Source organism: Thiosulfatihalobacter marinus (assembly GCF_016019955.1).
In the GTDB taxonomy this organism is placed as follows: Bacteria; Pseudomonadota; Alphaproteobacteria; order Rhodobacterales; family Rhodobacteraceae; genus Shimia; species Shimia marinus_A.
In genome coordinates this window covers 1-56,864 of record NZ_JAECRZ010000001.1, presented here as the reverse complement: position 1 = coordinate 56,864, position 56,864 = coordinate 1, and the positions used below count along the sequence as shown (strand labels likewise).

At 64.0% G+C, this 56,864-nt stretch carries 54 protein-coding genes (1 of these 54 running past the window's edge); 15 read left to right on the top strand and 39 right to left on the bottom strand.

Going from position 1 to position 56,864, the window contains the following annotated elements:
• On the top strand, window positions 1–1,290 hold the 3' portion of the coding sequence (locus I3253_RS00270) for an NAD(P)/FAD-dependent oxidoreductase (protein WP_197915622.1). Its footprint begins 60 nt before the window's first position; only the last 1,290 of its 1,350 coding nucleotides appear in the window; its start codon lies off the left edge, out of view; it ends in the stop codon at window positions 1,288–1,290.
• Between the two features lie 8 nt (window positions 1,291–1,298).
• Here I3253_RS00270 and I3253_RS00265 read toward each other — a convergent pair whose 3' ends face one another.
• The 23 genes from I3253_RS00265 to I3253_RS00155 form a co-directional block, all read right to left on the bottom strand.
• The gene (locus I3253_RS00265; RefSeq protein WP_197915621.1) at window positions 1,299–1,979 is read right to left on the bottom strand and encodes an ABC-type transport auxiliary lipoprotein family protein; all 681 of its coding nucleotides are present in this window, start codon (window positions 1,977–1,979) and stop codon (window positions 1,299–1,301) included.
• A complete protein-coding gene (locus tag I3253_RS20395; protein ID WP_232236858.1) occupies window positions 1,976–4,069 on the bottom strand; it encodes an MCE family protein in 2,094 nt (697 codons plus the stop codon). The genes I3253_RS00265 and I3253_RS20395 overlap by 4 nt, the downstream gene beginning before the upstream one ends.
• Before the next feature lie 4 nt (window positions 4,070–4,073).
• Window positions 4,074–4,892, bottom strand: coding sequence for an ABC transporter ATP-binding protein (locus I3253_RS00255; RefSeq protein ID WP_232236905.1), 819 nt, complete (start codon window positions 4,890–4,892; stop codon window positions 4,074–4,076).
• Window positions 4,892–6,016, bottom strand: a complete 1,125-nt coding sequence (locus I3253_RS00250; RefSeq protein WP_197915620.1) for an ABC transporter permease — start codon at window positions 6,014–6,016, stop codon at window positions 4,892–4,894. The genes I3253_RS00255 and I3253_RS00250 overlap by 1 nt, the downstream gene beginning before the upstream one ends.
• 111 nt (window positions 6,017–6,127) lie before the next feature.
• Window positions 6,128–7,468 (bottom strand): NAD(P)/FAD-dependent oxidoreductase, encoded by a 1,341-nt coding sequence (locus tag I3253_RS00245; RefSeq protein WP_232236906.1) that lies wholly within the window; start codon window positions 7,466–7,468, stop codon window positions 6,128–6,130.
• Window positions 7,465–8,961, bottom strand: coding sequence for an aldehyde dehydrogenase (locus I3253_RS00240; protein WP_197915618.1), 1,497 nt, complete (start codon window positions 8,959–8,961; stop codon window positions 7,465–7,467). Before I3253_RS00240 ends, I3253_RS00245 begins: the two co-directional genes overlap by 4 nt.
• Before the next feature lie 3 nt (window positions 8,962–8,964).
• Window positions 8,965–9,882: a dihydrodipicolinate synthase family protein gene (locus I3253_RS00235; RefSeq protein ID WP_197915617.1), complete on the bottom strand. Its 918-nt coding sequence runs from the start codon at window positions 9,880–9,882 to the stop codon at window positions 8,965–8,967.
• Window positions 9,879–10,595 carry a GntR family transcriptional regulator gene (locus I3253_RS00230; protein WP_197915616.1) on the bottom strand — a complete coding sequence of 239 codons (717 nt, stop codon included), beginning with the start codon at window positions 10,593–10,595 and terminating at the stop codon, window positions 9,879–9,881. The genes I3253_RS00235 and I3253_RS00230 overlap by 4 nt, the downstream gene beginning before the upstream one ends.
• Window positions 10,596–10,756: 161 nt before the next feature.
• Window positions 10,757–11,449, bottom strand: a complete 693-nt coding sequence (locus I3253_RS00225; protein ID WP_197915615.1) for an RraA family protein — start codon at window positions 11,447–11,449, stop codon at window positions 10,757–10,759.
• Window positions 11,446–12,141: an alpha/beta fold hydrolase gene (locus I3253_RS00220; protein WP_197915614.1), complete on the bottom strand. Its 696-nt coding sequence runs from the start codon at window positions 12,139–12,141 to the stop codon at window positions 11,446–11,448. The genes I3253_RS00225 and I3253_RS00220 overlap by 4 nt, the downstream gene beginning before the upstream one ends.
• Window positions 12,141–13,259 (bottom strand): cobalamin-independent methionine synthase II family protein, encoded by a 1,119-nt coding sequence (locus I3253_RS00215; RefSeq protein WP_197915613.1) that lies wholly within the window; start codon window positions 13,257–13,259, stop codon window positions 12,141–12,143. The genes I3253_RS00220 and I3253_RS00215 overlap by 1 nt, the downstream gene beginning before the upstream one ends.
• Before the next feature lie 12 nt (window positions 13,260–13,271).
• A complete protein-coding gene (locus I3253_RS00210) occupies window positions 13,272–13,895 on the bottom strand; it encodes a class I SAM-dependent DNA methyltransferase (protein ID WP_197915612.1) in 624 nt (207 codons plus the stop codon).
• Window positions 13,896–13,974: 79 nt separating this feature from the next.
• Complete coding sequence (locus I3253_RS00205) at window positions 13,975–14,931, bottom strand: AraC family ligand binding domain-containing protein (RefSeq protein ID WP_197915611.1); 957 nt, start codon at window positions 14,929–14,931, stop codon at window positions 13,975–13,977.
• A 211-nt stretch (window positions 14,932–15,142) separates the two neighbouring features.
• A complete protein-coding gene (locus tag I3253_RS00200; RefSeq protein WP_197915610.1) occupies window positions 15,143–16,129 on the bottom strand; it encodes a nuclear transport factor 2 family protein in 987 nt (328 codons plus the stop codon).
• A complete protein-coding gene (locus tag I3253_RS00195) occupies window positions 16,126–17,172 on the bottom strand; it encodes a LacI family DNA-binding transcriptional regulator (protein ID WP_408647765.1) in 1,047 nt (348 codons plus the stop codon). Before I3253_RS00195 ends, I3253_RS00200 begins: the two co-directional genes overlap by 4 nt.
• Window positions 17,172–17,936 carry an SDR family NAD(P)-dependent oxidoreductase gene (locus I3253_RS00190; protein ID WP_197915608.1) on the bottom strand — a complete coding sequence of 255 codons (765 nt, stop codon included), beginning with the start codon at window positions 17,934–17,936 and terminating at the stop codon, window positions 17,172–17,174. Before I3253_RS00190 ends, I3253_RS00195 begins: the two co-directional genes overlap by 1 nt.
• Window positions 17,936–18,985, bottom strand: coding sequence for an ester cyclase (locus I3253_RS00185; RefSeq protein ID WP_232272100.1), 1,050 nt, complete (start codon window positions 18,983–18,985; stop codon window positions 17,936–17,938). Before I3253_RS00185 ends, I3253_RS00190 begins: the two co-directional genes overlap by 1 nt.
• Before the next feature lie 66 nt (window positions 18,986–19,051).
• Entirely contained in the window at window positions 19,052–20,380 is a 1,329-nt protein-coding gene (gene hisD, locus I3253_RS00180; protein WP_197915606.1) for a histidinol dehydrogenase, read from the bottom strand.
• A gap of 71 nt (window positions 20,381–20,451) precedes the next feature.
• On the bottom strand, window positions 20,452–20,985 hold the full coding sequence (locus I3253_RS00175; protein WP_197915605.1) for an ester cyclase: 534 nt from the start codon (window positions 20,983–20,985) through the stop codon (window positions 20,452–20,454).
• A 131-nt stretch (window positions 20,986–21,116) separates the two neighbouring features.
• Window positions 21,117–22,271 (bottom strand): carbohydrate ABC transporter permease, encoded by a 1,155-nt coding sequence (locus tag I3253_RS00170; RefSeq protein ID WP_197915604.1) that lies wholly within the window; start codon window positions 22,269–22,271, stop codon window positions 21,117–21,119.
• Window position 22,272: 1 nt separating this feature from the next.
• Window positions 22,273–23,295, bottom strand: a complete 1,023-nt coding sequence (locus tag I3253_RS00165) for a carbohydrate ABC transporter permease (protein WP_197915603.1) — start codon at window positions 23,293–23,295, stop codon at window positions 22,273–22,275.
• Window positions 23,296–23,380: 85 nt separating this feature from the next.
• Window positions 23,381–24,586, bottom strand: a complete 1,206-nt coding sequence (locus tag I3253_RS00160; RefSeq protein ID WP_232236859.1) for an ABC transporter substrate-binding protein — start codon at window positions 24,584–24,586, stop codon at window positions 23,381–23,383.
• Window positions 24,587–24,670: 84 nt separating this feature from the next.
• A complete protein-coding gene (locus I3253_RS00155) occupies window positions 24,671–25,726 on the bottom strand; it encodes an ABC transporter ATP-binding protein (RefSeq protein WP_197915601.1) in 1,056 nt (351 codons plus the stop codon).
• A gap of 166 nt (window positions 25,727–25,892) precedes the next feature.
• Here I3253_RS00155 and I3253_RS00150 point away from each other — a divergent pair, with 166 nt between their 5' ends.
• Together I3253_RS00150 and I3253_RS00145 are read left to right on the top strand one after the other, a co-directional pair.
• Window positions 25,893–26,891 carry a nuclear transport factor 2 family protein gene (locus tag I3253_RS00150; protein WP_197915600.1) on the top strand — a complete coding sequence of 333 codons (999 nt, stop codon included), beginning with the start codon at window positions 25,893–25,895 and terminating at the stop codon, window positions 26,889–26,891.
• Window positions 26,888–27,757, top strand: a complete 870-nt coding sequence (locus I3253_RS00145) for an amidohydrolase family protein (protein ID WP_197915599.1) — start codon at window positions 26,888–26,890, stop codon at window positions 27,755–27,757. Before I3253_RS00150 ends, I3253_RS00145 begins: the two co-directional genes overlap by 4 nt.
• A 140-nt stretch (window positions 27,758–27,897) precedes the next feature.
• On the opposite strand, the gene I3253_RS00140 is transcribed toward I3253_RS00145, so the two are convergent.
• Window positions 27,898–29,679: an IlvD/Edd family dehydratase gene (locus I3253_RS00140; protein WP_197915598.1), complete on the bottom strand. Its 1,782-nt coding sequence runs from the start codon at window positions 29,677–29,679 to the stop codon at window positions 27,898–27,900.
• Between the two features lie 190 nt (window positions 29,680–29,869).
• Between I3253_RS00140 and I3253_RS00135 the strand changes: the two genes are divergently transcribed.
• The gene (locus tag I3253_RS00135) at window positions 29,870–30,076 is read left to right on the top strand and encodes a hypothetical protein (RefSeq protein WP_197915597.1); all 207 of its coding nucleotides are present in this window, start codon (window positions 29,870–29,872) and stop codon (window positions 30,074–30,076) included.
• A 42-nt stretch (window positions 30,077–30,118) separates the two neighbouring features.
• Here I3253_RS00135 and I3253_RS00130 read toward each other — a convergent pair whose 3' ends face one another.
• Entirely contained in the window at window positions 30,119–31,066 is a 948-nt protein-coding gene (locus I3253_RS00130; protein ID WP_197915596.1) for an SDR family oxidoreductase, read from the bottom strand.
• Between the two features lie 169 nt (window positions 31,067–31,235).
• Here I3253_RS00130 and I3253_RS00125 point away from each other — a divergent pair, with 169 nt between their 5' ends.
• Entirely contained in the window at window positions 31,236–32,129 is an 894-nt protein-coding gene (locus I3253_RS00125; protein WP_197915595.1) for an AraC family transcriptional regulator, read from the top strand.
• 115 nt (window positions 32,130–32,244) lie between these two features.
• Here I3253_RS00125 and I3253_RS00120 read toward each other — a convergent pair whose 3' ends face one another.
• Window positions 32,245–32,568 carry a BrnA antitoxin family protein gene (locus I3253_RS00120; protein WP_197915594.1) on the bottom strand — a complete coding sequence of 108 codons (324 nt, stop codon included), beginning with the start codon at window positions 32,566–32,568 and terminating at the stop codon, window positions 32,245–32,247.
• 137 nt (window positions 32,569–32,705) lie between these two features.
• Window positions 32,706–33,095, bottom strand: a complete 390-nt coding sequence (locus I3253_RS00115; protein WP_197915593.1) for an acyl-CoA thioesterase — start codon at window positions 33,093–33,095, stop codon at window positions 32,706–32,708.
• A gap of 102 nt (window positions 33,096–33,197) precedes the next feature.
• Between I3253_RS00115 and I3253_RS00110 the strand changes: the two genes are divergently transcribed.
• The gene (locus I3253_RS00110; protein WP_232272099.1) at window positions 33,198–34,346 is read left to right on the top strand and encodes a geranylgeranyl reductase family protein; all 1,149 of its coding nucleotides are present in this window, start codon (window positions 33,198–33,200) and stop codon (window positions 34,344–34,346) included.
• A 37-nt stretch (window positions 34,347–34,383) separates the two neighbouring features.
• Here I3253_RS00110 and trxC read toward each other — a convergent pair whose 3' ends face one another.
• From trxC to I3253_RS00060, 10 genes are all read right to left on the bottom strand, one after another.
• Window positions 34,384–34,815, bottom strand: a complete 432-nt coding sequence (gene trxC / locus I3253_RS00105; RefSeq protein WP_197915592.1) for a thioredoxin TrxC — start codon at window positions 34,813–34,815, stop codon at window positions 34,384–34,386.
• Between the two features lie 45 nt (window positions 34,816–34,860).
• Window positions 34,861–35,907, bottom strand: coding sequence for an AbrB family transcriptional regulator (locus tag I3253_RS00100; RefSeq protein WP_197915591.1), 1,047 nt, complete (start codon window positions 35,905–35,907; stop codon window positions 34,861–34,863).
• A gap of 97 nt (window positions 35,908–36,004) precedes the next feature.
• On the bottom strand, window positions 36,005–36,994 hold the full coding sequence (locus I3253_RS00095; RefSeq protein WP_197915590.1) for an ABC transporter substrate-binding protein: 990 nt from the start codon (window positions 36,992–36,994) through the stop codon (window positions 36,005–36,007).
• Window positions 36,995–37,040: 46 nt separating this feature from the next.
• On the bottom strand, window positions 37,041–37,880 hold the full coding sequence (locus I3253_RS00090) for an ABC transporter permease (protein WP_197915589.1): 840 nt from the start codon (window positions 37,878–37,880) through the stop codon (window positions 37,041–37,043).
• Complete coding sequence (locus tag I3253_RS00085) at window positions 37,880–38,764, bottom strand: ABC transporter permease (protein WP_197915588.1); 885 nt, start codon at window positions 38,762–38,764, stop codon at window positions 37,880–37,882. Before I3253_RS00085 ends, I3253_RS00090 begins: the two co-directional genes overlap by 1 nt.
• Entirely contained in the window at window positions 38,761–38,994 is a 234-nt protein-coding gene (locus I3253_RS00080) for a hypothetical protein (protein WP_197915587.1), read from the bottom strand. The genes I3253_RS00085 and I3253_RS00080 overlap by 4 nt, the downstream gene beginning before the upstream one ends.
• A complete protein-coding gene (locus tag I3253_RS00075; RefSeq protein ID WP_197915586.1) occupies window positions 38,987–39,769 on the bottom strand; it encodes an ABC transporter ATP-binding protein in 783 nt (260 codons plus the stop codon). Before I3253_RS00075 ends, I3253_RS00080 begins: the two co-directional genes overlap by 8 nt.
• 74 nt (window positions 39,770–39,843) lie before the next feature.
• A complete protein-coding gene (hydA, locus tag I3253_RS00070; protein ID WP_197915585.1) occupies window positions 39,844–41,298 on the bottom strand; it encodes a dihydropyrimidinase in 1,455 nt (484 codons plus the stop codon).
• Window positions 41,299–41,320: 22 nt separating this feature from the next.
• On the bottom strand, window positions 41,321–41,677 hold the full coding sequence (locus I3253_RS00065; protein WP_197915584.1) for a hypothetical protein: 357 nt from the start codon (window positions 41,675–41,677) through the stop codon (window positions 41,321–41,323).
• 78 nt (window positions 41,678–41,755) lie between these two features.
• Window positions 41,756–43,006: a Zn-dependent hydrolase gene (locus I3253_RS00060; RefSeq protein WP_197915583.1), complete on the bottom strand. Its 1,251-nt coding sequence runs from the start codon at window positions 43,004–43,006 to the stop codon at window positions 41,756–41,758.
• Window positions 43,007–43,134: 128 nt separating this feature from the next.
• Here I3253_RS00060 and I3253_RS00055 point away from each other — a divergent pair, with 128 nt between their 5' ends.
• Window positions 43,135–43,770, top strand: coding sequence for a TetR/AcrR family transcriptional regulator (locus I3253_RS00055; protein WP_197915582.1), 636 nt, complete (start codon window positions 43,135–43,137; stop codon window positions 43,768–43,770).
• A 15-nt stretch (window positions 43,771–43,785) separates the two neighbouring features.
• The gene (locus I3253_RS00050) at window positions 43,786–44,403 is read left to right on the top strand and encodes a TetR family transcriptional regulator C-terminal domain-containing protein (RefSeq protein WP_197915581.1); all 618 of its coding nucleotides are present in this window, start codon (window positions 43,786–43,788) and stop codon (window positions 44,401–44,403) included.
• A gap of 192 nt (window positions 44,404–44,595) precedes the next feature.
• On the opposite strand, the gene I3253_RS00045 is transcribed toward I3253_RS00050, so the two are convergent.
• On the bottom strand, window positions 44,596–46,254 hold the full coding sequence (locus tag I3253_RS00045) for an NAD+ synthase (protein ID WP_197915580.1): 1,659 nt from the start codon (window positions 46,252–46,254) through the stop codon (window positions 44,596–44,598).
• Window positions 46,255–46,411: 157 nt separating this feature from the next.
• Between I3253_RS00045 and I3253_RS00040 the strand changes: the two genes are divergently transcribed.
• The gene (locus tag I3253_RS00040; protein ID WP_197915579.1) at window positions 46,412–47,797 is read left to right on the top strand and encodes an MORN repeat-containing protein; all 1,386 of its coding nucleotides are present in this window, start codon (window positions 46,412–46,414) and stop codon (window positions 47,795–47,797) included.
• A 320-nt stretch (window positions 47,798–48,117) separates the two neighbouring features.
• The gene (locus tag I3253_RS00035) at window positions 48,118–49,692 is read left to right on the top strand and encodes a 2-isopropylmalate synthase (protein ID WP_197915578.1); all 1,575 of its coding nucleotides are present in this window, start codon (window positions 48,118–48,120) and stop codon (window positions 49,690–49,692) included.
• A 392-nt stretch (window positions 49,693–50,084) separates the two neighbouring features.
• Here the strand turns inward: I3253_RS00035 and rlmJ are convergent, their stop codons facing one another.
• A complete protein-coding gene (gene rlmJ, locus I3253_RS00030; protein WP_197915577.1) occupies window positions 50,085–50,867 on the bottom strand; it encodes a 23S rRNA (adenine(2030)-N(6))-methyltransferase RlmJ in 783 nt (260 codons plus the stop codon).
• A 208-nt stretch (window positions 50,868–51,075) separates the two neighbouring features.
• Between rlmJ and I3253_RS00025 the strand changes: the two genes are divergently transcribed.
• The 5 genes from I3253_RS00025 (at window position 51,076) to rodA (ending at window position 56,690) form a co-directional block, all read left to right on the top strand.
• Entirely contained in the window at window positions 51,076–52,116 is a 1,041-nt protein-coding gene (locus tag I3253_RS00025; protein WP_197915576.1) for a rod shape-determining protein, read from the top strand.
• Between the two features lie 75 nt (window positions 52,117–52,191).
• Window positions 52,192–53,085 (top strand): rod shape-determining protein MreC, encoded by an 894-nt coding sequence (gene mreC / locus I3253_RS00020; RefSeq protein ID WP_197915575.1) that lies wholly within the window; start codon window positions 52,192–52,194, stop codon window positions 53,083–53,085.
• Entirely contained in the window at window positions 53,078–53,614 is a 537-nt protein-coding gene (locus I3253_RS00015) for a rod shape-determining protein MreD (protein WP_197915574.1), read from the top strand. The genes mreC and I3253_RS00015 overlap by 8 nt, the downstream gene beginning before the upstream one ends.
• Window positions 53,611–55,554 (top strand): penicillin-binding protein 2, encoded by a 1,944-nt coding sequence (gene mrdA / locus I3253_RS00010; protein WP_197915573.1) that lies wholly within the window; start codon window positions 53,611–53,613, stop codon window positions 55,552–55,554. The genes I3253_RS00015 and mrdA overlap by 4 nt, the downstream gene beginning before the upstream one ends.
• On the top strand, window positions 55,551–56,690 hold the full coding sequence (gene rodA / locus I3253_RS00005; protein WP_197915572.1) for a rod shape-determining protein RodA: 1,140 nt from the start codon (window positions 55,551–55,553) through the stop codon (window positions 56,688–56,690). The genes mrdA and rodA overlap by 4 nt, the downstream gene beginning before the upstream one ends.
• The last annotated feature ends 174 nt before the right edge of the window (window positions 56,691–56,864 follow it).

Sequence of the window (56,864 nt, the reverse complement as noted above, 5' to 3'; positions counted from 1 at the left end):
ATCGCCGACAATTTCTGGCGCACCACGGCCACCCCGCCCGCCTGCCCGCCGATCGACGGGGCACAACACTGTGAAACAGCGGTCATCGGCGCCGGATTCACCGGGCTGAATGCCGCGCTGGCGCTGGCGCGGGCCGGACAGGATGTCGTGGTGCTGGACGCGAACCAGCCCGGCTGGGGCGCATCCGGGCGCAATGGCGGGTTCTGCTGCCTTGGCGGCGCCAAGCTCGATTTTGACGGGCTGGCCAAGCGCCACGGTGCCGGGGCGGCCCGCGAATACCTTGACGCCGAACGCGCCGCCGTCGATCACGTCGCCGCCCTGCTTGCCGATCATGGCATCGAGGCCGACACCCATTCGCGGGGCGAAACCCTGTTGGCGCACCGCGCCTCACGCATTGCGGCGTTGCAGGACGGGGCCGCCTATTACCAGCGCCATTATGGCATCGCCCCCACGGTCCTGCCGCGCGAGGCCCTGCCCGAACACGGCCTGAACAGCCCCGAGTTTCACGGCGCGCTCACCGTCCCCATCGGCTTTGCCCTGAATCCGATGAAATACATCGCCGGTCTGACCGACGCCGCGCGCGCCGCCGGGGCCCGCCTGCATGGCAACAGCCCCGTCGCCGCGCTGAGACGCGACGCGACAGGCGCCCACCTGCTGCACACGCCCACCGGCACCATCCGCGCGACCAACCTGATCCTGGCCACCAACGGCTATGGCGCCGAAGACCTGCCGCGCTGGCTGGGCGGACGGGTGCTGCCGGTGCAAAGCTCGATCCTCGTCACCCGCCCCCTGTCCGGGCACGAACTGACCGCGCAGGGCTGGACCAGCCGCCAGATGAGCTATGACACCCGCCACCTGCTGCATTATTTCCGCCTGTTGCCGGACAACCGGATGCTATTTGGCCTGCGCGCCGATTACCGCGCCACCCCGGCCGGCTTTGCCGCAACCCGCAAACGGGCGCGGCGCGATTTCGACCGTATGTTCCCCGCCTGGCGCGGCGTGGACACGGCGCATTTCTGGTCCGGCCTGGTGGCACTGGCGCGCAACCTCACGCCCTTTGCCGGGCAGGTGCCGGGGATGGACAACACCTGGGCGGCGCTCTGCTATCACGGCAATGGCGTGGCAATGGGAAGCTATGCCGGCCGGCTTCTGGCAGCCCGGATCACCGGCACCGGCCCCCCAACACCCGGCCTCATGTCAGCCCCGCTGCGCCGGTTCGAACTGGGATCATGGCGCCGCCTGATCCTGCCGCTGGTCTATGGCTGGTACGAAATACAGGACCAGATCTGAATTCCGCGCTACCTCCCGGCGCGGCGCGAATACAGGTCCGGCCTGGGATTGGCGCTGGCGTGGTCGTTGATCTTGCGGATGCTCCACTCCACCGCGTCCCGCATCGCCGCGCCCAGCGCCGAATCGAACGCCCCGGCAATGTCGATCATCTCGTCGCTTTCGGCCTTGCGGGTCTTGGCAAATCCGCTCGAGGCAATGATCTGTTCGTTGAAGGCATCCAGGATCTTGATGTTCAGCCGAACCCGAACATCCAGCAAACTGTCTTCGCCCGCCCCTTCGGGCACCTCTGCCTGAAACTCGCGCAGATCCGACACGATGACATAATCCGCCCGCAGCCCCACGCCTGACCGCCCCACGGCGGCCACCTTGCCGCTGTTTTCAAAGCTCTCCACCAACAGCGTCTGCACAATCAGCGGCGCACGATCCACCCAGCGCACATTGGGCAGGTACTGCACCTGCAACGGGTTGGGCATCACCGCCACCTGGTCGGTATCCACCGCCGAGGTGGCGGTTGGCTCCTCTACCACGATCTGCTGATTCAGGCGCGGAAGGGATGATGAAAACGTGCTCTTGGGTGTCAGCGCATACAGATCGGACGGCGTCGCCGCCCGGCTCAGCGTGCCGATCCCGGCACAGGCGCTCAGGCCGGACATCGCGAGAAGGGCAAGGAAAAGGGAAACCCGTGTCATCGGCGGAACTCCGAATTTTGTGTACCAAGCAGGAAGCGGGCCGGATCGCGTTCGACCCGTTTGGCCAGCCGTTCAAGATTTCCGACCAACAGCCGCGATTCCTCGATGAACCGCACAAACTGTGGCAGACCGATCCGCATGAACTCGCTGACCTGCAAACGGTTGGCCTGCACGATCCCGTCCACCGTCGCCATCAGATCGGCCGCCGATTCCGAGGCCGCCAGCACCTCGTCCGCCACCCTGTCAAAGTCATCCGACACGCCGGTGACAGTGGTGGTAAAGGCGTCCACGGCCCGGCGAATGTCCACCACCATACCGTCAATATCCTCGTCGATAATCGCATTGACCGAGGTGAATGTCTGTTCCGCGGCGCCCAGCGTGCCCTCGGCCGATTCCATCGCCGTGCTGATCGCGGCCAGCGTTTCATTGGCATTGGCAAACGCATCCGTCGCCGCCGCCAGCGCCACGCCGCTCTCATCGGCCAGCCTGTCAAACGTGCCCGCCGCCCCGCCGACCTGTGCGCCAACCTCGTCGATCACCCGGTTCGCTGTCTGCGCCGCGTCCCGCACATCCGCCATCATGCCGGGCAGATCGTCCTGCACCGCCACATTGATCGTTTCGATCGCCGCCCGCGCCTCTTGCGCCGCCACCCGCGCATCCGCCACCAGCGCCGCACCGTCTTCGCGTACCAGCGCGCCGATGATGTCAGAGGTCTCCGTCACCGAGGCCAGCATGTCCTCGGCCTGCGCCACCGACTCCCGGAACGCCGCCAGCGTCGCCTGCGCCTCGCCCAACCTCGCCGTGGCCTCTGCCAGCGCCACCTGCGCGCTGCCCGACAGGGCGCGCGCTTCGGTCTCCACCGTGGCCAGCGTGCTTTGCGTCTGGTCGATCAGCCCCGGCAGACGCTGCTCAGCCAGATCGCGCGCCGTGGCCATCGTCGCGGTGGCCTCGTCCGCCAGCGGCCGAATATCCTCTTCCAGAACGCTGCCCGCCACATCCGATGTCCTGCGCACCGACTCCAGCGTTTCACCGGCCTTGAGCGACGCGCCTTCAAGCGCCGAGATCGCGCTTTCGGCCTGCGCCACCCGCGCCTGCACCTCCGCGCCCACGTCCTCGTAGCGCGCCATCAGCCGCGACGCATCCTCACCCACTATCGCCACCTGATCCTCGACCACCGCGGCCGTGTCCTGCAACTGCGCCACCAGTTCGGGCAAACGCTCGCCAATCAGCCCCTGCGCCGATTGCATCGCCGCCACCACCGATGGCTCGAGCGTCTTGACAACACTGTCCAGCGTACGCGCCGCCTCGGCGCCACGTTCGATGAAATCCATGAGCTGGCCCTGCATCAGCCCGTCCGCCGTGGCAAAGGCTTCGCCCGCGTTGTCCACCGCCCCGCGCACGCCCTGCAAGGTTTCCGTCGCCTCCTGCAACGTCACCTCCGCCGTGTCCGAAAGGGTCTCCAGCCGGTCGGTGAACCCGGCAATCGCCTGCGCCGCCTCACCCAGGTTGCCCGACAGGGTTTCGAAATCCGCCAGCGCACTGTCCAGCCGCCCCGATGCCGAGCTGAGATTGCTCAGCATGTCCGACACCGCCATGCGGTTGTCATCATTCAACACCTCGCGCACGTCTTCCAGCAACGCAATGGCCTTTTCCAGCAACTGCGGCGCGCCCTCGAATATCGATTGCAGCGCGCTGGATTCGCTTTGGATCACGCCCCCGCGCGGCAGGCGCGGCGCATCCGCCGAGCCACCCGACAGCGCCACATAGCTGACGCCGGTCACGCCTTGCGATTGCAACTGCGCAACCGTGTCGGTGTGCACCGGCGTGGTCGCGTCCAGTTCCAGACGAACCCGCACCTTGGCCGGATCCTCCGCGTCCAGCCGCAGATCCACCACCTGCCCCACCGGCAAGCCGTTATAACGCACATCCCCGGCGCTGCTCAGCCCGGCGACATTGTCAAACAACACATCGTAATAGGCGTATTGCCGGTCCACGTCGATCTTGGCCAGCCACAACAGAAACCCGAACGCGCCGATAATGCCCGCCAGGGTAAAGGCGCCGATCAGGATATAATTCGCCCGTGTCTCCATGATCCTACCCGCGTCCCAAACCCTTTTCCTGCGCCGCACGTGCGCGCGGGCCGGTGAAATATTCCTGGACCCAGGGATGATCGACCTTCGTCATCTCCCCGATCGGCCCCTCGATCAGAACCTTCTTTTCCGCCAGAACGGCGATCCGGTCGCAAATCGCATACAGGCTGTCCAGGTCATGCGTGACCATGAACACCGTCAACCCCAGCGAGCGTTGCAACTCGCCGATCAGTTCGTCATACGCTGCCGCGCCAATCGGGTCGAGTCCCGCAGTGGGTTCGTCCAGAAACACGATCTCCGGGTCCATCGCCAGCGCCCGCGCCAGCGCGGCACGCTTGCGCATCCCGCCGGAAAGCTCTGACGGGAACTTGCCACAGGCCAGTGGCGGCAGGCCGACAAGGCTGATCTTCAACTCGCCCAGCGCCCGCATCAACGCATGGCTCATCTTCAGATGTTCGCGCATCGGCGCCATCACGTTCTGCAACACGGTCAGCGCCGAAAACAGCGCCCCGTCCTGAAACGCCACCCCCCAGCGTTGCTCCACGGTCTGGCGATCGGCGTCGCTGGCGTTCAGCACATCCACGCCCAGCACGTCGATGCTCCCGGCGGCGGGCCGGTTCAGCCCCACGATGGTGCGCAACAGCACCGACTTGCCGGTGCCCGACCCGCCCACGATGCCCAGCACCTCGCCGCGCCACACATCCAGATCCAGATTGTCATGCACCACCTGCGCCCCGAACTGGTTGCGCAACCCCCGCACCGTGATCACCGCCTCACGGGTCTCGCCGGCGCCCTGCACCTGCTGTTGCATCACACCGTCCATCATATCCCCATCTCCGCGAAAAAGATGGAAAACAGCGCGTCAATCGCGATCACCAGAAAGATCGACTGCACCACCGAAGCGGTGGTGCGCTGGCCCACGCTGGTGGACGATCCGCGCACCTGAAAAGCCTGCCAGCAGGCGATCACCCCGATCACCACGGCAAAGAACGGCGCCTTGATCATGCCCACGGCCAGGTGCCAGAAATCGGTGTTTTCCTGCAACCGGGTGATGAACATGCCCGGGCTGACACCCAGATTGATCCAACTCATCAGGGCACCGCCAAACAGCCCGGCCATGTTGGCGATGAACCCCAGGATCGGCAGCATGATCAACAGCGCCAGCACGCGCGGCAATACCAGAACCTCGATCGGGTCCAGCCCAAGCGTGCGCATCGCGTCGATCTCTTCCTGCACCTTCATCGACCCGACCGAGGCCGTAAACGCAGAACCCGACCGGCCCGCCACGATAATAGCTGTCAGCAGGATCCCCAACTCGCGCAGAACCGAGATCGAAATCAGCTCGACAACGAACACTTCCGCTCCGAACTGCTGCAACTGTGTCGCGCCCTGAAACGCCAGCACGACACCGATCAGAAATCCCATCAGCGCCACGATCGGCACCGCCTTGAATCCCGCGTCATCCATCTGGCTGACCAGAGACGCCCCCCGCAACGTCCATGGCCGCACCAGCCCCTTGGCCAGCGCCGCCAGAGTCTGCCCCAGAAAACTCAATATCGAGGCGGTGTCCTTCCCCGCCCCAACCACACCCTTGCCCAGCCGCTCAAGCCAAGGCACAAGGCCGCGCGCGGCCTCCTCCTCGCCATGTTCTTCCGGTATGGCGTCGCGCACCGTATCAATCAGCGCCCGGTGCGCGTCCTTCACGCCCACAAGCTCCACCGCGACACCCTCCGCCTGCAACCGTGCCATCAGATCGCAGATCAGCCAGGCGCCGCCGGTATCCACGACATCCACTTCGCTCATGTCGATGCGCAATGGCCCCGTCCCGCCCGACAAGTCGGCAAAGCGCTTCTCGACGGTTCCCAACGAACGCGTCAGGAACCGCCCGGCCAGATGCAGGACGGCCCCCGAATCGGACCCCTCCAATGTGAGACTTGGCGCAGACATGGGCCAATCAAAGGTGGATTCGCCCGTCAACTGCAATCAAAACCTCGGAAATCGCGCGCGAATCCTGCCCTTCGTCGCGGACAAACCGCACGGCCGGCGCCCCACCCGCGCCTATTCCCCCCGCGCCCGCCATTCGCGCCACCGCAACACCGCATTGGCACCGATCTCGCGCAACGGGCGCGGCGGCAGGCGTTTGGGGTCCGGCTGGGTACTGAAATGACGGGTGATGTCGCTGGTCTCGCCACAGGCCAGCTCCGCCGCGCCGATACCCGTCAACGTCCCGCGCGCCGTGCCCAGCCCGTTCTGCACACAGGCCGAGAACACTCCCTCCTCCACCTCGCGATTGACCGCCACACCGTTCAGGCTCAGACACAGATGCCCGGCCCAGGCATGTTCCATCGCCATTCCGGCCAGTTGCGGGAACCGCGCATCGAACTTGCGTTGCATCACCCGCGCGGCCCGCGCCAGATCACCTGCCCGGGGGCGCATTCCGGGGCGCAGAACGGCGCAGCTGCGGGTCACGATCCGGTTGCCGCCCTGCCCGCTGTCGATCCGCCGCACCGTGGTGCCCATCGGGTCGGACGGCGTGATCCCCCAGCGCGGCGCCCCGCCCAACGCCGCCAGCGCCTCCGGGCCAAGCTCCGGCGTCATCACCGCGAACAGGAAGATCTGCATCAGCCGGTCACGGGCATAACCGAAACTCTCCAGATGCCCGTTGACCGCCAGGATCACCCGCCCCGCCGACACCGCCCCGCGCGGCGTCTGCACCCGCCAGCCGCTGCCATCCCTGCGGTATCCCGTGACCGGCGAGGCCTCGTAGACATCCACGCCACTGCGTGTCAGTCCCGCCGCCAGCCCGCGCACATACCCGGCCGGCTGCAACATTACCGTGCCCGGCGTATACAGCCCCGAGCGGTAATACCCGCTGCCCGTCAAGTCGCGCATCTGGCGCGCATCCAGCATTTCGCAAGGCTCGCCCAGCGCCTCCAGGTGCCGTGCATAGCTTTCGTTATGGGCCATGGCCGCAGCACCCGCCGCGCCATTCACCTTGCCCGCCGGGTCCAGGTATTCGGGCGCAATACCATAAGCCCGCGCGGCGTCCGCGGCAAATTCCTGGGCCCGCCGGTTCAGCGCAATCAGCGCCCGTTCGTCCCCCGCGCCGGCATAATCCGCGCTGGTCAGATCATGCGGCAGATCGATCATGAAACCCGAATTGCGCCCCGCCGCGCCCTCGGCCACGCGCCCGGCCTCCAGCACCGCGATCCGCGCGCCTGGCTGCAACCCGGTCAGCCGCCGCGCCGCGCTCAGCCCGGCAAAGCCCGCGCCCACCACCACAAAATCCGCCGTCCGGTCCGCCTCCAGCACGCGCGGCGCGCCCTGCGGCTCCAGAATGGCATTCCACGCCGCCACCCCCCGCTGAACCGGAAGGCGGCGCGCCGTTCTCTGCATCAGTCCACCGCCTCGTCGGCATCATCGGCCAGATCGATCCACAGGGTCTTCAGCCGGGTATACTGATCATGCGCCGCCAATCCGTTGTCGCGCCCGCCGAACCCCGATTGACCATAGCCGCCAAACGGCGTCGTGATATCGCCCTCACCAAAACAGTTCACCGTCACCGTCCCCGCCCGAAGCGCCCGCGCGCCGCGAATGGCGCGTTTGACATCCGACGTGAAGATCGATGCACACAGCCCGTATTCGGTATCGTTGGCCAGCGCGATGGCCTCGTCAAACCCGGCCACCTCGATCACGCTCAGCACCGGCCCGAAAATCTCTTCACGCGCCAGCCGGTCGGAACTGTCCGGCACCGCAACCACCGTCGCCTCGACAAACCCATCCCTGGCCCGCCCTCCGATCAGAACATCACCCGCACCGCTCAGATACCCGGAAACCTTGTTGAAATGCGCCTTGCTGACCAACGCGCCCAACCGCGTTTCCGGGTTCAGCGGGTCGCCCGTGTTCCAGTGCCGCACATGGGCCTGGATCCGCGCCAGCAACGCGTCCCTGACCGCCCTGTGCACGATCAGACGCGAACTGGCCGAACAATTCTCGCCCATGTTCCAGAACGCCCCGTTCACCACATGCTGCGCCACACGGTCAAGATTGTCGGCATCCTCCAGCACCACCGCCGGGTTCTTGCCGCCCATTTCCAGCACCACCTCCTTGGCGTTGCTCTCCCCGGCATAGGTCAGGAACCGCTTGCCGGTTTCGGTTGACCCGGTGAACGACACCATGTCGATATCCATGTGCCGCCCGATCGGCTCGCCCACCTCGGCCCCGCCCCCCGGCACCACGTTCAACACCCCCCGAGGCAGCCCGGCCTCGGCGGCCAGCCCGGCCACCCGCAAGGCCGTGAGCGCGGTTTCCTCGGCCGGTTTCACCACCACCGAACAGCCCGCCGCCAGCGCGGGCGCGATCTTCCAGGCCAGCATCAGCAAGGGGAAATTCCACGGCAGCACCAACCCCACCACCCCCACCGGCTCGCGCAGGATCATCGCGATGTGATCATCCGAAGGCGGCGACACCTGATCATAGATCTTGTCAATCGCCTCGGCGTGCCATGTCAGACAGTTGACGGTTTCGGGCAGATCGACGGTTTCGCAGTCAAAGATCGTCTTGCCGCTGTCCAGGCTCTCCATCACCGCCAGGTCGCGCGCGTTGCGCGCGATCAGCCTGGCCAGCCGGATCAGCACCGCCTTGCGCTCTGCCGGGGGGCGCCGCGCCCAGCGCCCGTCCTCGAACGCCGCCCGCGCCTTTTGCACGGCGAAATCCACGTCGTCCGCCCCACAGGCCGCCACCTGCGCCAGCACCTCGCCAGTGGCCGGGTTCACCGTGTCAAACACCGCCCCCGAAATCGCGGGCCGGTAGCTCCCGTCGATAAATGCCCCGCCCGGAAAATCCAGACCGGCGGCAATCGCGCCATATTCGTCCCGTGTCAGCAATGCCATGTCTCAGCCCTCCGCCTGTATGCCGGCAACCGTGCGGGTCAGCACCCCCACCACCTGTTCCAGCACCCGCTTGTCGTCCTTGTTCAGCCCCTTCAGGGGCGCGCGCACGGCCTCTGCCGGGATGCCGTTCAGCGTCACGCCATATTTGATCGTCTGGATGAACTTTCCGCCCTGCTCCAGCACCCGCATCAGCGGCAACATCGCCGACATGATCCGCCGCCCTCTGGCGAAATCGCCGTCCCGCCGACAGGCGTCATACAGCGCCACATGTTCGCGCGGCAGAAAATTTGATCCGCCGCACACCCAGAACGGCGCGCCCCAGGCAAAGAACTCCAGCGCCTGATCGTCCATGCCACAGCCCAGCGCGATATGCGGGTATTCCCGCGCCAACAGATGCACCCGGTTGATATCGCCCGAGCTTTCCTTGATGCCACAGAAATTCCGGCTGCGCCCCACCCGGTCCAGAAAGTCTTCGCCCATCATCGTCCCGGTCCGGCCGGGGTAATTGTACAACATCACCGGCAGATTGGCCGCCTTGTCGATGGCCAGCGCATTCAGCGCATTTTCCCGATCCGTCGGCACCGCATAGGGCGGGCTGGCCAGCAGGATCGCATCCGCCCCCATCTCGCGCCCGCCAAGGGCCAGCGCGATCGAGTCGCCGGTCAGCATCGCGCCGGTGCCCATCACAAATGGCAGCCGCGTGCCCAGCCGGTCTTTCGTGAACCGCGCAATCTCCAGCCGTTCGGCAACTGTCTGGGCGTAATTCTCGCCCGTGGATCCGCCCGAGATCAGCCCGTGCACCCCGTTTTCAACAAGGTAGTCCACCACATCGGCCAGCGCCTCCCAGTTCACCGCCCCGTCGGCGTGATAGGGTGTCACCACCGGCGTATATATGCCCTCGAACCGGAATATCGGTGTCATCTCATCCCCTCCGCCGCTCCGGGCATCGCGCCCAATGTCATGGTCAGCCCGTCCGGCATCACGAACATCTCGATATGGCCGCGCGACAGGTTCCAATGCGCCTCGGCCAAAGCCTCTGCCGCATCCGCGTCGCGCGCCTCGATCGCGGCTATGATCGCCTCGTGATGCGCGCTGGCCTCGGCCACGTTCTCGGCCATCCGCGCGTCGCCGGGCCGGTAGAACGTCATCGAGATCCTTGCGTGATCAATCAACAGCCGGTGAAAGCTGGGCAACAGATAGACATTGCCCGCCATCTCGCCCGTGACCTCGTGAAACCGGTTGTTGGCCAGCGCCCGGTCCGCGCCGCCACCCGTGCGCAACGTCGCCCGAAACGCCGCCTGTGCGTCCTTCAGCGCGGCAATCTGCACCGGTGTGGCATTCAGCGCCGCCAGCCGCAGGATCGCGCCATAGATCATCGGTGCCGCCAGAAAGAAATCGCGCAGCGTGGCATAGCCCATCTCGCTGACCCGCGCGCCGCGATTGGCGCGCAGATCCAGATAACCCGCGCCCGCCATCTCGCGGAACACCTCGCGCAGCGGTGTGCGCGACAGACCGAACGCCTGGCTCAGCGCGGCCTCGTCCAGATCGCTGCCCGGCGCCAGGCGCAGGGTCAGGATCGACATTTTCAGATGGTCATACAGCTGTTGCCGCCGCTGTCTGGCTTCATCTTTCATCATCGCTCCCCATGCCTGTGAACGCAAAGCGACTCATCCGCTTCCCCATTGCATATCTCATGTACTTTATTTGAATACACTTTGTACACAACAAATTCGTTCCCCCGTAACCCCCCGACGGATCGCGCCCCCGGGCCGTGTCTGTCCCTGTTGTGATCAGATCAGGTGCGCGCCGCTTCGAACTGCGCCCAAACCTCGCAAAACCGTTCGAAATCGAACCCGTCCCGCGCCGCTTCCAGCACGATCCCTTCGGTCTCCAACAATTTTCGGATCGCGCCTTCCAACGTTGCAATCACCGCTTGCGGCACCACCAGCGCGCCGTGCCGGTCGGCGTGGATCAGGTCGCCCACCGTCACCTCCATCCCGAAAATCGTCACCGGCGTGCCAACCTCGCGCACATGCACGAAACCGTGGCTCGGCCCGATCGATCCGGCAACCACCGGAAACCCCTCGGGCAGGTCGCCAAGATCGCGCATCACCCCGTTGGTCAGCGCCCCGACCATGCCAAACCCCTTGTGCACGCTGGTGTTGATCTCGCCCCAAAAGGCACCCACGGCATGGGGATAATCCACGTCTTCCACCACGGCAACCGAGGGCAACGGCCCGTCGGCCATATGCTTGTAATAGGCCATGCGCCGCGCGCGGATCACCTCGGGCGGCTCCTGCGGCGGATTGGCGGCGGCAATCCTGGCGGTGCGCGCATAGCCCACGATGGCCCCTTCCCCGGGCGCCGAACACAGCATGGTGCCGCGCGTGAAACGGTTGAAGCCGCGCTTGCCCTCGGCCACTTCGATCGCGTTGCACACGGTCGGCGTATCGACCTTGCGCAACAGCTCCAGCAATGATGGTGTCATAGGTCCTCCAGCCAGCGCCCCAGCGCTGCATTTGTCCGTTCGGGGGCTTCCAAGGTTGGCAAATGCCCCGCGTCCTCGATGATTTCCAACCGGCTGTTATTCAACAGCCCGTGTATCAACTCATGCCGTTCCACCGGGCACAGCACATCTTGCCGCCCGCACAGCACCAGCGCCGGCCCGTCAAAGCCGCGCAGCGTGTCGCACTGGTCGCGCCGGTCTCGCAAAGCCTTTGACTGGTTGATAAAAACATCCGGCCCAAGATCCGTTGCCATGACCATGCACAACTCCAGAATGGCCCCTCTGTCCGGCCCGTCCGCCAGGTAGTTCGGCTTCATCTCGTCCCGCATCACGCGGCGCAACTCGCCCGCCTTCGCCGCCGCGATCTGCGGCCCGCGCCGCGCCTTCGCCGCCTCGGTCTCGGCGAGCGGGTTGGTATCCATCAGCGCCATTCCCGCCACGCGCTCCGGCGCCCGCCGCAGCACTTCCATCGCCAGGATACCGCCCATCGACAGCCCGGCCATGGCAAACCGGGCGGGCGCGCAGGCCAGAACGTCCGCCGCCAGCGCACCCATGTCGTCACGCGCCCCCATCGGCATCGACATCATCGCCACCTTCCCGGAAAAGGCCGCGATCTGCGGCCCGAAAAGGCGCGCGTCGCACATCATGCCCGGCAGCAGCAAAAGGGGTGTCATCAGACCAGCCCCGCCCCCTCGGCCAGGGCGCCCAGCTTGGCATAGGCGATCTCCGGATCCACCGCGCCGAACCCGGCGAATGTGCCAAAGCCACAGTCGCTTCCCGCAATCACCCGCTCGCGCCCCACGATATCCACGAACCGCCCGATCCGCTGACGCACCAACTCGGGATGCTCGACGAAATTGGTCGTCGTGTCCACCACACCGGGGACCAGCACCTTGTCGTCGGGAATTTCCGCCTTGCGGTCACGGAACGTGGTCCATTCATGGGCATGGCGCGGGTTGGACGTTTCAAACAGCACATAACGCGATTTGGTTGCCATCAGCGTCGAAAACACCTTGTCCATGGCGATGTCACAGCAATGCGGGCCTTCGTAATTGCCCCAGCAGATATGCACGCGCACCCTGTCCTGCGGCACGTCCCGCAGCGCATGGTTCAGCGCCGCCACATGCATATCCGCCACCTTGACAAATTCCTCGTCGCCGAGATCGGTGAACAGCATGTGACGGCTGAGCGCAAGGTCCGGGCAATCCAGCTGCAAATCCAGCCCCGCCGCCACGATGGTTTCATATTCTGCCTTCATCGCATCGGCCAGCGCCGCAAGATAGGCCTCGCGCGTCTTGTAGAAATCGTTCTGCAAAAACAAGGAGATCACTCCGGGACTGGCGGCATTCATGAACCCGCGCTCCACCCCGTGCGCCGCCATCGCGGCCTTGAGGTTGGCGATATCCTTTTCCAGCTCGCCCTGCCCCTTCGATGTCACCGCGCCCACGCATTTGGGGCGCGCATATTGCGGTGTGCCGCCATCGTCGGCCAGCCGTTGCAGGAAGCCCGGAAACATCTTCAGATCGGCGGGCGCGTTGCGCTCGCTGTCTCCGGCAAACCCGGTGTAGCGATCCTTCACATAGGTGGCATAGGATATTTTCGAGGTTTCGCCATCGCTGACGATATCCACCCCGGCGGCCACCTGCCGGCGGACCGTTTCATCCACCGCCGCCGTCATGCAGGCATCGAACGCGGCCTGATCGAACGGCTTTTCATGCTCGCGCGCAAAGATGAAATCCACCACTTCTTGCGTGCGCGGCAGGCTGCCCACATGGGTTGTCGGAATACGCATCGGTCTGTCCTCTCACGGCTGTTTCAGCTTGCGCGCCAAAAGCACGCTGTGTTTTTCGCATTCCGGATCCTGTGCCAGAAACCCGGTCATCAACATCCCGCAATCTTCCAGCAGGCCGGCATATTCGGCCGGCGACAGGCTCGCGTGATATACGGTTTCGCCGCCGACACGCCCTGTCACCTCTGCGTTGCCATGCCCCACCGTCACCAGCAACTGCCCCCCGGGCTTCAGATGCCGCCCCAACAGGGGCAGACAGGCGCGTTGCTCGTTGCGGGTCAGATGAAAGAAACTGTCCCAGGCCACGATTCCGTCAAACTGCTCGCCCAGATCCAGCTTACGCATATCCGCCAGCCGCCAGTCGCCCTCGGGCCAGCGCCCGCGCGCAATCGCCAGCATCGCTTCGGCATAGTCCACGCCGGTATAACGAAACCCCTCGGCGATCAGCCAGCTTGCGATCGGCTCGCCCGCGCCGCATCCCAGGTCCAGCACCCGGGCGCCGCGCGGTAAACCGTCGGAAAACCGGGCCAGCCAGCGCGCCTCGAAAAGCTTGCGGCTCCGGTCGCGGTCAAACTGTTCGGCCTGGTCCTCGTAAATCTGCCGCGTCTTGTCCGACAGGTCCGTCGCCATCTCGCTCATTTCCTGTCCTTTCCCGTCCTTCCCCGTCCCGCATCGGGAGGCCGTCGCGCAACGGCCTCCCGTGCAACAGTGGCCTGGCTTAGCCCGCCCAGGTGGCCCCGGCCGGATCATCCGTCGCGGTGACGCGATAGAGGCTCGCCTCGCCCGTCATCGAGGGCGCCAGCGCGTGCCGTTCGCCCGCATTCACCAGACAGGTATCTCCGGGGTTGAGCACAGTCGCGCCCCCGTCATGGCGCAGCTTCCAATGGCCACGCACCGGCATCAGAACGGTCGGCTTGTCATGCGCGTGCATCTCGTCCGGGATCGAATTGCGGCTCAGGAATTCCACTTCGAATCCCGGCTTGTCCCGCAACAGCGCATCCTCGCCGATCACCTTGGCCGGCTTCCTGCCGGACAGCGCCATCAGATCCCAATAGCGCGCCACATAGTCGCGCACCACCGCCTCCACCGGCACTTCCGGGAAAGACTTCAGCTCTTCCTCGCGCAACACCGGCATCGGGCCCACGTTATGGGGCAGGCTCTCGCCCTTCTTGCTGTCATACAGAACACCGTTTTCCCCCAGGATCAGCCCGTGGTCCCGGGCGTCCTCGATCACCTGCGGCGCCCATGTCACGCCGCCTCCGGCATCGTCCCCTCCCAGAATGGCCATGATCATCCCGTAATCCGTCCCGATATTCTCGAACCCTCGGAAAATCCCGGTCGGAATGTTGAAGATATCGCCCTCCTCGGCCACGAATTCCCCGGCATCTCCCCAGCGCCCCCAGAAGAACCGCCAGCGGCCCCTGAGCACGAAAAACACTTCTGCGGTGGTGTGGCTGTGCAGCGAGTTGCGGCATTTGGGCGGCTGCCCCGCCGCACCGATGTTGAACCCGATCTTGTCAGTCAGGTGCACGTGCTGGTCGGGGCTTTCGCTGACGCCGCCGCCAATGATGGTAAAGTTCTCTTTCTGATCGCTGCCCGGCGTATGGGCGTCGATAAAGGCTGTCTTGCAGGGTTGCAGGTCGCCATAGCGCACGATGCGGTCTTGGATGGACATTTGCTTTTCTCCGTCGCGCCCCGAGGGTTTACCGGGGTCGCTTGCAAAATTGAAACGGTCTCGGGTCAGGCCCGGACAAGGTCTTTCAGATCACCCTGGCGGTCCCGGGCGGGCGGTTGTTCAGCCGGCGCGCCCGCAACGACTGGCGGTGCGCATGAAATCGCCGCCGCGCCTGGCTTTCGTCCAGCCCGACTGCCTTGCCTCCAACCACCTAAGCCCCCGTTTGCAGCAGGATCTGCTTCCAAACCGCGGTTTCATCAAACAGCGTGAATTCGCGCCGCACCTTGGGCTGGCCCGATATCACCGCGCCAAAATCGGCGTGACTGATCCCCAGAACATAGACCTCCGCCCCGGTCGGCACGCCAAACGCGCCCCAGCCTTCATGCTTGCCCCACAGGCTCCAGCGCACCGCAGCGCGCGGGCACATCATCTCGTCCTCGCGCCCGATCACATGCTCGACCGTGAACGCGGCATTCGGGAACGCGGCGCGCAGCCCCATCCAGAAACTGTCAACCGCGCCCCAACCATGGCCGGTAAGACCGCCCGGATATTCGCATTGCACCGCCCGGTCGTATTCGCTCTCGATCCGGCGCATGTCCGCGCCCATCATGCCGCTCAGCAAATCGGCATAGCGCGCGCCCCACGCATTGTCATTGCCCTTGCCTTTGTAGGGGCCCGGCTGGTCGGTATGCGGCGTCAGCGGCTTCACGCAGGCCTCCGGCCCGCCTTCCCGCTCGATCAGCCCGGCGGCGTATTCCTTGGGGTCCCACCCCATCTGGCGCACGATCGCGCCCTGGTCGCGGATCAGCCATTCATCGTTGATCTGGTTGTCGATCGCATGACAATCCGCCAGGATACGGTATCGCAACCGCTTGCCCGTGGCCTTGCCATATACGCCGTCCCGCGCATGGGTCGCGGTGGAAATGATCCGGTGAGACGACAACATCCCCTCTTCGGGCGTGCCACACCAGATCACGTCCTCGCCCAGCAATTCCCGGTCCGGGAATTCGGCCAGGGTGGCCATCGTGGCGCCGATGACGTTCTGGTTGCCGATCACCACCGACGCGGGCGAACGTACCACGATATCGTCGCCGTAATATTGGTGCAGCGTGGCAATGCCGCGATCTTCCCAGATCTCCCTGGTGATCCCGATGATGTAATCGGGAAAATCGACGAATTTGGGATCAAAGCCCTTCATGTTCCATCCTTGTCAAATTGCACCCTTGCCCCGGGCATTCTTGCCGATCCGCGCACCACCAGCGGTCCATCGATAGCCACCCGGCGCGGCGCGGCGGTATCAGGTGTCTCGATATGCGCCATAAGCGCGTCCACGGTCTCTTCCACCATCAGGTTCGCGCGCTGGCGCACCGTGGTCAGATTATAGGCGGCCCAGGCCGCCGGGGGCACGTCATCATACCCCACCACCGATACATCCTCGGGGATGCGCAGGCCCAGTTCGAACCGGATCACGTCCATCACGGCAAAGGCCATGTGGTCATTGGCCACGAATACCGCATCCGGCCGCATCGCCGGGGCCACGTCAAACAGCGCGCGCGCCGCCGCCTGCGCCTCCGCGGTGCGGTAGTCACCCACCGCACGGGCAAACAGCACCACCCCCGCCCCCGCAAGCCCGGCACGGAACCCGGCCTCGCGGTCGCGCTGCGTTGACGCGCCTTCCCACCCGGCGACATAGGCAATCCGCTCATGCCCTCCCGCCAGCAGGAACTCGGCCGCCTTGCGCCCGCCGGCAATATTATCCGACGTGACCGAGGTGATCCCGTCAATGTCCTGGCTTCTGTTGAACAGCACCACAGGCACCCCGGCCTGCTGGCACCGCGACGCGATGTCCGACGACATCGCCGCCGAGGCCATCACGATCCCGTCCACCTGATAGTCCAGAATTTCGGCCATCACGTCATCGATATTGCCCGCCGTCTGCGAGGCCATGAACACCAGCACGTGATAGCCCCTGGCCTGCAGCGCGTTGGACAACTTCTCCAGCGCCTCGGGGTAAAAGTGATTGTCCAGATAGGCCACGACCAGCCCGATGATCCGGCTCTTGCCCGACACCATCGCGCGGGCCAGCACATTCGGACGATACCCCAGTTCCGTCGCCGCGGCGCGCACCTTGGCTTCGGTCTTCTTGCTCACCGACGCCCCCGGCGTGAACACGCGGCTTACCGCCGACTGGCTCACACCGGCCCGTTGCGCAACCTGAAACGAGGTGATCTTGTCCTTCATCAATCCGCCGTCCAACCTCCGTCAATCAGCATGGACGCCCCCGTGACCAGCCCCGAGGCATCGGACGCCAGGTACACCACCGCCCCCATGATGTCCTCCACCTCGCCCACCCGGCCCAGCTTGATCTTTTCCTCGATCCATTTGCGCCGCTCAGGGATCGCAAGGGTCTGCGCGCCCAACGGCGTGCGAATGAAGGTCGGGCAAATCGTGTTGATCCGCACGTTGCGCGGTCCCCATTCGATCGCCATGGATTTCACCATGCCTTCCAGCCCGTGCTTTGTCGCGCAATAGACAGCGCGATCAATGCCTCCGACATGGCCCATCTGGCTGCTGACATGAATGATCGAACCGGGCCGGCCCGCATCGATCAACGCCCTGGCCCCAAAGGCGGACAGGAAATAGGCCGACCGCAGATTGACGCTCATCACGGCGTCATACGCTTCCGGGGTCGTCTCAACGGCCGGAGCATGGCGCGCCAACCCCGCCGAATTGACCACGATATCAAAGACATCGCCCACAAACATATCCGCCAGCGCGCCCAGATCGGTCTGGTCCAGCACCCGTGCCTCCGCGCTCAGCCCCCGCGCCGCCATGGCCGCGACTGTCTCCTCCAGCCTGGCCGCCCCGCGCGCCGCACAGACCACGTGCGCCCCCGCCTCGGCCAGCGCCACCGCACAGCCCTGCCCGATGCCAGACGACGCCCCGGTGACAAGCGCGCGCTTGCCCCCAAGGCCAAAAGACGGCGTGTGTGGCAGTTGGCTCATCAACTCATTCCATCCGGTATCTTCAGTCGGCCCATGTTGCGGACCTTGTTGAACTCGCGCAAGCGGGCAAACACGTCCACGCCCAACTGGTCATAGGCATCCAACAGATCGACAAGCACCCAGTTCTCGCGAATCCTGCCGTTTTCGATGCGCCAGAAATCAAGGCTGCGCATGGTGATCTTCCTGCCCGAAGGCGCAATGCCCATCCATCCACCGTGGGTCACGGTCTGGATCATGTCCGGCCAGCCCGTCACGGCGGCATAATCGCCATCCCCGAAAAAATGATAATCGATCTCGTCCACGTATTTCCCGCGATCCGGCATCCCGTTCAAAAACGGAATCTGGTGCCAGTTGCGAAATCCGCGAATGCCACGCCCCGTACCGATGCCCGACGGACCGTACCAGCTCATCGTGTCATGCCAGAACCGGTCCATCTCCATGACTTCCGGCCCCCCCCGCGACGGGTGGCGCTTCATATGCTCCAGCATGTCGATGATATGCTGACGCGATGCCGTCCCTTTTCGCATGTCATAGGGCCCCGGCACGATCCCGTCACAGGTGGCCGGCCCCGGCACATGCCATTCCCGGCCCAGCGACGGCGCCAGCGGCCAGGCATTGGCCTGAAGCATCACCTCGGGAATGTCCCACAACGCCTGAAACTCCGCGATCCTGCCATCCTCGATGCGGAAGAACTCGTGAAACCGCATATGCGTCTGATGGCCCGTCGGTGGAATATCCAGCCACGGCGCCTCGAACGTGCCGGTATAATAGCCGCCACAGCCAACCCATTCGGCCCCATCCTCATCCGGCCCCGCCATCACGATATAGTCGCGCCGCTCCAGGTCCGGCCAGGCGTCCAGCAATCCGCCATAGGCATGATCGCAAAACGCTTCGGCCCCCACCGTGTCCCCGAACGGAAAACACAGATGAAACACCGCGTCGGGCGCCGAAACCGCTCCCAGCAACGCCTTCAGCGCCCCCAGGTCAAAATCATACATCGCCGCCCGAACGGGTGCGATCAACTCTTTGTTCTGGCTCTGAACGTCCATCTTCATTGTTCCAAAAATACTCCGGGGAGCGCGAGGGGCTGGCCCCTCGCATCTGCCGCAAAAACCTTACTCCGCCGCGTCCCGACCGGGCGCGCCCTCGCCATAGGGCACGTTGATCCCGCCAAAGCGGCGTACGCGAATGTTGCACTGCTCGGCATGGCCGACAAATCCCTCCAGCATGCACAACCGTGACCCGTATTCCCCGATCAGCGTCGCCGCCTCATCGGTGGTCACTTTCTGATAGCTGTGCGTCTTCAGAAACTTGCCAACCCAAAGCCCCCCCGTATAGCGCCCGGCCTTCCTGGTGGGCAGCGTATGGTTGGTGCCGATCACCTTGTCGCCATTGGCCACGTTGGTGCGCGCGCCCAGGAACAGCGCACCATAACAGGTCATGTTCTCCAGGAACCAGTCATCGCGCTCCGTCATCACCTGCACATGCTCGCTGGCATAGTCATCCGCCACGGCCAGCATCTCGTCATAACTGTCGCACAGAATCACTTCGCCATAATCTTCCCACGACACTTTCGCCGTGCCCGCCGTGGGCAGGATACCCAGAATGCGGTCGATCTCGGCCAGGGTCTCTTCGGCCAATTTGCGCGAGGTGGTCAGCAACACTGCGGGCGAGTTATAGCCATGTTCCGCCTGCCCCAGCAGGTCGGTCGCACACAGTTCCGCATCCACCGTGTCATCGGCGATCACCATGGTTTCCGTCGGCCCGGCAAACAGATCGATACCGACCCGGCCGAACAACTGCCGCTTGGCCTCGGCGACAAAGGCGTTGCCCGGCCCCACCAGCATATGCACCGGATCGATGGTCTCGGTCCCGATCGCCATGGCCCCGATCGCCTGGATACCGCCCATCACGTAAATCTCGTCCGCCCCCCCCAGATGCATCGCCGCGATCACGCCGGGATTGGGCTTGCCGTTGAACGGCGGGGTGCAGGCGACAATGCGCGGCACGCCCGCCACCTTGGCCGTGGCCACCGACATATGGGCGCTGGCCACCATCGGAAACTTGCCACCGGGGATGTAACAGCCCACCGATTGCACCGGAATATTCTTGTGGCCCAGGATCACGCCGGGCATGGTCTCGACCTCGATATCCAGCATCGAGTCCCGTTGCGCGCGGGCAAAATTCACAACCTGTTCCTGCGCAAACCTGATATCGGCCAGCTCGCGCGCACTCAGCTGCGCGATCAGCGCGTCAATCTCGTCCTGACTCAGCCGGAAACTCTCCGGCGAATACGCGTCGAACTTTTCCGACAAATCCCGCACCGCCGCGTCACCGCGCGTCTCGATATCCTTGAGCGTCGCCTCGACCACGGCGCGTGTCCTGGCGTCATCCTCGGCCCGGTCCGCTTCGGGCTTGCCCCGTTTCAGATATTCCATCGTCATTTTCCCATACCCGCCCCAGAGCCGCGCCGGGGCCTCCTTTGCCAGGTTCCGGGGCCGGCCCGGAACACGTTTCAATTCCCGTCGGGGCGCGGCGCCACTTTCGCGCCGTGATCATAGGCTTCCCAGCCCTCGCCGTTGAACAGGTCCACGCCCAGTTGCGCCGCCACATGGGCGAAATCCACGTTCACCCAGTTGTCCACGATCTTGCCATCGACCACTTTCCAGAAGTCCATGTAACGGATCTCCACCCGCTTTCCGGTCGGGGCGATACCCAGGAACTCCCCCGAATGGGTGGCTTCCTGACGGCCAAAGGCCGCCGCCCACTCGCCCATGTACAGCCGGGCCTCATCAACACATACCTTATCGGAAAACGCCGCCTGAAAGGGGCGTTGCCAATTGTCCTGGAATTCCTTCAACCCGGTCTTGGTGCCGCACCCCCGGTTGCCGATCCAGCGGAACCCTTCGGCAAAAAACTCGCCGATGTCGTCAATCCTGTGGTCGTTCAGCCCGTCAACCATGCCTTCGATCACGGCGCGGGTCTGCTCTGTCTTGCTCATGTCCGTATCGCGGGTCAGGACCGCTTGTTCTGGACGGCTGGCTTTCATGGTCTCTTCCTTTCAGTATGCGTCGGGAGTGGTCTGTACCGGGGAAAATCCCCCGGACCAGATGAAATCCCGCGGCATCCTGTTCAGTGCCGGATGACGCCCCAGGGCCTTATGCCGCGCCGCACAGCTCATCACCCCTTCACCGCCCCCGCGGTCAGCCCGCTGACGATCTGGCGCTGGAATGCCATGACCAGGAAGAACAGCGGCGCGGTAATCGACACCGCGGCAGCCACCGCCACCACCTGGTCGGTGGTGGTGGTCTCGCGGTTGAACATGCCCGCAATGGCCGGAACCATGGTCTGGTTCTGCGCATCCAGCAGCAGCGAGGTCACAAGAAAATCGTTGTATCCCAACAGAAAGCTGAACAGCCCCGTGGTAATGACACCCGGCCACATCACCGGCATGATCACCCGGCGGAACGCCTGGAAATGGCTGCACCCGTCCACCCGCGCGGCCTCGTCCAGCTCGGCCGGGATGTTCTGGAAAAACGAGCGCAACATCCAGATCGTGAAGGGCTGGTTGATTGCCACCAGTACCGCGATCACCGCCATCGGCTTGCCATACAGCGTGGGCGCGTTCTCGCCCAGAACGGGGCTAAGCCACTCGGAAGAGCTGATGAACACCGGCAGATAGCCGGCCACCAGCACCGAATGCGGCAGGGCCCGAAAGATCAGCGCAATGATCAGTATCCAGAACGCCAGCGTGCTTCCCGACCGCGCCAGCCCATAGCCCGCCAGCGTGCCCACGGTCAGGGACACGGTGACAACCCCGGTGGTCACGATCAGCGAGTTCTTGAAATTGTTGGAAAACCCCCGGTCGATCCAGACCGTCTTGTAATGCTCCGGTGTCATGCCGATCACATCCCGCCCCAGCGGCCCCAGGATCGGGTTCAACAGGTTCAGCACCACCGGCAGGATCGCAAAAAACACAACCAGGAACCCCAGCACAGCCACCAGCCCGGCAATGATCCAGCCGAACACCACCTGTCCGCCGGGCGCATGGCTGCGCACCATCCCCGGCAGCTTGCGCGCGCACAGGCGGATCGTGACCCAGATCACCACGATACCCAGGACAATATCCAGAATCGAAAGCCCCTTGCCCGCCGCCAGCGTGTTCGGCCCCAGGATCACGTTCAGCGCGTTCGGATCATAAGCGTCCACCGGCGACTTGAAGCTCATCACCACGATCCAGAAGATCGGGAAAGCGGCGACCAGGCACCAGATGGCAAGGAAGCTGGCCGAAGTAAGTCTGAGCCCCAGCGGCTGTTGCAATGCGCGCGACGACATCTCAATGTCCTCCCTTGTGGTCGCGCCAGGTGCGGCGCAGCAGCGGGATCAGCAACAGGGCAATCCCGATCATGGTCAGCATGGCCGAGGCCGATGCGCGGCTGATGGACCGGTTCCCGGCCTCATCCGGCACAAGAAAGTCATAGGTCAGCCATTGCAGCGTGATGACATAGCCCTGCGAGGAAAAGCCGACGACTTCTTCAAAGGCGCGATAGGCGTCCATCAGGTGGATCATCGAGATAAAGACGATCAGCGGCATCAGATGCGGAATGACCACGTATTTCAGACGCTGCCAGCGGCTCGCGCCGTCGATAACCGCGCTTTCAAGCGCATCCGAGTTCACGGTCTGAAGCCCCGCGTAGAACACGATGGCGGCAAAGGGCGCGACGGACCAGACACGGTAAACCATCAGCAAAACCTCGATTGTCCAGGCCTGGGCAAACATCGCCACGTCCCGCGCCAGGTACCACTCCAGAAACGCGGTCAGGATACCGTCGCCGCGAAACAGCCAGTTGATCGACAAGGCGCCGATCACCGGTGTGATGATGAACGGCAACAGCGAGATGAAGATCACCGGGCCTTTGACCAGCCGCGAGGCATTGTTGATCATCAATGCAATCGCCAGCCCACCTCCCAGCACAAGTGGCAGAGTGACCAGCGTGAACATCAGCGTGAAGCGCAGCGCCTTCCAGAAATCGATCGACTGGAATGCCGCCCAGCTGCCCTGCGACAACGCCTCCCAGGCCCGTCCCAGTTCCAGCACGTTGCCATAGCTTTGCAGCCCGACATACGAGGTGGTGGTGACAATCTCGCCATCCTCGTCCAGCCTGGGAATGGACTTTTCCTCGGTCACGCAGGTCTGGGTCAGGAACCCCGGCGTGCAGGTTTCGGCCACAACGGTCTCGTAAACAGGCTGCGTCACATAAAAGCTGTTCTTGAACACAGTCGCCAGTGGAAAGGCGATGAACAGGAGCATCATAAAGACAGAGGGTCCGACGAAGGCTGCGAATGTCTTGAAATTCATGGCTCTGCCTTTCTCATGATCCTGCGAACATACCGGTCTGCGGGAAAAATCGGGGGGCCGAAGCCCCCCGAGGGGAGGAGAGGTCTTACTTCACAAGACCAGCTTCTTTCGCGGCCGAAACATAGGCGGCCTCGATATCCGCGAGGGTGGTTGCGGCGTCTTTTGCACCGGTCAGGTAGGCCGAGATGCCATTGCCCAGCGCGGTGTGCATGATGCCCATCGGACCCGAGGCCGGGTAGGGGCGCGCGCCTGCCGCGGCGGTGGCGGCCGCGCCCGCGGCCAGCGCACCGGGCTCGTAGCCCGGGATCAGCCAGACGGCGAGATCGTTGTTGGCCTTGACCATCTCTTCATCGATGCCCTCCATCGCCACCTGGAACGCGGCTTCGGCTTCCTCGTCCGAGATGTTGCTGGCGATCACGATTCCGTCCCACCACAGCGACGAGGCCGGGGCCGCCGATCCCATCGGCGCGGCCGCCATGATAACCTTGCCCACAACCTGGCTTTCGGCTTCGTCGTTCATCGCACCGGCTCGGCTGGCCCACAGGTTCGCCATGGCGATCTTGCCCTGCTGGAATTGCTGCTGCACATAGGTCGAGTCAGACACCAGGTATTCCGGGTCCATGTACTCGGTCAGCGCCTTCATCACCTCCAGCGCGGCCATGCCTTTTTCGTTGTTGATATTGGGCATGTTGCCCTGGGTGAAGAAATCGCCGCCCTCACCCAGGAAGTTGTTCACGAATTCCTCGGCCAGGTTCCAGCCGGTCTTGAACGTGCCGCCGATCGGATAGTCAACAACGCCGGCTTCCTTGATCTTGGCCGCCGCGTCCAGCATCTCGGCATAAGTCGTCGGCACCGCGATGCCAAGATCGCTCAGAATGTCCTCGCGATACATCAGGTGCTGGGCGTTCACCATCATGGCAATCGCGTAAGTGACACCATCAACCTTGATCAACTGGTTCGGGGTCAGGTTCTGACCGTACTTGGCCACCAGATCATCCAGCGGACGAATCGTCCCCGCATTGAGCAGCGGGATCATGGTCGAATTGGCGACCCCGCCAATATGATACAGCGACGGCTTCGCGGCAAAGGCTTCGGGCTGTTTCTCGCGAAAGTCCTGATCCAGCGAGGCGGCAAAGTTGCCGCATTCCGCCATCGCGTCGGTGACGGCCTTCCATGCCTGGAACCCCGCCGACAACGATTTGATCGGCGTGGTGTTTTCATAGGCACAGGCCGCCCAGGCTCCTGACGCCATCAGCGACATCGCGCCGGCCATTACAAGTTTCTTGAGCATCATCTATCTCCCGGTTGATGCAGGTCCGTCGTGCACGTCCGGACCCTGATATGCCGCCCCTTACAGACAGCAGGTTGCAGAGGCTCAGCCCCCGATGCGCGCGCCATCCTCGGTCGCTTCGTAAAGATGACAAATCTCCGCCGGCACCCGGATCGACACCATGTCGTCGATCTCGGCCCGGAAATTCTTGTCGGCCTTGACCGACACCAGCGCCCCACCGATGCGGATCGACACCATCGTGGCATCGCCCAGCAATTCCAGTGTGTAGATCGGCGCGTTGATCTGGCCCTGCCCGTCCTCGGCCAGCGCGGCATCCTCGGCCCGAAAGCCCAGTGTCACCGGGCCGTCCGGCGCCGTCAGCCCGCCGATCCGCGTATGCTGTGCGCTGAACACACCGCCCTTCACCTCGCCATCCATCAGGTTCATCGCCGGCGAGCCGATAAAGCTTGCCACAAAGGTATTGGCGGGATTGTCGTAAATCTCGGTCGGGCTGCCGACCTGCTGCACCACGCCCCGTTTCATCACCACAACCCGATCCGCCAGCGTCATCGCCTCGATCTGGTCATGGGTGACGTAAATCGTGGTCACGGCCAGTTCATGCGACAGGTTCTTGATCTGGGCGCGGGTGCTCACCCGCAACTTGGCGTCAAGGTTCGACAGCGGCTCGTCCATCAGGAACACATTGGGTTCGCGCACGATCGCACGGGCCAGAGCCACGCGCTGACGCTGACCACCCGAAAGCTCCGCCGGCTTGCGATGCAGGAACTCATCCAGCTCCACCATGGCGCTGGCACGGCGCACCTTCTCGTCATGAGTCGCCGGATCGATGCCGCGCACCTTCAACGGAAACCGGATATTCTCGTAAACGTTCATGTTCGGATACAGCGCGTAAGACTGGAACACCATCGCCACATCGCGATCCTTCGGCTCCAGGTCGTTCACCACCCTGCCGTCAATCGTGATGTCGCCCTCGGTGACATCCTCCAGACCGGCAATCATGCGCATGGTCGTGGTCTTGCCACAGCCCGACGGCCCCAGCAGCACCAGAAATTCCTTGTCCGCGATCGTCAGGTCGAAATTGTCGACCCCCACAAACGAGCCCCACCGCTTGCCCACATTGCGCAGTTGAATCTCGGCCATGTCCACCTCCCGGTCGGAATCGTTTTGCATACGCTTGCAAAATGGTAGGCGCGACATGTCACTTTAGGCAAGACATTTCTGCATACGTATGCAAAAATAGTGCTGACCCAGGGGAAACCACGACTCATGATCCCCACCAACCAACTGAGCACAAAAGGTAAATCCGGTGAGCTTCCAGGCTGAAAAAAACATCGTCCGCGCCTATTACAGCGCGCTCGAAAGTGCCGAAATCGCAGAAATTCCGCGCGTGACAGAGACGTTCTGCGCCCCGAATCTGCTCTGGCGGGGATTCCATCCCTTCAACGAAATCACCACGGCGCGCGCGGTGGCCGAACAATTCTGGCAGCCGCTGCGCAGCTCTTTCACCCGCCTGCAACGGCGCATGGATATCTTCATGGCCGGGCAGAATACGCTGTCGGCGGGTGGCGTCTGGGTCGTGTCGATGGGGCACTTGATGGGCCTGTTCGATCAGCCTTGGCTGGGCATTCGCCCCACTGGCAAACTCGCCATGCTGCGCTATTGCGCCTTTCACCGGGTCGACGGCGGCAGGATCACCGAAACGGCAATGTATTTCGACATCCCCCACCTGATGGTGCAGGCCGGGCAAAACCCCTTTCCGCCGCAAACCGCCGCCCACCTCGTTCAACCCGGCCCCCTCACTCATGACGGCCTGATGTTCGATCCCCAGCCCGCCGACGCGGGCGAAAAAACCCTCACCGCCATTCAGGCCATGATCCTTGACCTTGGCCAATGGCAGCTGGGCCTGCCGCTGGAAGAGGAACTCGCCCGCTCATGGGATGACAACATGCTCTGGTGGGGGCCCGAAGGCATCGGCGCCACCTACACGATCGCGCGCTATGCCCGCCAGCATTCCGGCCCCTTCCGCGCGTCCTTTACAGACCGCAGCAAAACCGCCCATATCTGTCGCCTTGCCGAAGGCCATTACGGCGGCTTCTTCGGCTGGCCCAATTTCACGGCCCGCCCAACGGGGGGCTTCATGGGTATGCCCGCCACCGGCAGCGCAGGCGAGTTTCGCGTGATCGACATCTACCGGCGCGGTACCGACAAGCTGGCCGAAAACTGGATCTTCATCGACCTGCTGCATTTCTGGAAAACCCAGGGCGTCGATATTCTGGCCCGCACCACGGGGATTGAAACACCATGAGGATCGACGCCCATCACCACCTTTGGGATCTCTCTGCCGTCACCTATCCGTGGCTGATGGAGCGCGGCGCGTGGCGGTTCTTTGGTGATCCCTCCCCGATCCAGCGCGACTACCTGCTGCCCGAATTCCGCGCCGATGCGGCGGCGCAGGGCATCTCTGGCTCGGTCCATATCCAGGTCGGTGCGGCCGATGGCTGGGCCGAGGCGCAATGGGTGCAGGCACAGGCCGATGCCAACCCCGGCTGGCCCCTGGCCCAGGTCGTGTTCTGCGACCTGGCGGCCCCCGACCGCGAGGCGCATCTGGACCGTTTCCAAACCCTGCCCACCCTGCGCGGCGCCCGCCAGATCGTGGGCCGCGCGCCGGGCGAGGATGCCGTTACCGGCACCAACAGGCTGCTGTCCGACCCTGCTTTTGTCGACGGTCTCAAATCGCTTGCCGCGCGGGGCCTGTCCTTTGATCTGCAACTCACTCCGGCGCTGATCCCGGCCACGGCGGATGTGCTGGAACAAGTGCCCGACCTTCCGGTCGCGCTCTGCCACGCCGGCTCCCCGCATGATCGCAGCGCGCAAGGCCTGCGCGACTGGGCAACCAGGCTCGAACGTCTCTCGGCCCTGCCCAACGTCACCTGCAAGCTCTCGGGGCTTGGCATGTTCGATCACGGCTGGAGCGTCGGGACAATCCGCCCGATCGTCGAAACCTGCCTGGCGCAATTCGGCCCGGCCCGCACCATGTTTGGCTCGAACTTCCCGGTCGACAGCCTTTATTCCAGCTACGCCGCGCTGGCCACGGCCTATGACACGCTGATTCCGGCCGACATGCAGCCGCAGGTGTTCGGCGCCACCGCACACGGCTTTTACCGGTTCTAGGGGCCTGCCCCCAAAACGGGCTGTCAAAAAGGATCTTGGCGGCGCGCGCGACTTGCCGATTTCCTGCGCGCCGCCCCGCCCGATCCCTGCCTCAGGTACCCAGCGGAACGCTTTAGGGTCAGGACCCATTAATCCTGACCCTAGTGGTTGTCGCGCGCCACGCCCCTGGTCTGCGCGATGCGCTGATATTTGACGGCGGGTTTCAGCACCATGCCCTTGTCGAACTGGTCCACCACCCCGCGCTGGATTTCCTGCCAGGGGGTCTGGCTCTCGGGATAGCCAAACCCGCCCCGCGCCTCCAACGCCGCGCGCCGCGCCGCCAGCGTGGCTTCGTCCAGCAGGATATCGGCCCGCCCCTTGCGCAGGTCGATGCGGATCACATCGCCCGTCTCCAGCAGCGCCAGCCCTCCCATCGCCGCCGCCTCGGGCGCGGCGTTCAGGATCGACGGGCTGCCCGACGTGCCCGATTGCCGCCCGTCGCCGATACAGGGCAGTTCCTCGATGCCCTGTTTCAAAAGGCTTGCGGGGGGCTGCATGTTCACCACCTCGGCCCCACCGGGATAGCCGATCGGCCCCGCGCCCCGGATCACCAGCACACAGCCGGCATCGATCTTCAGCGCCGGGTCGTCGATCCGGTCGTGATAATCTTCCGGCCCGTCAAACACGATGGCCCGCCCCTCGAACGCCTCCGGGTCCTCCGGGTTGCTCAGATAACGCGCCCGAAAATCCTCGGAAATCACCGATGTCTTCATGATCGCGCTGTCAAACAGGGTGCCGCGCAGGTTGATGAACCCCGCATCCTTTTTCAGCGGCGCGTCAAAAGGCCGGATCACATCCGCGTCCTGTACCCCGGCGCCGGCATAGTTCTCGCCCAGAGTGCGGCCATTCACCGTGATCGCCTCCGGGTGCGGCAGCGCGTCATGGGCCAGCAATTCCGCCATGATCCCCGCCACGCCCCCGGCATGATGGAAATCCTCCGCCAGATACGCCCCCGCCGGCTGCACATTGGCCAATAGCGGGATCCGATGCCCCAGCCGCTGCCAGTCGTCATTGGTCAGCCCGATCCCCAGATGGGCCGCCACCGCGTTCAGATGGATCGGCGCGTTCGTGCTGCCGCCAATCGCGGAATTGGCCACAATGGCGTTTTCAAACGCCGCGCGCGTCATCACATCGCTGGGCTTGAGGTCTTCATGCACCATCTCGACGATGCGCTTGCCGGTGGCATAGCTGATCTGCCCGCGTTCGCGATAGGGCGCCGGGATCGACGCGCTGCCCGGCAACTGCATTCCCAGCGCCTCGGCCAGCGAATTCATCGTGCTTGCCGTGCCCATTGTGTTGCAATAGCCCACCGACGGGGCCGAGGCCGTGGCCACATCCATGAACTGGTCATACCCGATCTCGCCCGCCGCAAGCGCCTTGCGTGCCTGCCAGATCGCCGTGCCCGACCCGGCGCGCGTGCCCTTGTACCACCCGTTCAGCATTGGCCCCACCGACAGAGCAATCGCCGGAATATTCACCGTCGCCGCCGCCATCAACAGCGCCGGCGTGGTCTTGTCGCAACCGATGGTCAGCACCACGCCGTCAATCGGATAGCCATACAGGCTCTCGACCAGCCCCAGATAGGCCAGGTTCCGGTCAAGCGCCGCCGTCGGGCGCTTGCCGGTTTCCTGAATGGGATGCACCGGAAATTCGAAACAGATTCCGCCCGCGGCCACGATCCCTTCGCGCACACGCTTGGCCAGCTCGATATGATGGCGGTTGCAGGGGCTCAGATCGCTGCCGGTCTGTGCAATACCGATGATCGGCTTGCCCGATTGCAATTCCTCGCGCGTGATGCCGAAATTCAGATAGCGCTCGATATACAGCGCCGTCATGCCGGGGTTGTCGGGATTGTCAAACCACTGTTGGCTGCGCAACTTCATCTCGTAATCCTTTGAAACTGTGATGAAGGGTTTGCGCGGGCACGCCCCCAAGGTCAACCCCGCCGCCCGGCAAATTCCCCCCGCGGCACGCCAGAATTGGCCACAAACGCACACCACCGCCCGATCCGCGCCACATTCCTGCCCCATTGCGCTGCTTTCCTGAACGCGAACCGCATGAAAGGAGCCGCCCATGGCCCTGATCCTGATCTTTATCGGAAGCTTCATCGGCATCGTCACGGCCGCCGTGCAGATGCTGTTTCAGGATGTCGGTTTCTGGCAGGGGCTGGGCACCTATCTCGCGTTTTCCTTCGGTTTTCCAGCCGCCACCGGTCTTCTGGTCTGGAGCCTGCGCCCCGCCCCCCGCGATCTGGACGATTTCGGCTGGACCAAGGTCTAGGGTCAGGACCCATTAGTCCTGCACCACCCCGCCGATTCTTGATCAAACGCTCCAACTGAACCCTGTCGCCTTTTCAGACACATCCCACAGTCTTGACATGACCGCCTTGTCATGGGCGTGCGGGTTCAACGTACCCTTTCCGACCGGGCCGACGCATTCCATTCGGCCTGTCGGGCCGTACAGCGCCCGCTGCTCCAGCCCGCGTTCGGTCGCGCACATCACTTCCGGATAGGCGCCTTTCTCGGCGGTTTGCACCATTGGCGACTTGGTCATCAGCCACCACGCCACACGCGTCAGGAAACCGCCGCTTGTGCGGATCAGCGAAGTCGCGGAAGCCCCCGGATGGCATACATACACGTCCACCGATTTTCCCGCGGCCCTGACGCGATCCTGCAATTCATACGCAAACATCATCTGCGCCAGCTTGGATTGGCTGTAGACCGGGTTGGCGCTGTAGTTCCTGTCCCAGTTCATATCGTCGAACCGGATCGTCCTGGTCCCCATATTGTAGCCAAGGCTGGCCACGACCACGATCCGCCCTTGCGACTCCTCAACGCGGTCAAAAAGCATCCCGCGCAGCACGAAATGGCCGTAGTGGTTGGTACCAAGCTGGCTTTCAAAGCCGTCAACGGTCAGCTTCCGTGTCGGCACCTGCGCAATAGCGGCATTGCAGATCAGCGCATCAATGCGAGGGACTGTTGCCAGCACCTCACCTGCCGCCGCGCGAACGCTTGCCAGCTCGGACAGGTCCATGCGGACAAATCCAACCTCGGCCTCTGGCCCGAACTCCGTCTTCAGGTCCTTGACCGCAGCGTCGGATTTCCCGGCGTTGCGGTTCAGCATCACCACACGCGCGCCCTTTGACAAAAGAATGCGCGACGCCTGGAAACCGGCGCCCGCGTTGCCCCCGGTGATCACATAGGTTTTGCCCACGAGCGAGCCAAGCCGTTCGGGGGTCCAGCCCGCTGGTCCAAAAGTCCTGTCTGGCATTGTCATTCTCCTTGTGCCGCAGGCGGTCTTGCCGCGCGGGGTGCCATTCCGTCCAGAACATGCAAATAACTCTCATTTCAGCCTGACACCATGCGAATTCGTCGCGTTTTCTTGCCTGATTGTATCAAACCCATTGCGAATGCGCCCTGAAAGGCCTTAGACAAGCTCCATGAGCAAAGACCGGATCAAGCACCTGATCGCGTCCCGCACCGATGATGACGGTCTGACGGAAACCGGCATCAAGGGCGTGCGCCTGTTTCGGGCAACCCGGGCGATCCCCTGTGCCCCGGTTGTCTACGAACCCTGTGTCGTCGCCATTGTCAGCGGGGCCAAGGAGGCTGTCTTTGACGGCCAGCGATATGTCTATGACGCGCGCCAATACCTGTGCTGTCCGATGTCGATGCCGGTCAAGGCGGGCACGCCCACTGCATCGCCCGACAATCCCCTCCTTGGCGTGTTCATCTCGCTCGACCCGCAGGCATTGACGACACTGGCGATGCAGATGGAGACCGCCGGCGGGGTGCTGCCCCCGGGCAAGAGCGGCCTGCCTGCGCAAGGGATCAAGCTGGCCCGATGGGATGCGGCCTTTGGCGATGCTCTGTATCGGCTGCTGACCCTTGGGACCAACCGGACGGATGCGGCGATCCTGGGGGATGCGCGATTGCGCGAGGTGCATTATGCTTTACTGAAGGGCGAGGCGGGGATATTTGCGCGGCAGGCTTTCGGCCCCGGAAATGCCATTGCGCGGTCCATCGCACAGGTTTCCGCCCGGCTGGATGCACCGATTTCGATTGATGACATGGCGGCCCGCGCAGGCATGAGCCGGGCGGTGTTTCACCGAAAATTCAAGCAGGCGACATCGATGGCTCCGATCCAGTTCGTGAAATCGATGCGGCTGAACAATGCCGCGATGAAGATTTCCGGCGGCATGACGGTCAACGAAGCGGCACTGGATGTCGGCTATGTCAGCCCGTCACAGTTCAGCAGAGAGTTCAAACGCATGTTCGGGCAGTCGCCGCGACACTGGAGCGAGGCCCAGCAGCTTCCGATCGGCGTGCGCTAACCTCCGGCACGCTGATTGCGGCCTTGTCCGGGGCAGACGGCGATACCCGCAATTCAAACGTCGCCGCGCCCCCGGTCTTCGGCCCAAAGCCGCCTTGCCCGGGCCAAACCGCGCCTCAGATTTCCCCGTCCAGCCGATCCCGGATCAACGCATCCACCCGCAGTTCGTCGGCAATCTTCATCTGCGCCCAGGTCGCCAGCAACCGGTTGATCCGCTCCTGATACCCCTTGCCCATGGCCCGGTAGAACCTGGCCACCGAGCGATCCACATACAGTGTGATCTTGTCCTTGGGCTCGTCCACATCCACGTCCTGTTCCAGCGTGTGCCAAGCCTCGGGCACATCCTCGCGCATGGCCGCCGGCAGCCACAGCTCGTTGTTCAGCCAGATCAGGTTGCGGGTCAGACGTTCGCGGGCGATGCGTTGGGTCTTGGTCGGCATGGTCGGTACTCCTCTTTGCCGCCACCCTGCCAGATCCGTCTTAACACCGCCCTGCGCCAGCGCACGGGCGCACCGTCGCAATACCGACGCAATACCGATCCCGCGCCGACCCGGCATTCCGGGCGATTGCGCCCGGCCTATGCCTCGGGCGGCACCGGGCGCGGGCGGCCGTTTTCGTCGATCGCCACATAGGTAAAGACCGCCTCTGTCACCTTCTCCGAGATCCCCCGGTGACGGCGCTTGGCCCAGGCCTCGATCCGTATCCCCATCGAGCTGCGCCCCACCCGCTCCACCCAGGCCCACACCGCCAGGATGTCGCCCACCTGCACCGGGCGGATGAATTTCATCGCATCCACCCCCACCGTGGTCACGCGCCCCTGCCCGCGCTGCGCCGCCACGATGCCGCTGGCAATATCCATCTGGCTCAGCACCCAGCCGCCAAAGATATCGCCATTCACATTCACATCCGCCGGCATGGCCTGTACCCGCAAAGTGGCCTCGCCGGTGGGTTGGGTTTCTTGCGCCATGTCACTGTTCCCTGTCCTGGTTCGCTGCCACCCTAACCCTCTGGCGCGGCGCGCGAAAGCTGGTAGAACCGGCATAACGCCAACCCCGGGGGACAAGCGCTGATGAAATTCGACATCCTCGTGATCGGCGCCGGCCCCGCGGGCAGCGCCGCGGCCACATGGGCCGCGCGCCAGGGCCGGCGCGTGGCCCTGATCGACAAGGCGCGCTTTCCCCGCGACAAGCTGTGCGGCGGTCTGTTCACCGAGCGTAGCCGCGCCACCTATCGCGCGGTCTTCGGGCAGGATTTCGATCTGTCCCGCGCCATCAGCCGCACCGAAATCGCCTTCTGGCACACCGGCCGCACCCTTGCGGTGCTGCACGATATCCCGCCCCTGCACCTGACCATGCGGCGCGATCTGGACGACACGCTGTTCCGCCACGCGCTGCACGCCGGAGCCGCCGACTACTCGGGCCGTGCCATCGCGCAACTCTCTGACAATACGGTCACTTTTCGCGACGGCACCACGATATCGGGCGATATCCTGATCGGCGCGGACGGGGTCAATTCCATTGTCGCCCGCCACCTCTTTGGCGCCGCTTTCTCCGGCGACAGCATCGGGTTCGGCCTTGAAATCGAGGTGCCCCCCACCGCGCAAGATCCCGCCAATCAGCCCCTGCGCATCGATTTCGCCGCCGCCAGTTGGGGCTATGGCTGGTCCTTCCCGAAACAGGGCTCCACCACCGTGGGCGTGGGCGGGCTGCACGCCCCCAACCCCGACATGAAGGCGCGGTTCTCGGACTACCTGCTCGGCCTTGGCCTCGATCCCGCGCAGACCCGCTTCAAGGGCCATTACCTGCCCTTTGGCGACTTTCGCCAAACGCCCGGGCGCGGCCCCGTGCTGCTGGCCGGAGATGCCGCCGGGCTGGTCGATCCGATCACCGGCGAGGGCATCGCCCTGGCCATGCAAAGCGGACAACTTGCCGCGCAGGCCGCGCTTGACGCGCTGGCCGCCGGGGCGCCCGAGACTGCCCTGCCCCGCTACCGGACCGCGCTAAAAGACATACACCGCAACCTGCGCATCGCCCGCCGCCTGCGCCGCATCATCTTCGCCCCGCGCTGGCAAAAGGCGTTCACCGCCACGTTCCGCCGTTCCGGCACGGTGCGGATGCAATACATGCGTCTGCTTGCGGGTGAACTGGACTATCCCGAACTGGCCCGCAGCGTGGTGGCGCGCCTGCCCCGGTACCTGCTGAACGCGCTGCGTCGCTAGGCCATGCCGGCGGCCGCCTCTCGGCAGAGGTTTCCCCTTACGTATGCGCCGTGATCCAGCTCACGATTGCCTGTGACGGCATCGCCCCCGACTGGCGCGCCCGCTCTTTACCATTTGAAAAGACGGCCATGGTAGGAATGCCCCGGATGCGGTATTTTGCACCCGCGTTCGGGTGGGCCTCGGTGTTCAGCTTGACCAGCCGCACCTGCCCTTGCAACGCCTGCGCCGCCGTCTGATATTGCGGCGCCATCTGGCGGCACGGCCCGCACCACGGCGCCCAGAAATCCACCACGATGGGCAGATCGTCATTGCGCGCCGCCTTTTCCAGCGTCGCCAGATCCACCTCGGCCACCGTGCCGCCCGCCAATTCCGCGCCACAGGTGCCGCATTTCGGCCCCGCCGCCAGCTTGTCAAACGGCACGCGATTCATCTGCCCACATGCCAGACATGTCAGTTTCTTCCCGGCCATCCCGGACCTCCAGATCACATTCCATTCAATCGATATATAGGCGCGCTATCCCGGCTTTGAACCCCGCCCCAGCATCAGCGGCACCAGAACCGGCAGCACCACCAGCCGCCCGACATGGCTGGCCGCGACAAACCCGGCATCCGCCGCCAACACACCGCCCATCGCGATCATGGTGTCCAGCCCACCGGGCGCAAACGCCACCACCACATGGCTCACCGGCATTCCCAGAAACGCCGCCACCGGCACCGCGAACAGCACCGCCATGCCCATCGCCACGCCAGTCACACACAACCCGGCCACGCTCATCTGCCCCAGCAGCTTGAGCGATATACCCGTGAACCGCGTCCCGATCAGCGTGCCGATTGCCACAAACCCCAGCAAGGCCAGGCCGGGATGCATCGCGCCGGGCGTCCACTCCAGCAAATGCGCCACCGCCGAAACGCCCATGCCCGCCAACAGGAAATGCGCCGGCACCTTCAGCCGCCGCAGCAGCGGCGCAATCGCGATCGTCGCCAGCACCAGCGCCGCCAACGCCCCCCATCCCATCACCGCATCCGGCGCGGCCACCGGACGATCCAGATCCGCCCCCGCCAGCATCAGCGCAAAAGGCACCGCCACCGTCATCGCCATCACCCGGATGGTCTGGATCACCGTGATCCGCGCCACATCCGCCTCCAGCGCCGTGCTCATCGCGATCACGAAACTCAGATGTCCGGGGGACGATGCCAGCACCGCCGCCCGGCGGTCGAACCCAAAGCCGCGCATCAGCATCCAGCGGCACAGGAACATGATCGCCACCAGCATCACCACCAGCGCCAGCAAGGCAAACGGCCACTTGAGGATCGCCTCGCGCGCCTGCGCGTTCATGCCCGCGCCCACGCCGATCCCCACCACCAGAAACGCCAGGTCGCGCACCGGCACGGCAATCGCCAGCGGCAGCCCTGTCAACGCCAGCGCCCCCACCAGGATCGCAGGCCCTGTGATCTGATAAAGCGGCAGCCCGATCAGCCCGCCCAGCGCCGCCCCCGCCACGCCGGCCACCAACGTCAAGACGGTTTGCACCGCCGGATTATCCCTGATCCACTGCACCATGTCCGCCTGCTATCACAGCCACCGATATGCGCAAATCAAAAGGGCCGGGCTTGCGCCCGGCCCCCGCCCCCCGTCAGGAGCAATGGCAAGTCTCGCCTCAGTTCAGCGCCTTGTCGGTAATCATGTGCGTCCAGGCGCCTTCGGGCTTCATGGTGATGACAGGATCGGATCCGCCCGACAGCAGGCTTTCTACCGTCCGTTCGTAATCGGCCGGGTCCAGCGCGCCGTTGCTGCCCGCGGTCAGCTTGGCCACCTCACGCATCATCCGTTTCTGATGTTCCTCGGTCTGTGCACCCGATGCATCATTGTCCAGAACGATCATCGCGGCCTCGTCCGGGTTTTCCTCGGCCCATTTCCAGCCCTTCATCGACGCGCGCACGAACCGCACCATCCTGTCCGCAAAGGCCGGATCCTTCAGGTTGTCCTCCAGCACATACATGCCGTCTTCCAGCGTCGCGACGCCCTGATCCTCATACTTGAACACCACCAGGTCATCCGGGGTCAGGCCCGCATCGATGATCTGCCAGTATTCGTTATAGGTCATGGTCGACACACAGGCCGCCTGGCCTTGCAGGATCGGATCCACGTTGAAGCCCTGCTTAAGCACGGTCACACCGCCATCGGAACCATCCGTGGCCAGGCCCAGCTTGCTCATCCAGCTCAGGAAGGGGTATTCATTGCCATAGAACCACACGCCCAGCGTCTTGCCCGCGAAATCGGCCGGCGACGAGATCCCGGCATCCTTGCGGCAGGTCAGCATCATGCCCGACGATTTGAACGGCTGGGCGATATTCACCAGCGCCAGACCCTTTTCGCGGCTGGCCAGCGCCGACGGCATCCAGTCCAGAACCACATCGGCCCCGCCGCCCGCGATCACCTGCGCCGGCGCGATGTCCGGGCCGCCCGGCTTGATCGTGACATCCAGCCCCTCTTCCTTGTAAAAGCCCTTGTCCAGCGCCACGTAATAGCCCGCAAACTGCGCCTGCGTGACCCATTTCAGTTGCAGCGTCACGTCTTCCGCCGCCTGCGCCATGCCCGCAGCAAGGCCCAGCGCCGCCGCGCTGATGGTTTTCATCAGTGTCTTCATAGTTTTACTCTCCTTGTTGAACGTTTCATTATTGTTGTTGTCATGCTCATCCCCGTTGCGAAGGATGCCAGAATGTGACGGCTTTCTCCACAAGCGCCACACCGCCATAAAAGGCGGATCCCACAATGGCCGCGACCACGATCTCGGCCCAGACCATATCAAGCGCCAGCCGCCCCACCTCGGTCGAAATGCGAAACCCCATCCCCTTGATGGGCGAACCGAAGAACTCGGCCACGATAGCACCAATCAGCGCCAGCGTTGTCGAAATTTTCAGCCCGTTGAAGATGAACGGCATCGCGGCCGGCAGGCGCAGCTTCATCAGCGTCTGCCAATAGCCTGACGCATAGGTGCGCATCAGGTCGCGCTGCATCGCATCCGTGGCCTGAAGCCCCTGCACCGTGTTCACCAGCATCGGGAAAAACACCATCACCACCACCACGGCGGCCTTGGACTGCCAGTCAAAACCGAACCACATCACCAGGATCGGCGCCATGCCGATGATCGGTAGGGCCGCCACGAAATTGCCCACCGGCAACAGCCCGCGTTGCAGGAACGGAAACCGGTCGATCACCACCGCCGTCAGGAACGCCGCGCCGCAGCCGATGACATAGCCCGACAACGCGCCCTTGATCGCGGTCTGCACAAAATCCTCCCACAGGATCGGCAGCGACGTGCCAAACCGGATCAGGATCGCCGAAGGCGGCGGCAACAAAACCGGGTTGATCTCGAACCCACGCACCACGCCTTCCCAGATCAACACCAGCGTGACGCCAAAGATGACCGGCACCGCCAACGCGCGCGCCCGCGTGCGCGGCTGCCGCGCCAGCCAGACATTCAGCGCCCAGCCGCCCAGCCAGATACCGATCGCTGCAATCAACCACCCCATCACGCCATCCCCATCCGCTTGAGAACCGCCTTCTGCACAAACCCGATAAGCCCCACAAGACTGGCCGCCAGGGCCGCCGCCGTGATCAGCGCGCTCCATATCTGGATCGTCTGCCCGTAATAACTCCCCGCCAGAAGCCGCGCGCCAAGGCCCGCCACGGCGCCCGTGGGCAACTCACCCACGATCGCCCCCACCAGCGACGCTGCCATCGCCACCTTGAGCGAGGTGAACAGATACGGCATCGAGCTCGGCAACCGCAGCTTCCGGAACTCCTGCCCCCCGCTGGCGTTCCAGGTCTTCATCTGGTCCAGCTGCATCCGCCCGGGGCTGCGCAGCCCCTTGACCATGCCGACAACCACCGGGAAGAACGACAGATACATGGAAATCACCGCCTTGGGCAAAAGCCCGGATATGCCGATCGCGTTCAACACCACGATGATCATCGGCGCAATCGCCAGGATCGGAATGGTCTGGCTGGCGATCACCCAGGGCATCACGCTCATGTCCATGGTCCGGTTGTAAACGATCCCCACCGCCAGCCCGATGCCCAGCGCCGTGCCCATCACGAACCCCAGCAAGGTCGAACTCAGCGTGATCCAGCTGTGATAGATCAGCGAACGCTTGGAAAACGCCCGCCCCGAGGCCACCATCCCGCCGGTCGTCTTCCATATCTCACGCCCCACCTGGTGGGGCGCCGGCAGCTTGGGCTTGTCCTGGCTCAACGTGTCGGCAATCAGCTCGGATGTGCTCAGCTCCACCCCGGCGCGCTTGGCCTTGTCATAGGCCCAGGCCGAATTCAACGCCACCGCCCCGGCATACCAAAGCACAAAAATGGCGATCACAACCGTGATCACCGGCCCGACACGATACCAAAGCGCGCTCATGCCACAACCTCCGTACCCATGACCAAAGCTGCTTTCATTGTTCCACAAATACTCAAAACGGCACGCCCGGTCTCACGGGCGGAATTGTTGAGTATTTTAAGAACAATGAAAGGAATTGGTGGTTTCCTGATCACGCGGTACAGGCTGGAGAGCCGATGGCCGTGAACGGTGAAAGGCTTTGCTTCCCCAAAAGGGGCAAGGCGGCGTTGCGGGGGCGGGATGTCAATCATCTTCGTGCCCCGCGCGCAATCCGTCGCGCACCCGGTGCGCGATTTCGATGAATTCCTTGCTGTCACGGATATCCAGCGGCCTCTCCTTTGGCAGCGGGCTGTCGATCACATCCGTTATCCGTCCCGGCCGGGGCGACATCACCACGATCTTGGTACTCAGATATACCGCCTCCGGGATCGAATGGGTGACAAAGCCGATGGTCTTGTTGGTGCGCGCCCACAAGTCGAGAAGCTGTTCGTTCAGGTGATCGCGCACGATCTCGTCCAGAGCGCCGAACGGCTCGTCCATCAACAGGATGTCGGCGTGGAACGCCAGGGCGCGCGCGATGCTCGCGCGCTGCTGCATCCCGCCGGACAATTGCCAGGGGTATTTCTTTTCGAAACCGTCCAGATGCACCAGGTCCAGCACCTCGCGCACCGCTTCGTCCTGTTCGGCCTTGTTCACCCCCATGATCTCCAGCGGCAGGCGGATATTGCCGCCGATCGTGCGCCAGGGATACAGCCCTGCGTGCTGGAACACATACCCATAGGCCCGCGCGCGCCGCGCCTCCTGCGCGCTCATCCCGTTCACCGTGATCTCACCGGCGGTTGGGTGCTCCAGGTCGGCAATCACCCGCAGGAAAGTGGTTTTGCCACAGCCGGACGGGCCGATGAAGCTTACGAAATCGCCCTTGTTGATCTCAAGGTTCACATCCTTGAGCGCATGGACCGGGCCGTCATTCGTCTGGAAGGTCAGGCTCAGGTTCTTGGCTTCGATGACAGGTGCGTCGCTCATACAGGTCTCACTTGTTTGCCCGTTTCGGGCAGGTCCAGTTCCCCGAGGAGCCATTTACGCCCCGGGGAAACCAATCAAACGCCGGTTGCGGGGATTCCGCTACGCTCAACCGGGCGCGGCGCGGTCAGCTCTTTCCACGTGGACAGCGCCCTGTTCACGGTCGCATTCGCCTCGCGCGCCACGAATTCGCCATGGCCCTCCTGCGTCTGGATCGCGCCATCATTCACGGCCACCTGTCCGCGTGTCAGCGTATAGCGCGGCAGGCCCTTGACCTGCTTGCCCTCGAACACGTTGTAATCGATCGCCGATTGCTGGCTGCCGGCCGAAATGGTCTTTTCCTTTTCAGGATCCCACACGACAATATCGGCATCCGCGCCCACCAGAATCGCACCCTTCTTCGGGTAACAGTTCAGGATCTTGGCAATATTGGTCGAAGTCACGGCGACAAACTCATTCATCGTCAACCGCCCCGTCGCCACCCCATGCGTCCACAGCATCGGCATCCGGTCCTCCAACCCGCCGGTGCCGTTCGGGATCTTGGTGAAATCCCCCACACCATAGCGTTTCTGTTCCGTGGTGAACGCACAATGATCGGTCGCCACAACCGACAACGACCCCGACTGCAACCCGGCCCACAAGCTGTCCTGATGCTGTTTGTTGCGAAAGGGCGGTGACATGACACGGCGCGCGGCGTGATCCCAATCGGTATTGAAATACTCGCTCTCGTCCAGCGTCAGATGCTGGATCAACGGCTCGCCCCAGACCCGCTTGCCCTGCATCCGCGCGCGCCGGATCGCCTCGTGGCTGTCCTCGCAGGACGTGTGCACCACATAAAGCGGCACACCGGCCATGTCGGCGATCATGATCGCGCGGTTGGTGGCCTCGCCCTCCACCTGCGGCGGGCGCGAATAGGCATGGGCTTCGGGCCCGGTATTGCCCTGTGCCAACAGCTTTGCACTCAACTCCGCCACCACGTCGCCATTCTCGGCATGCACCATGGCAATCCCGCCCAGCTCCGCCAGCCGCTGGAACGAGGCATAAAGCTCGTCGTCATTCACCATCAACGCGCCCTTGTAGGCCATGAAATGCTTGAACGTGTTGATCCCGCGCGTCTCGATCACGGTCTTGATGTCGTCAAACACCTGCTCGCCCCACCATGTCACCGCCATGTGAAAGGAGTAATCGCAATTGGCGCGCGTCGATTTGTTGTCCCAGCGTTTCAGCGCATCCAGCAGGCTCTCGCCCGGATTGGGCAACGCGAAATCCACCACCATCGTGGTGCCCCCGGCCAGACCAGCGCGCGTACCGCTTTCGAAATCATCGCTGGAATAGGTGCCCATGAACGGCATCTCCAGATGCGTATGCGGGTCAATTCCACCCGGCATCACGTAACACCCGCTGGCGTCCAGCGCCTTGTCCCCCTTCAGATCCGGCCCGATCCCGGCGATCACCCCGCCCTCAACCAGCACATCCGCCTTATAGGTCAGATCCGCCGTCACAATCGTTCCGTTCTTGATAACCGTCGACATTTCTCAAACTCCCTGTTGTTCTCTAGACCGACCCGAACACCCCGATCGCGTCGCCATGCACCCCGATATCCACGGGGCCGAATTTGCTTTCCGTCACCAGCGAAAAGGTTTCGGCAGACGGCACCCAGACCACCCGGTAGTCGCCATCGCTGCGCGTCACCGCCCAGCACATCATCGACACGCCCCCCGAAAACGTCACCTCAACCTCGACCGGCGCGATCATCGCCGCCCGGAACTCCGCCAACGTCACCCGGTGCCACTCGGCGCTCATCGGTGCGCCCCAGCCCACCACACGCGCCGCCCGCGCGGGGTCATAATCCCGCAACTCGGCGGCAATCAACGCCCGCACGCGCGCCGCATGGCTGATGTCCGCGATCATGATCCTGTCCGCCGTCCCTTCTTCATTTTGCCCCAAATACTCCGGGGGGTCCGGGGGGCTGGCCCCCCGGCATCCGCGTCACTCCACGATTTGTGCCGTTTCCAACACCGCATGCATCAGCACATCGGCACCGGCGGCGGCCCATTCCCTGGAAATCTCTTCCGCCTCGTTATGGCTCAGCCCGTCCACGCAGGGGCACATCACCATCGCCGTCGGCGCCACCTGGTTGATCCAGCAGGCATCATGCCCCGCCCCGGAAATGATATCCATATGCGAATAACCCAGCCGCTCCGCCGCGCCGCGCACCGCCCCGACACAGCCCTCATCGAACTGCACCGGGTCAAACCCGCCCACCTTCTCGAACGATATGCTCAGCCCCATCCCGTCGGCAATCTTCCGCCCCTCGACACGCAGCCGCGCCTCCATGTCCTCGATCACCGACAATTCGGGCGAGCGGAAATCCACCGTGAACACCACCTTGCCGGGGATCACGTTGCGCGAATTTGGATAGACATCGATATGCCCGGCCGCCCCCACCGCGTGCGGCGCATGGCTCCAGGCGATCTCGTCCACCTTCTCCAGCACCCGCGCCATGCCCAGCCCGGCGTTCCGGCGCATCGGCATCGGTGTCGATCCGGTGTGGCTGTCCTTGCCCTCGATCGTCACCTGCGTCCAGCTCAGCCCCTGCCCGTGGGTGACAACCCCGATATCCTTGCCCTCGGCCTCCAGGATCGGCCCCTGCTCGATATGCAACTCGAACATGGCATGCATCCCGCGCGCGCCCACCGGCTCGTCGCCACGCCAGCCGATCCGCTTCAGCTCGTCGCCGAACGTCTTGCCCTCGGCGTCCGTGCGCGCATAGGCCCAGTCCTCGGTATGCACACCGGCAAACACGCCAGAGGCCAGCATCGCCGGGGCAAACCGCGTGCCCTCCTCGTTGGTCCAGTTCGTCACCACGATCGGATGTTTCGTCCTGATCCCCAGATCCCTGATCGTGCGCAGGATCTCCAGCCCGCCCAGCACGCCCAGAACCCCGTCATATTTGCCGCCCGTCGGCTGGGTATCCAGATGCGACCCCACATAGACCGGCAAGGCCTCCGGGTCGGTTCCCGGATAGTGGGCAAACATGTTGCCCATCGTGTCCAGCCCCATGGTACAGCCCACATCCTCGCACCATTTCTGGAACAGGGCACGCCCCTCGCCATCCTCATCCGTCACCGTCTGGCGGTTGTTGCCCCCCGCCACGCCGGGACCGATCCTGGCCATCTCCATCAGGCTGTCCCACAGCCGGTCCGCGTTTACCTTCAGGTTTTCACCGGGTGCCGCCATGCCATTTTCTCCCCTGTTTCGCTGCGGGCCTCCTGGCCTCTTGCTTTCGCGCACTTCCTGACCGTATGGTCAAATTCAGAGCACCACACCCTGACCAAACGGTCAAGAAAATTCTCAAGGCAGGTTCCATGCCCCCCATCCGCCGCGCCAGCAGCAAGAAAGAACGCCGCCAGGAAAGCGAAAAGCTTATTTTGTCGGCAGCGGAAAAAGTCTTTGCCGAGGCAGGGTTTGGCGGGGCCACGATGCAGTTGATTGCCGATGTGGCCGGCCTGCCCAAGGCCAACCTGCACTATTATTTCCCCACCAAGGAATCGCTTTACCGACAGGTGGTGCAGAATATTTTCCAGATCTGGCTGCAAGCGGCCGACATCTTTGACGCCGCCGACGGCCCGGCCGAGGGAATCGGCGCCTATATCGACGCCAAGATGGAAATCTCGCGCCGCCACCCCGAAGGCTCCAAGGTCTGGGCCTCCGAGGTGATGCATGGTGCACCCGTCATCCAGGACTATCTCGAAACCACGCTGATGGAATGGACAGAGGGGCGCGCCGCGATTATCCGGCGCTGGACCGAAGAGGGCCGGATGGACCCGATCGATCCCGACCATCTGCTCTATATGCTTTGGGCCACAACCCAGCACTATGCCGATTTCGGCCACCAGATCGAAACGCTGAACGGCGGTGCGCCGCTGTCCGATACGCAATGGGACGCGGCCAAGGCCAGCGTCAAACAGATCATCCTGCGCGGCATCGGCGCGCTGGACTGACCCGAAAGGACCGCCATGGCCCCCGGCCCCGCCAAGAAACCCAGCCGCATCCAGCAACGCAACCGCAGGCGCATTCTGGATGCCGCGCTCGACGTGTTCTCCGGCCATGGCTATCGCGGCGCGACGCTGGATCAGATATCCGAGGAATCCGGCCTCTCCAAACCCAACATCCTGTATTATTTCGACGGCAAGAAGGACATCCATGTCACCCTTCTGAACCAGCTTATGGCAACCTGGCTCGATCCGCTCCGGGAAATGAATCCGGATGGCGATCCGCTTGACGAACTTCTGGCCTATGTGCACCGCAAACTGGAAATGAGCCGCGCCTACCCGCGCGAAAGCCGCCTCTTTGCCAATGAAATCCTGCAAGGCGCCCCGCGCATGGGGCCGCATCTCCTGTCCGGGCTGAAACCGCTCTTTGACGAAAAGACCGCCCTGATTCAACGCTGGATCGATGCCGGCAGGCTGGCCCCGGTCGATCCGCGTCACCTGATCTTCTCGATCTGGGCCACCACCCAGCATTATGCCGATTTCGACGCCCAGGTGCGGGTTCTGATGACCGGCGACAAGGCCATTCTGCAAGGCGCAGACGCCTATCTCGACACAATGTTCCGCAAACTGCTGACCCCCTAGCAGCGGCATTGGCGCGGCGCGCAGGCGGCGTCATTCCCGGCGGGATCACCAATCGTCCGCGCGGTTGCGGCAGGCATTTGGGCGACGGCCGTGAAGGCCGGGGCCAGCAATCGGATTTTGGCAGAGCCGCAAAACACCGGTATCCTGCGCCCCGCCGCGCCCCATCCCGGCCTCGGGTTGATCGCGCGCACTCTAACTCGGGTCGCGAAACCGGTTCACGATCGGATAGCGCCGGTCCAGCCAGAACGCCTTCTTGCTCAGCCGGGCACCGGGGGCGGACTGAAACCGCTTGTATTCACTGATGTAAATCAGGTGTTCGACCCGTTTGACGGTCTCGCGATCATACCCGGCGGCCACGCACTCGGCGACAGATTTGTCTTCATCCACCAGCATGAACAAAATCGCGTCCAGCACGTCATAGGGCGGCAGACTGTCCTCGTCCTTCTGGTCCGGTCGCAGCTCGGCACTTGGCGGCTTGTCGATGATCGCGGGCGGGATCACCTCGCCCGCGGGGCCACTCATCCACTCCCGATGCACCGCGTTGCGCCAGCGCGAGGTTTCGAACACCCGCGTCTTGTACATGTCCTTGATCGGGTTATAGCCGCCCGCCATGTCGCCATAGATCGTGGCATAGCCCACCGCCACCTCGGACTTGTTGCCGGTGGTCAGCAGCATCTCGCCAAACTTGTTGCTGAGCGCCATCAACAACAGGCCGCGCAGACGGCTCTGGATATTCTCTTCGGTCAACCCCGGCTCGGTGCCCGCAAACAAAGGCGCAAGTGTGTTGGTGATCGCCGCGCGCCCCTCGGCAATCGGCACAAAATCATACCGCACGCCCAGCCGCTTCGCGATATCCTCGGCATCGTCCAGCGAGCCTTGCGAGGTGTATTCGCTGGGCAGCATCACACAGCGCACGTTGTCCGCCCCCAGCGCGTCCACCGCGATCGTCGCCACCAGCGCGCTGTCGATCCCCCCCGACAGGCCCAGCAGCACCTTCCGGAACCCGGTCTTGCCCATATAGTCGCGCAACGCTTCCACACAGACCCGGTAATCCTGTTCCTCACCGGCAGGCAGCACCGCCCGGGGACCGGCTTCGCAGCGCCAGCCGCGCTCCGTCCGGGTAAACCCGACATGCGCCACCACCTCGTCAAAAACCGGCAACTGCATCGCCAGTTCCCCGCCGGGGTTCAGCACGAACGAGCCGCCGTCAAACACCTGGTCATCCTGTCCGCCCACCATGTTCAGATAGACCAGCGGCAGCCCGGTCTCGATCACACGCGCCACCATATGGGTCACGCGCCGGTCAAACTTGTCCCGATAATAGGGCGATCCGTTGGGCACGATCAGGATTTCGGCGCCGGTCTCCTGCATGGTTTCCGGCACATCCCCAAACCACGCATCCTCGCAGATCGGAGAGCCGATCCGCACCCCGTTTACGTCATACGGCCCGCTCACCGGCCCCGGATCGAACAGACGCGCCTCGTCGAACACCGTGTAGTTTGGCAAATGGTGTTTCAGCTGGCGATGCACCACCTTGCCCCCCTTCAGGACGAAATAGGCGTTGTACAGCTTGCCCGCATGGGCATACGGCCCGCCCACCGCAATCACCGGCCCATCGGCGCAATCGGCGGCCAGCCGGTCAATCACGTCCAGCGCCGCCGCCTGCAAGGCCGGCTTCAGGATCAGATCCTGCGCGTTATAGCCCACGATGAACATCTCCGGGAACGCCACCAGATCCGACCCGGCGTCCTTTGCCTGTTGCCAGACCTCGCGCACCCTGGCGGCATTGCCCTCCAGATCGCCCATCACGGGGTTGGCCTGGGCCATCGTCAGACGAAAAGTGTCAGCCATTCCGGCCTCCTGTCACATCGCTTGCAGGCAGATTTACCAGAACCGGCGGCGGGGAAAAGCGCAAAGGCGCAAAACCCGTTGCCCATGCCGCCCCCATGCCCTAGAATTTCGCAAAAGCCGCACAGCCGGCAGGGGCAAACCCATGGGGACCAAAAAGATGAGCAGAACTCAGGCACTTACCTTTGCCTTCCTGTTGGCCGCCGCGCCCGCGCTGGCCCAGGACGGGCAGGTCCTGACCAAACAATACGACGATGGCGGCGTCTACGAGGGCACCTTCAAGGGCGGGCTGCAACACGGGACCGGCACCTACCGGCTGCCCAACGGTTATGAATATTCCGGCCAGTGGATCGACGGCGAGATCAAGGGCATGGGCACGGCCCGCTTCCCCAACGGCTCGGTCTACGAGGGCGAATTCGCCAAGGGCAAACCGCACGGCATCGGCAAGATCACCTTCACCGATGGCGGCACTTACGAAGGCGAATGGGCCGAAGGCAAGATCACCGGCCAGGGCGTGGCGATCTACGCCAATGGCGTGCGCTACGAAGGCGGCTTCCTGAATGCCAATCACCACGGCAAGGGCGTGATGCTGTCGCCCGGCGGCTACCGCTACGAAGGCGACTGGATCAATGGCGTCAAGGAAGGTCTGGGCAGGATCACCTATGCCGACGGCACCGTCTATGACGGCGAAATCGTCGCCGGCGAACGCGCCGGCCAGGGCACGCTGACCATGGCGGACGGGCTGGTCTATTCCGGCACCTGGGCGAATGGCCAGATCGAAGGAACCGGAACCCTGACCCAGCCCAATGGCGATATGTATGTGGGACAACTGGTCGGCGGTCAGCGCCAGGGCGAAGGCCGCGTCACCTACGCAAATGGCGACGTGTACGAGGGCCAGTTCGAAGCCGACCAACGCCACGGCCAGGGCACTTTCACCGGCGCCGATGGCTATGTCTATGTGGGCAGCTGGGTCAATGGCCGAATCGAAGGCCAGGGCCAGGTCACTTATCCCGACGGCTCGGTCTATGCCGGCCAGTTCAAGGACGATCTGGCGGATGGCCAGGGCAGGATCACCTACCCCGATGGCTCGGTCTACGAAGGCGACTGGAAGAACGGCGTGATCGACGGCGTCGGCAGGGCCACCTATGCCAACGGGCTGACCTACGAGGGCGAATTCAAGAACGCCCGCAATCACGGCAACGGCGTGATGACCTATTCCGACGGCTACCGCTACGAAGGCGCCTGGGCGGATGGCCAGCGCCACGGCATGGGCAAGGCCACCTATGCGGATGGCACGGTCTATACCGGGCAGTTCGTCAACGGCCAGCGCGAAGGCGTCGGCGAGATCGTCATGCCGGACGGCTTCACCTATGCCGGGGAATGGAAAGCCGGAGAGATCGATGGCGTCGGCGTCGCCACCTATGCCAATGGCGATATCTACGAAGGCACGTTCAAGGCCGGCAAACGCCAGGGCGAAGGCACCATGCGCTATGCCGGCGGCGAAGAGGCCACCGGCCAATGGGACAACGGCGCGCTGCAAAACTGATTCCGGCCCCGGCCACCGCCCGGTTTCGCGCGGCCCCGTTTGCGCGCGGCCCCGTGTCGGGACGCGGCGCGGCCGAAGACCGGCCAATCCGGCAAATTCCCGCTTTTCATTCCTTTTTGCCAATCCTATAGTCTGCCCCATGATCAGTACGGCCCATATCGCATTCGACCACCAGCGCAGCCGCGCCCTGGCGGCCCTGGCGATTCCGGCCGGCCTCCTTCTGCTGCTAGCCCGCCTCTGAGCGTGCCATTGCCTGGCGCGACCGCTCAGAGGATGTGCCTTCGCGCCCCGCAACCAGCAGAAATCAGAAAGAACCCGACATGACCGATACCCCCCAGAACGACCGCGTTGTCATTTTCGACACCACCCTGCGCGACGGCGAACAAAGCCCCGGCGCCACCATGACCCATGACGAAAAGCTCGAAATCGCAGCCATGCTCGATGACATGGGCGTGGACATCATCGAGGCCGGCTTTCCGATCGCCTCCGAAGGCGATTTCGCCGCCGTGTCCGAGATCGCGAAAAACGCGGTGAACAGCCGCATCTGCGGCCTGGCGCGCGCCAATTTCGCCGATATCGACCGCTGCTGGGAGGCGGTGAAACACGCGCGGCTGAACCGTATCCACACCTTCATCGGCACCTCGCCGCTGCACCGCGCCATTCCCAACCTCACCATGGATGAGATGGCCGACAAGATCCACGAGACTGTGAGCCACGCCCGCAACCTGTGCGACAACGTGCAATGGTCGCCCATGGATGCCACCCGCACCGAATGGGACTACCTGTGCCGCGTGGTGGAGATCGCGATCAAGGCCGGCGCCAGCACGATCAACATCCCCGATACCGTCGGCTACACCGCCCCGGACGAAAGCGCGAGCCTGATCCGCCGCCTGATCGAAACCGTTCCCGGCGCGGACGAGGTGATCTTCGCCACCCATTGCCACAATGACCTTGGCATGGCCACGGCCAACGCGCTGGCCGCCGTCGCCGGTGGCGCGCGCCAGATCGAATGCACCATCAACGGGCTGGGCGAACGCGCCGGCAACACCGCGCTCGAAGAGGTGGTCATGGCAATGAAAACCCGCCACGACATCATGCCCTGGACCACCGGCATCGACACCACCAAGATCATGGCCATCTCCCGCCGCGTCGCCACGGTGTCGGGCTTTGCGGTGCAGTTCAACAAGGCGATCGTCGGCAAGAACGCCTTCGCCCATGAAAGCGGCATCCACCAGGACGGGATGCTCAAGAACCGCGAGAATTTCGAGATCATGCGCCCCGAGGATATCGGCCTCTCGGGCACCTCGCTGCCGCTGGGCAAACATTCGGGCCGCGCCGCGCTGCGCGACAAGCTGCACAATCTGGGCTTTGACGTGGGCGACAATCAGCTCAAGGACATCTTCGTCCGCTTCAAGGAACTGGCCGACCGCAAGAAAGAAGTCTTCGACGACGACATCATTGCATTGGTGCGCGTCGGCGAGGACGCCGAGAACGACACGCTGAAACTGGTCTCGATGAAAGTGGTCTGCGGCACCGGCGGTCCGGCCGAAGCCACCGTCGAAATGGAAATCGACGGGCGCGACGTGTCGGCCAGCGAAACCGGCGACGGCCCGGTGGACGCCACGTTCCGCGCCATCCGCGCCCTGCACCCCTCCTCGGCCCATCTGCAACTCTACCAGGTGCACGCCGTGACCGAAGGCACCGATGCCCAGGCCACGGTCTCTGTCCGGCTCGAAGAAGACGGCGTCATCGCCACCGGCCAGTCAGCCAATACCGACACGGTGGTCGCCTCCGCCAAGGCCTATATCCACGCTCTCAACCGCCTGATCGTGCGGCGCGGCAAGATGGGCCAGGGCGCGGATTCGCGCGAGATTTCCTACAAGGATCTCACCTGACCCCACTATGCCGGACCAAACCCACGGGCCGCCCCTCCGGGGCGGTCCTTCTGGTCCCCGGCCAAAGCATGACAAACCGGGCATGGGCGGCGCCAGGGCGAATCCCCCGCGCGCCGCGCCTGCGGCAAACGCCCCGATCGCAGATGAACATCCCGCAAACCCGCCGCCCACAGGCTTAACCGCGCGATTTCGCACGCCAGTACCGACGCAATACCGACGCGATACCAACGCAATGCCGCGCCCCGTTCCGCCCTGTTAACCTAGGCGAGTCACCCCGATTCGCCGCCCGCCCGCCACCTCACATCGCCCGCCCCGGACAGACATGCTTAACCTTTCATTGTTCCGAAAATACTCAAATCCCCAACGCCGCCGCCCGCGCAACCTGCCGGGCCTCACCCCAGCGCCGCGAAATGCCGCCCCAGCCGGTCCGCCTCGTCCTGCGCACCATAAGGCGCATTCACCACGAACAGCCCCGATCCCACCATCCGGTGCCCCTCCCGGACCGGTGGAAACCGCACCTCGTGGTGCAACATTTTTGGCAGTCCCTGTTGCTTGAGCGCCGCGATCATCCCCTTGTGGCCCGCGTCACTCAATATCGGGTACCACAAGGCGATCACCCCCACGTTCCACTTGCGATGCAGCTTGCCCACAAATCCCGGTATTGTCTTGTAATCACTCTTGATTTCATAACTCGGATCAATCATGCACAGCCCCCGGCGCGGCTCTGGCGGACAAACCCCCATCGCCATCCCGAACCCGTCCTGATGGTGGATCTTCGCCCCCGATCCGCGCATCGCAAGCCGCAAGGCATCGCATTCCTGCGGGTGCAACTCGGCCAGATGCATCCGGTCCGCGTCCCGTAACAACGCCGCCGCCAGCGCCGGAGACCCCGGATAGGCCGCATCGCCATGGCGCGCGCGAACATCTGCAAGCGCCTGATAATAGGGGTGTTTCTCTCCAAACCAGCCTTGCGCCACGCCAATCCCCGCCGCCGCCTCGCCGGTTTTCAACGCCGCCGCATCATCCAGCCGGTACAGCCCCCGCCCGGCATGGGTCTCCAGATAGCTGATCGGCTTGGGCTTCTGCCCCATATAGGCCAGCATGACCGCCAACAGCGCGTGCTTATGCACGTCCGCCAGATTGCCCGCATGGTAAATATGCTGATAGCTCAACATGTTGCGCCCCTTCTTCCTGACCCGGAGATGCCCATTTCGCGCCCGGAAATGCAAGCGCTTCCGGCAGGAACACCCCGCGCGGCGGATTCACGCGCATTTGCACCGGTCAGGGTCTTTCACAAACCGGCTGCACTCCATATAAGAAGGTCGGCCCGCAGCCGACAGAGTCGCGGGCCCTTTTTGAATTTCTGGGGAACGGAAAATACGCATGCTGGGAAATCTGGGCGGCCTGTTCACATCCGACATGGCCATCGACCTTGGAACGGCGAATACACTCGTCTACGTCAAGGGCAAAGGCATCATTCTCAGCGAACCCTCCGTGGTCGCCTATCATGTCAAGGACGGCGTGAAAAAGGTGCTCGCCGTGGGCGAGGACGCCAAGCTGATGCTGGGCCGCACACCCGGCTCGATCGAGGCCATCCGCCCGATGCGCGACGGGGTGATCGCCGATTTCGACACCGCTGAGGAGATGATCAAACACTTCATCCGCAAGGTGCACAAACGCTCGACCTTCTCCAAGCCTAAGATCATCGTCTGCGTCCCCCATGGCGCCACGCCGGTAGAGAAAAGGGCGATCCGGCAATCGGTTCTCAGCGCCGGCGCCCGCCGCGCGGGGCTGATCGCGGAACCCATCGCCGCCGCCATCGGCGCCGGGATGCCGATCACCGATCCCACCGGCAACATGGTGGTCGATATCGGCGGCGGCACCACCGAAGTGGCCGTGCTGAGCCTGGGCGACATCGTCTATGCGCGCTCGGTCCGGGTGGGCGGCGACCGTATGGACGAAGCCATCATCAACTATCTGCGCCGCCAGCAGAATCTGCTCGTCGGGGAATCCACCGCCGAGCGGATCAAGACCTCGATCGGCACCGCGCGCATGCCCGATGACGGGCGCGGCCAGTCGATGCAGATCCGCGGCCGCGACCTGCTGAACGGCGTGCCCAAGGAAACCGAAATCAGCCAGGCCCAGGTGGCCGAGGCGCTGGCCGAACCGGTTCAGCAGATCTGCGAGGCCGTGATGACCGCGCTCGAAGCCACCCCGCCCGACCTGGCGGCGGATATCGTGGATCGCGGCGTCATGCTCACCGGGGGCGGCGCGCTTCTGGGCGATCTCGATCTGGCGTTGCGCGAACAGACCGGCCTCGCCGTGTCGATCGCCGATGAAAGCCTCAACTGTGTCGCCATGGGCACCGGCAAGGCGTTGGAATACGAAAAACAGCTGCGCCACGCGATCGATTACGACAGCTGACGCGGCGCCGTTTGGACGGCGCGCGGGGGCGTGCTACATGTAACCCGTTGAACCTGAACCACTCCCGGGGGCAAGGTGGCCAGAGACCGCAACCAAGGCGAAGACTATTCAGGCCCGCTCAAGCGTTTGTTGTTGAGCGTTCTGGTGCTGTGTCTGATCGGCATCTTCCTGATCTGGCGGATCGACAGCCCCCGCGTAGAACGGTTTCGCGCACAGGTAACGGACCGGGTGGTGCCCAGCTTCGATTGGGCCATGGCACCAGTCACCGCCACGGTGAACCTGTTCCGCAACGTTCAAAGCTATCAGCGTATCGTCGAACAAAATCAGGAACTTCGGCGCGAGCTTCAGCAAATGAAGGCCTGGAAAGAGGCCGCGCTTCAGCTGGAACAGGAAAACGCCCGGCTGCTGGATCTCAACAACGTGCGGCTTGATCCCCGGCTGACCTATATCACCGGCGTGGTACTGGCCGACAGCGGTTCGCCTTTCCGCCAATCCGTGCTGCTCAATATCGGCGCACGCGACGGGGTCGTGGATGGCTGGGCCGCGATGGACGGAATCGGCCTGGTCGGGCGCATTTCCGGTGTCGGAAAATCCACGTCGCGTGTGATCCTGCTGACCGACAGTTCCAGCCGCATTCCCGCAATCATCCAGCCTTCCGGCCAGACCGCGCTGATCGCGGGCGACAACTCGATCGCGCCAAATGTGGATTTCCTGGAAACCCCGGAACTGGTGCGCCCGGGCGACCGGGTTGTCACGTCCGGGGATGGCGGCGTGTTTCCCGGCGGCCTGCTGATCGGCCATGTCGCCACCGATCCGGGAGGACGGCTGCGGGTGCGGCTGTCGGCGGATTACGAACGGCTGGAATTCCTGCGCGTCCTGCGGGATCGCGGCCAGGAAAAAGTCACCACGCCGGGCTCTGTGGTGGCCCCTGCGCAGGCCGCGGCGTCAGCAGGAGGGAACGATGGCTAGCGGACTGGTATCCCGCAAATGGGTGATGCGGCTTACGTTCGCCGTGCTGTGCCTGGCTATCCTTTTTCTTCAGCTTTTGCCGCTGGAAACAACTCCACGGCGCTGGGCCGGGCCAGACTGGCTTGTGGTACTGACCGTGGCCTGGGCTGCGCGGCAACCAAAATACACCCCGCCTGTTTTGGTCGCCGCACTGTTTCTTCTGGCCGATCTCCTGCTGCTGCGCCCTCCGGGGCTGCTGGCGGCGATCATGGTCGTGGCCACCCACTTCCTGAACAGCCGCGCCAGCGGGCTGCGCGCCGCCACCTTTACCACCGAATGGCTGACGGCCGCGGCGGTGATGGTGGGCGTGGCACTGACCTATCGGCTTGGGCTGACGATCTTCATGGTGCATCACGTGCCGCTGGGATTGCCGCTGATGCAGGTGATCATGAACATCGCCATCTACCCGCTCGTCGTGTTTCTTTCGGCAATTCTGTGCGGCGTGCGCCGAACCAAGGCGCGGGACACCGCCATGGGAGCCGTGACATGAGAAAATCGCCCGCCGAACTTGGCGCCAGCCACGCCCGCCTCAGCCGCCGCGCGCTCTTGCTGGGCGGCGCGCAGGTGGCCGTTGCCGGTGTTCTGGGCCTGCGGATGCGGTATCTGCAAGTTGACCAGGCCGAGCAGTTCCGCATGCTGGCCGAGGAAAACCGCATCAATATCCGCCTGATCCCTCCGGCGCGCGGCGAGATATTCGACCGCAACGGTGTCGTTCTTGCGCGCAACGAGCCCTCGTATCGCATCACCATGGTGCGCGAGGATGCCGGCGACGTGGACGCGGTGATCGCGCGTCTGGCCCGGCTGATCGAACTGGACCCGGCCGAGCTGGAACGGGCGATGACCGAAATGCACCGCTCGGCGCCATTCCTGCCCGTCACCATCGCCGATCGCGTGACCTGGAAGGAAATGAGCCGCGTTGCCGTCAACGCCCCGGCCCTGCCCGGCGTCACCCCCGAAGTGGGCCTGTCGCGCTACTATCCGCTGCGCGGGGATTTTGCGCATGTGCTGGGCTATGTCGGCCCGGTCTCCGATTACGACCTGTCCCGGATCGAAGATCCCGACCAGCTTTTGCGCATACCCCGTTTTCAGATCGGCAAGGTGGGGCTGGAGGCCAAGCTGGAAGAGCAACTGCGGGGCAAGGCCGGAACCAAGCGGGTCGAGGTCAATGCCGTGGGGCGTGTCATGCGCGAACTGGACCGGCGCGAGGGCCAGCAGGGCGACGACATGCAGTTGACCATCGACCAGGCGCTACAATCCTATACCCAGGCTCGTCTGGGGGAACAAAGCGCCTCGGTTGCGGTGGTGGATTGCCGCAACGGCGACGTGCTGACGCTGGCGTCCTCGCCTTCCTTCGATCCCAACAACTTTGTCGAGGGCATCTCGGTGGACGATTACCGCGCCCTTACGGAAAACCAGTTTCGTCCTCTGGCGGCCAAATCCGTTCAGGGCACTTACCCGCCCGGATCGACCTTCAAGATGGTCGTGGCGCTGGCGGCGCTTCAAGAGGGCAGCATAGACCCTGACGAAACGGTCTTTTGCCCGGGCTATCTGGAAATCGCCAACCGCCGGTTCCATTGCTGGAAACGCTCGGGCCACGGGCATGTCGCGTTGGGCGCCGCCCTGCGCGAAAGCTGCGATGTGTACTTCTATGATCTTGCGATGAAGACCGGCATTGACAAGATTTCGGCCATGGCCGAGCGGTTCGGGCTGGGATTGCGCTCTGATCTGCCGCTTTCCGGAATCGCCCATGGGTTGAATCCCTCGCGCGTCTGGAAGGAAACCGTCCGCGGTGAACCCTGGGTGATCGGCGACACCGTCAATACCTCGATCGGGCAGGGTTACGTGCAGACTTCCCCTCTCCAACTTGCGGTCATGACGGCGCGGCTGGCCTCGGGCAAGGATATTGAACCGCGGCTGGTCAAATCGATAAACGGGATCGAAACGCCCATTCCGGAACCCGCCTCCATGGGGTTCGACCCCGACCAGCTGCGCAGGGTTCAGAGCGGCATGTTCGAAGTGTCCAACCACCGGCGCGGCACGGCCTATGGCAGTCGCATTATCGAGGACGCCTTTCGCATGGCCGGCAAGACCGGCACCAGCCAGGTCCGCAACATCACCGCCGCCGAACGCGCCAGCGGCGTGATCCGCAACGAAGACCTGCCCTGGAACCGGCGCGACCACGCGTTGTTCGTGAATTTTGCCCCCTTCGAGGCCCCCGAGATCGCGGTGGCGGTGGTCGTCGAGCATGGCGGCGGCGGCTCCACGGCGGCGGCGCCGATCGCGCGTGACGTGACACTTCAGGCGCTTTACGGCGGCCCGCCACCCCTGATGGCCTATCCGGCCAAGGACCGCGAGCGAATCCGGGTCCAGCAAGAGGCGCTGGAGCGGCTTGCCCCCGGGCGCGAGATCACACGGCGGAACCGGGCATGAGCTATCTGGAATATTCTGTCAAATATGTCCCCACCGGGCTGCGCAAGGTGCTGTATCTGAACTGGCCGCTGATCCTGTTGCTGACGGCGGTGGCCGGGGTGGGCTTCATGATGCTTTATTCCGTCGCGGGCGGGTCGTTCTCGCCCTGGGCCGAACCGCAGATCAAACGCTATGTGCTGGGCCTGGGCCTGATGCTGTTCGTGGCAATGGTGCCGATCTGGTTCTGGCGCTCGGTTTCCGGGGCGGCCTATCTCGTGACCATACTGTTGCTGGTACTGGTCGAGTTCATGGGCAGTGTCGGCATGGGCGCCCAGCGCTGGATCGATCTCGGGTTCATGCGGCTGCAACCGTCCGAACTGATGAAGATCACGCTGGTGATGGCGCTGGCCGCCTATTACGACTGGCTGCCCGCCCGACGCACATCGCACCCGCTTTGGGTGCTGATCCCGGTTGTCCTGATCCTGCTGCCCACGGCGCTGGTCCTGCGCCAGCCCGATCTGGGAACCTCGATCCTGCTGATCACCGGCGGGGCGATCGTGATGTTCGTGGGCGGGGTGCACTGGGGTTATTTCGCGGTCGTGGCCGGGCTGGTGGCGGGTATGGTGGTTGCCGTGTTCCAGTCGCGTGGAACTGGCTGGCAACTCCTGAAAAATTACCAGTATCGCCGTATCGACACGTTTCTGGACCCGTCCATGGATCCGCTGGGCGCGGGCTATCACATCACTCAGTCCAAGATCGCGCTGGGTTCGGGAGGCTGGACCGGGCGCGGCTTCATGCAAGGCACGCAATCGCGGCTGAACTTTCTGCCAGAAAAACAGACCGATTTCATCTTTACGACCCTGGCCGAGGAGTTCGGCTTTGTCGGCGCTGTTTCGCTGTTGTCACTGTATCTGCTGATCGTGCTGTTCTGTGTCGCGTCCGCGCTGATGAACCGGGATCGCTATTCGTCCTTGCTGACGCTGGGCATCACCGGCGCCTTCTTCCTGTTTTTCGCGGTCAACATGGCAATGGTGATGGGGCTGGCTCCGGTTGTTGGCGTGCCCTTGCCGCTGGTCAGTTATGGCGGGTCGGCCATGCTGGTGTTGATGCTGGCTTTTGGCCTGGTGCAAAGCGCCCATGTGCACCGGCCGCGCTGAGAAGGGGCTCCCGCCCGTCATCGCCGCCCGCTGAGGCGGGCAGCTGTGCCGGTTGGGCCGGGGCGGCGGGGGGGGGGCCCCCCCCCCCCCCCCGCCCCCCCCGGCGCATAAAAGGCGGGCGGCGCCCAGGGGCCCCCCCGGGGAATCGCCAACGAAACCACCCAGTGGGCGCCC

What these genes read in the sequence shown, in the direction of transcription:
- I3253_RS00060 (WP_197915583.1), bottom strand. Translation starts at nt 43,006, where the DNA reads ATGGCGGCACCCGGTGAAAACCTGAAGGTAAACGCGGACCGGCTGTGG.
- I3253_RS00040 (WP_197915579.1), top strand. Translation starts at nt 46,412, where the DNA reads ATGAGCAGAACTCAGGCACTTACCTTTGCCTTCCTGTTGGCCGCCGCG.
- hisD (WP_197915606.1), bottom strand. Translation starts at nt 20,380, where the DNA reads ATGACGATGGAATATCTGAAACGGGGCAAGCCCGAAGCGGACCGGGCC.
- I3253_RS00200 (WP_197915610.1), bottom strand. Translation starts at nt 16,129, where the DNA reads ATGAAGGGCTTTGATCCCAAATTCGTCGATTTTCCCGATTACATCATC.
- I3253_RS00255 (WP_232236905.1), bottom strand. Translation starts at nt 4,892, where the DNA reads ATGGACGGTGTGATGCAACAGCAGGTGCAGGGCGCCGGCGAGACCCGT.
- I3253_RS00050 (WP_197915581.1), top strand. Translation starts at nt 43,786, where the DNA reads ATGGCCCCCGGCCCCGCCAAGAAACCCAGCCGCATCCAGCAACGCAAC.
- I3253_RS00120 (WP_197915594.1), bottom strand. Translation starts at nt 32,568, where the DNA reads ATGCCGACCAAGACCCAACGCATCGCCCGCGAACGTCTGACCCGCAAC.
- I3253_RS00045 (WP_197915580.1), bottom strand. Translation starts at nt 46,254, where the DNA reads ATGGCTGACACTTTTCGTCTGACGATGGCCCAGGCCAACCCCGTGATG.
- I3253_RS00240 (WP_197915618.1), bottom strand. Translation starts at nt 8,961, where the DNA reads ATGGCATTGCTGACACGGGACGAATATGGCGCGATTGCCGCCGGTCTG.
- I3253_RS00190 (WP_197915608.1), bottom strand. Translation starts at nt 17,936, where the DNA reads ATGAGCCAACTGCCACACACGCCGTCTTTTGGCCTTGGGGGCAAGCGC.
- trxC (WP_197915592.1), bottom strand. Translation starts at nt 34,815, where the DNA reads ATGGCCGGGAAGAAACTGACATGTCTGGCATGTGGGCAGATGAATCGC.
- I3253_RS00165 (WP_197915603.1), bottom strand. Translation starts at nt 23,295, where the DNA reads ATGAATTTCAAGACATTCGCAGCCTTCGTCGGACCCTCTGTCTTTATG.
- rodA (WP_197915572.1), top strand. Translation starts at nt 55,551, where the DNA reads ATGAGCTATCTGGAATATTCTGTCAAATATGTCCCCACCGGGCTGCGC.
- mrdA (WP_197915573.1), top strand. Translation starts at nt 53,611, where the DNA reads ATGAGAAAATCGCCCGCCGAACTTGGCGCCAGCCACGCCCGCCTCAGC.
- I3253_RS00220 (WP_197915614.1), bottom strand. Translation starts at nt 12,141, where the DNA reads ATGACACCCCTTTTGCTGCTGCCGGGCATGATGTGCGACGCGCGCCTT.
- I3253_RS00100 (WP_197915591.1), bottom strand. Translation starts at nt 35,907, where the DNA reads ATGGTGCAGTGGATCAGGGATAATCCGGCGGTGCAAACCGTCTTGACG.
- I3253_RS00090 (WP_197915589.1), bottom strand. Translation starts at nt 37,880, where the DNA reads ATGGGGTGGTTGATTGCAGCGATCGGTATCTGGCTGGGCGGCTGGGCG.
- I3253_RS00135 (WP_197915597.1), top strand. Translation starts at nt 29,870, where the DNA reads ATGGCCCTGATCCTGATCTTTATCGGAAGCTTCATCGGCATCGTCACG.
- I3253_RS00205 (WP_197915611.1), bottom strand. Translation starts at nt 14,931, where the DNA reads ATGTCCATCCAAGACCGCATCGTGCGCTATGGCGACCTGCAACCCTGC.
- I3253_RS00225 (WP_197915615.1), bottom strand. Translation starts at nt 11,449, where the DNA reads ATGACACCATCATTGCTGGAGCTGTTGCGCAAGGTCGATACGCCGACC.
- I3253_RS00170 (WP_197915604.1), bottom strand. Translation starts at nt 22,271, where the DNA reads ATGTCGTCGCGCGCATTGCAACAGCCGCTGGGGCTCAGACTTACTTCG.
- hydA (WP_197915585.1), bottom strand. Translation starts at nt 41,298, where the DNA reads ATGTCGACGGTTATCAAGAACGGAACGATTGTGACGGCGGATCTGACC.
- I3253_RS00175 (WP_197915605.1), bottom strand. Translation starts at nt 20,985, where the DNA reads ATGAAAGCCAGCCGTCCAGAACAAGCGGTCCTGACCCGCGATACGGAC.
- I3253_RS00195 (WP_408647765.1), bottom strand. Translation starts at nt 17,172, where the DNA reads ATGAAGGACAAGATCACCTCGTTTCAGGTTGCGCAACGGGCCGGTGTG.
- I3253_RS00145 (WP_197915599.1), top strand. Translation starts at nt 26,888, where the DNA reads ATGAGGATCGACGCCCATCACCACCTTTGGGATCTCTCTGCCGTCACC.
- I3253_RS00095 (WP_197915590.1), bottom strand. Translation starts at nt 36,994, where the DNA reads ATGAAGACACTGATGAAAACCATCAGCGCGGCGGCGCTGGGCCTTGCT.
- I3253_RS00115 (WP_197915593.1), bottom strand. Translation starts at nt 33,095, where the DNA reads ATGGCGCAAGAAACCCAACCCACCGGCGAGGCCACTTTGCGGGTACAG.
- I3253_RS00055 (WP_197915582.1), top strand. Translation starts at nt 43,135, where the DNA reads ATGCCCCCCATCCGCCGCGCCAGCAGCAAGAAAGAACGCCGCCAGGAA.
- I3253_RS20395 (WP_232236858.1), bottom strand. Translation starts at nt 4,069, where the DNA reads ATGGAGACACGGGCGAATTATATCCTGATCGGCGCCTTTACCCTGGCG.
- I3253_RS00265 (WP_197915621.1), bottom strand. Translation starts at nt 1,979, where the DNA reads ATGACACGGGTTTCCCTTTTCCTTGCCCTTCTCGCGATGTCCGGCCTG.
- I3253_RS00210 (WP_197915612.1), bottom strand. Translation starts at nt 13,895, where the DNA reads ATGAGCGAGATGGCGACGGACCTGTCGGACAAGACGCGGCAGATTTAC.
- I3253_RS00015 (WP_197915574.1), top strand. Translation starts at nt 53,078, where the DNA reads ATGGCTAGCGGACTGGTATCCCGCAAATGGGTGATGCGGCTTACGTTC.
- I3253_RS00140 (WP_197915598.1), bottom strand. Translation starts at nt 29,679, where the DNA reads ATGAAGTTGCGCAGCCAACAGTGGTTTGACAATCCCGACAACCCCGGC.
- I3253_RS00125 (WP_197915595.1), top strand. Translation starts at nt 31,236, where the DNA reads ATGAGCAAAGACCGGATCAAGCACCTGATCGCGTCCCGCACCGATGAT.
- I3253_RS00085 (WP_197915588.1), bottom strand. Translation starts at nt 38,764, where the DNA reads ATGAGCGCGCTTTGGTATCGTGTCGGGCCGGTGATCACGGTTGTGATC.
- I3253_RS00080 (WP_197915587.1), bottom strand. Translation starts at nt 38,994, where the DNA reads ATGATTGACATCCCGCCCCCGCAACGCCGCCTTGCCCCTTTTGGGGAA.
- I3253_RS00160 (WP_232236859.1), bottom strand. Translation starts at nt 24,586, where the DNA reads ATGCTCAAGAAACTTGTAATGGCCGGCGCGATGTCGCTGATGGCGTCA.
- I3253_RS00130 (WP_197915596.1), bottom strand. Translation starts at nt 31,066, where the DNA reads ATGCCAGACAGGACTTTTGGACCAGCGGGCTGGACCCCCGAACGGCTT.
- I3253_RS00230 (WP_197915616.1), bottom strand. Translation starts at nt 10,595, where the DNA reads ATGAAAGATGAAGCCAGACAGCGGCGGCAACAGCTGTATGACCATCTG.
- I3253_RS00155 (WP_197915601.1), bottom strand. Translation starts at nt 25,726, where the DNA reads ATGGCCGAGATTCAACTGCGCAATGTGGGCAAGCGGTGGGGCTCGTTT.
- I3253_RS00110 (WP_232272099.1), top strand. Translation starts at nt 33,198, where the DNA reads ATGAAATTCGACATCCTCGTGATCGGCGCCGGCCCCGCGGGCAGCGCC.
- I3253_RS00025 (WP_197915576.1), top strand. Translation starts at nt 51,076, where the DNA reads ATGCTGGGAAATCTGGGCGGCCTGTTCACATCCGACATGGCCATCGAC.
- I3253_RS00075 (WP_197915586.1), bottom strand. Translation starts at nt 39,769, where the DNA reads ATGAGCGACGCACCTGTCATCGAAGCCAAGAACCTGAGCCTGACCTTC.
- I3253_RS00065 (WP_197915584.1), bottom strand. Translation starts at nt 41,677, where the DNA reads ATGATCGCGGACATCAGCCATGCGGCGCGCGTGCGGGCGTTGATTGCC.
- I3253_RS00215 (WP_197915613.1), bottom strand. Translation starts at nt 13,259, where the DNA reads ATGCGTATTCCGACAACCCATGTGGGCAGCCTGCCGCGCACGCAAGAA.
- I3253_RS00185 (WP_232272100.1), bottom strand. Translation starts at nt 18,985, where the DNA reads ATGGACGTTCAGAGCCAGAACAAAGAGTTGATCGCACCCGTTCGGGCG.
- I3253_RS00250 (WP_197915620.1), bottom strand. Translation starts at nt 6,016, where the DNA reads ATGTCTGCGCCAAGTCTCACATTGGAGGGGTCCGATTCGGGGGCCGTC.
- rlmJ (WP_197915577.1), bottom strand. Translation starts at nt 50,867, where the DNA reads ATGTTGAGCTATCAGCATATTTACCATGCGGGCAATCTGGCGGACGTG.
- I3253_RS00035 (WP_197915578.1), top strand. Translation starts at nt 48,118, where the DNA reads ATGACCGATACCCCCCAGAACGACCGCGTTGTCATTTTCGACACCACC.
- I3253_RS00235 (WP_197915617.1), bottom strand. Translation starts at nt 9,882, where the DNA reads ATGACACCGATATTCCGGTTCGAGGGCATATATACGCCGGTGGTGACA.